Here is a 57,355-nt window from a genome sequence, read left to right on the forward strand (position 1 = left end):
CCAGTTGCCGCGGCCGAGCAGGTGCATCACGGCCGGTACCAGCAGCAGTCGGACCAGCGTGGCACCGGTCGCCGCCCGGCGGAGCAGGCCGACCTCCACACCCCACAGCTGCCCCGGAGCGCCTCCTTGAGCACCCGCTTGTTCCCACGCCGGCGGACGGACGACCTGCTGCCCCGGCTGCTGAGCCTGTGCAGTACCCAGCCGCGGTACACCGTCGAGCAGTCGGTACACGCCCTGCACTCGCTCGGGGCCGACGAAGCGGCGGACATCCTCGGCCGGCAGCGGTGCCGCAGCATCGTCGTCGCCAGGCTCACCCCGGTTCGCGCGCACGCGACCGTGGCGCGCTGCCTGGACCTGCTCGAACCGCGCGCCGCACGGATCCGGGACATGCACCGGGTGCTGGACGAGAACCTGGACCGGGTGGATGCGCTCGCCCGCCGACTCGACCTCCCCGTCCTCGCGTTCAAGGGTCTCGCGGCCCGTCGCGGGTACGCCGATCCGTCGCAGCGCGACTTCGGCGACCTCGACCTGTACGTCCGCACCCGGGCGGAGGCCGGCCGCCTGGCCGCCGCGCTGCGGACGCAGCACGGCTACCGGGTGAACCCGGACGAGCTGCCCTGGTTGAAGTACGACCACGAGGCCCGCCTCGTCTACGGCCAGATCAACCTGCTGGCCCCCGAGGGCGCCTCCGACGTACTGAACGTCGACGTGCACTTCGGCGACTACTCCGTCCGGCACTGCGCGCGGCTCGGTCTGGACCGGGCCCACGGCCTCTCGAAGGAACCGGGCCTGGCCGTCATGCCGCCGGAGGAGAACCTCGCCAGCGGCGTCAACAACGCCGCCGGCGATCACTTCGTCACCATGAAGGACACCAACGACCTCCTGGCGGCGCTCGACCGCGGCGACTTCGACTGGGGCCGGTTCCGGAACCTGGTCGAGGACGCCGGACTGCTGCCGTTCCTCGGCTTCGTGGTCGACAAGCTCCGGATCAGCTCGCGGCTCACCCCCCGGCAGGCCGAGCTGCTCGACCGGCTGCCCCTCACGCGCCGCCTGGAGCCGGCACCGCCGCTCACCCGACCGGACTGGCGGCGGCGCTACTGGGCCACCACCGTGCACGCGTTCCGGGCCACCCGGCCCCGGGGGGCGGCGGCCGCCATCCGGACCGCGACCGGTGCCTACGACTACTACAGCAAGAGGCTGCGCCTGGAGCTGAGCGGGCCGGGTGAGCGCCGGGAGGGGCTGGACCGCTTCGACACCTCGACCTGCGTCCGGCTGGTGCCGGCGGAGCTCGCCACGAGCCTCCCGGGCTTCGACGGGGCCACCGCCACGGCGGCACCGATCACCGGGCGCGGCACGCTGGTCGCCGACCGGGGCATCGCGCGGGCGGACACGCGGGCCGGTACCCTCCTGACGGTCGACGGCGAGGTCTACGTGGCCACGGTGAACTACCGGATCCCGCGCGCCCTGGCCGCCGCCGCCCGCGCCGAGGCCCTGCAACTGAACGGTGCTTGACCTCACCGGCCCCCAGCGTCCGTGGTCCGACCGGCTGCTGACCGGGTTCGGACGGGCGCAGCAGACCGCGTTGCACTCCAGGGGAGCCTGGGGCCCGCCCCGGCCGGGTGGGGACCTCCTCCTGCTGGAGCGTCTCGCTGAACTCTTCGAGGCGCCGCCGGACCGGGTCACCGTCACCGCGGGCGTACGCGCCCTCGCCGCGGTGTGGGACACCGCCGGGGGCTGTCTCGTCGAGCGGCCGGGCTTCCTGCCGATCCCCGAGCTCCTGGGCGATCGGAACCCGGTTCGGCAGATGCCGTGGGCGGACATGTTCGCCACCGCCCGGGCGAGCGCCGTGCCGCTGACGCTCTGGCTCACGACCCCGGGACGGAACCCCGACGGCCGCTCGCTGTCGGCTTCGGAGTTCGCCCTCGTCCGCGAGCTGACCGCGGCCGGCCACCGTGTCGTGGTCAACCGCGTCTACCGCTGGTTCGCAGGCCCGGACCACGGCGTGCCGTCCGGCGCCCATGCCGACGGCGGGTCGTGGTCGGTGGACTCGCTCAGCAAGCTCTGCGGTGGCGGGAGTCGGCTCGGATGGGTCACCGGGCCCGAAGGCGTCGACCACCCGGCCGCACTCCGGGCGGCGGGTCCGGCCACGATCTGGCAGCGCAGCTGGGCGTCCTTCCTCGGCGCGGCGACGCTGCGCTCGCTGCACGCGCAGTGCGTCGAGCCGACCCTCGCCGCCCGGCGGGCCTTCCTCGCCCGGGTGCGCGAGACCCTGGACTGGTCCGACCACGGCCTGGCCGGCACCTCGCTCAGCGTGGCCGTCCCCGGTGTCGGCGAGCGCGCCGCCGTCGCGGTCTTCGAGCGGCACGGCCTGAGGGTGTCGCCCGGATCGGCCTTCGGCCTGGGTGGAACCGTCGTGCGGCTGGCCTTCTCGGGCGTCTCCGAGTCCGAAGCGGCGGCCGCGGCGGACATCGTCACCCGCCTCGCCGAGGAGGGGGCGCTGCCCCGGCTCGAGGTGTGGAGCGACGGGGCCCGCTGATCGGGCCGGCCGGGCCAGTGGGTCCGGGCCGGGAGCAGGAACGGGGCCGGGAACGGGAACGGGCCGCGAGCAGGAACGGGGCCGGGAACGGGAACGGCCCGCTACCGGCGCGAGCGCGGGGGCGGGCCGTACCGGACGGTGCCGGGGCGGGATCAGGCCTCGTCGGTGCCCTCGGGGGCCTCGCCGTCCTCGCCCTCGATCTCGTTCTGCAGGCCCAGGCGCTCGACGATCCACTGCTCGAAGCCGACCGCGGCCTGGGTCCAGTTGGCGGTGGTGGTCACGAAGTAGTCCAGGTTGACGCCGTGGCCGACGATCATCTGGGCCTCGCCGATCAGGCGGACCACGCCGTCCTCGTGGGTGTGGGTGTAGACCTTGGGCCAGAGGGTCTCGCGGTTCCACTCGTCGATCAGGTCGAGGACCTCGCCCTTCTTCTCCAGCGGGTAGGCGCGGTCGTAGAAGGCGCGGACCGCGAAGAGCTCCTTCTGGTCGCCGCGGAACATGTAGTAGACGCGGAAGCCCTCCCAGGGGGCGGTGAGGTCGCCCTCCTCGTCCACGACGTGCTTGAGCTGCATCTGGTCGAGCAGCTGGGCGACGAGGCTCTGGTCCGGGACGATGATCGGCGGGGGGCCGGCCGGCTGTCCGCCCTGGCCGCCGGGCTGGCCGCCCTGGGGCACGCCGAAGGACGGGATGGACGACGGGTCGATGCTCATGGGGGTCCTCTTCCTCAGTGCACGTGGTGGCCGGCAATGAGAGGCCGCCCTTTCCACCTCCCATCCTGCCTCATTCGGGGCTCCGCTCACAGGGGCAGCCGGGGCGCGTCGATCTTCGCCAGGGCGCCGTTCGGGGTGCTCGGCGGCGTGCTCGGAGGCGTGCTCGGCGGGGCTCGCGGCGGGGTGCTCGGAGGGCTCGCGACGGGGCAGCGGTCACGGAGGGTGTCCGGGTGGTGGGGTCGGCCGTGCGACGGCGCTTGAGTGAGCCACGTCACGCGCCCGGCGCGCGGGTTCGCCTGCCGGGCGGGCCGGATGCGGTTAGCGTGCGATGGAACTTGCTTCACACAAAGCCCGTTCCACACGGGCAAGTTGAGCTGTTCCGAGTCGAGGGGGGAGCAAGCATGGACGGAACGGTGACGGGGGAGGGCGCATCGCTCGGGGGGCTGCTGCGGACCATCCGGCTGGACCGTGGGATGACGCAGGAGCAACTGGGTGACGCTACGGGGTTGAGCGTGCGGTCGATCCGGGACCTGGAGCGGGGCGTGTCCTGCCCCCGGGTCTCGACCCTGCGGCTGCTGACCCAGACCTGGAACCTGCCGGAGGCCCAGGGGGCCGAGCTGCACCGGCTGGCACGCAGCTGGCGGGACCGGTCGAGGCGGCGGCAGCGGCGGGGCGCGGCCGACTGACGGCGGCCGGTCGGCGCGGCCGACCGTACGTGCGCGGCGCGGCGCGGTCGGCCGGACACGGCGGCGCGGGCCGCCCCCGTCCCGGTGGACGGGAGCGGCCCGCGCGCGGCGCTACTTCTCCAGCGGCCCCCGGCCGCGGACGGTGAGGCGGTCGCCCTCCTCGTCCTGCTCGACCAGGACGGTGTCCCCGTCGTGCACCGCGCCGGACAGGATCGCCCGGGCCAGCTGGTCGCCGATCGCGGACTGCACCAGCCGGCGCAGCGGGCGGGCGCCGTACGCCGGGTCGTAGCCGGTGAGCGCCAGCCAGTCGCGGGCGGCCTCGGAGACCTCCAGGGTGAGCCTCCGCTCGTTGAGCCGCTCGCCGAGGCGGGCGATCTGAAGGTCGACGATCCGGCTCAGCTCGCCGGTGCCCAGCGGGTCGAAGACCACGATGTCGTCCAGCCGGTTGAGGAACTCCGGCTTGAACGCGGCCCGCACGGCGCCCAGCACCAGCTCCCGCTTCTCCGCCTCCGGGGTGGCCGGGTCGACCAGGTACTGGCTGCCCAGGTTGGAGGTGAGGATCAGGATGGCGTTGCGGAAGTCCACCGTGCGGCCCTGGCCGTCGGTGAGCCGCCCGTCGTCCAGCACCTGGAGCAGGACGTCGAAGACCTCGGGGTGCGCCTTCTCCACCTCGTCCAGCAGGACGACGCTGTACGGGCGGCGGCGGACCGCCTCGGTGAGCTGGCCGCCCTCCTCGTAGCCGACGTACCCGGGCGGGGCGCCGACCAGGCGGGAGACCGAGTGCTTCTCGCCGTACTCGCTCATGTCGATCCGGACCATCGCCCGCTCGTCGTCGAAGAGGAAGTCGGCCAGGGCCTTGGCGAGTTCGGTCTTTCCGACGCCGGTCGGGCCGAGGAAGAGGAAGGAGCCGGTCGGGCGGTCCGGGTCGGCGATGCCGGAGCGGGTGCGCCGCACCGCGTCCGAGACGGCCCGCACGGCCTCCGCCTGGCCGATCAGGCGCTTGCCCAACTCCTCCTCCATGCGCAGGAGTTTGGCGCTCTCGCCCTCCAGCAGGCGGCCGGCCGGGATGCCCGTCCAGGAGGCGACCACGTCGGCCACGTCGTCCGGGCCGACCTCCTCCTTGACCATCGAGGCGGAGGCGTCCTCGTCCGCCGCGCGCTCCTGGGCGTCGGTGAGCTCCTTCTCGGCGGCCGGGATCTCGGCGTACATCAGCTTGGAGGCCCGCTCGAAGTCCCCGTCGCGCTGGGCGCGTTCGAGCGCGCCGTGCAGGTCGTCCAGCCGCTCCTTGAGCTCGCCGACCCGGTTGAGGCTCTTCTTCTCCTGCTCCCAGCGTGCCGTGAGCACGCTCAACTGCTCGTTCTTGTCGGCGAGATCGCGCCGCAGCCGGGCCAGCCGGTCGACCGAGGCCGGGTCCGACTCCTTCTCCAGGGCCAGCTCCTCCATCCGCAACCGGTCGACGGCGCGCTGGAGTTCGTCGATCTCGACCGGGGAGGAGTCGATCTCCATCCGCAGCCGGGAGGCCGCCTCGTCGACCAGGTCGATCGCCTTGTCGGGCAGGAAGCGGGAGGTGATGTAGCGGTTGGACAGGGTGGCCGCGGCGACCAGGGCGGCGTCCGAGATCTGCACCTTGTGGTGCGCCTCGTACCGGCCCTTGAGGCCGCGCAGGATGGCGATCGAGTCCTCCACGCTGGGCTCGCCGACCAGCACCTGCTGGAAACGGCGCTCCAGGGCCGGGTCCTTCTCGATCCGCTCGCGGTACTCGTCCAGCGTGGTGGCGCCGACCATCCGCAGCTCGCCGCGGGCCAGCATCGGCTTGAGCATGTTGCCCGCGTCCATCGCGGAGTCGCCGCCGGCGCCCGCGCCGACCATGGTGTGCAGCTCGTCGATGAAGGTGACGACCCGGCCGTCGGAGGCCTTGATGTCGTTCAGGACGGCCTTCAGCCGCTCCTCGAACTCGCCGCGGTACTTGGCGCCCGCGACCATCGCGCCGAGGTCCAGCGCGACCAGCCGCTTGCCGCGCAGCGACTCGGGCACGTCGCCGGCCACGATGCGCTGCGCCAGGCCCTCGACCACGGCGGTCTTGCCGACGCCCGGCTCGCCGATCAGCACCGGGTTGTTCTTCGTCCGGCGGGAGAGCACCTGGACCACCCGGCGGATCTCGTGGTCGCGGCCGATCACCGGGTCGAGCTTGCCGTCCCGGGCGGCCTGCGTGAGGTCGGTGCCGTACTTCTCCAGGGCCTTGTAGGTGCCCTCCGGGTCCGGCGAGGTGACCTTGCCGCTGCCGCGGACGTCCTTGAACGCGGCGAGCAGCGCCTTCGGCGTCGCGCCCTGCTGCACCAGCAGCTCGGCGACCGAGCCGCCCTCGGCGGCCAGGCCGACCATCAGGTGCTCGGTCGAGACGTACTGGTCGTCCAGGTCGTCCGCACGCTTGCCGGCCTCGGTGAGCACCGCCAGGGTGTCCCGGGCGAGCTGGGGGGCGGCGACCGTCGAGCCCATCGCGCTGGGCAGCGCGGCCGACTGTCGGCGCGCCTCGGCGCCGACCCGGGCGACGTCGGCCCCGACCGCCTCCAGCAGGGGCCGGGCGATGCCCTCGGGCTGCTCCAGCAGGGCGATCAGGATGTGCACCGGCTTGACGTCCGGGTTGCCGGCCGCGCCCGCCTGCCGGATCGCGGCGGACAGGGCGTCCTGCGTCTTGGTGGTGAACTTGCTGGCGTCCACTGCTGGGGGGTCCTCCCTCGTCGTCCTGCACTGCTGATGCTTACAGCATGCACTAAGTTGAGTCTATTCCGCTCAACCTTCTGTCAAACCGTCCCCGGGCGACTTCCGGCCGAACGCTTGGGGGCGCTCCTGCGGGTCAGCACCAACAGCTCCCGGGCCGGGCCGCCCGGCCGCTGCCCGGCCGGCCACACCGCGCGCAGCGGTCGCCGCAGGTCCAGCCCCTCCGCCAGCGGCACCTCGACCAGCCGCCGGGTCGCCAGCTCCTCCACCACCGCCAGCTCGCTCAGGCAGACCGGCCCCGCCCCGGTCATCGCCGCCGACTTCAGCGCGGTGGACGAGGCCAGTTCGAGCCGGGGCTGCGCGGCGCCCCCGAACGGCCGAAGGGCCGTCTCCAGCACCTCCCGGGTGCCCGAGCCGGGCTCGCGCAGCACCAGCGGGGTGGCGGCCAGCTCGGGCCCGGTCAGCGGGGTGCGGCGGCGCGCCCACGGGTGGCCGGGCGCCACCACGACCACCAGCCGGTCGGCCGCCACCACCGCGCCGGCCAGCCCGGGCGGGGTGGCCGGGCCCTCGACGAAGCCGAGGTCGGCGTCCCCGGCCAGGACGTGCCCGGCGACCTCCGCCGAGTTCGCCGTCCGCAGCGTCACGGCGGTGCCCGGACTGGCGTCGGCGAGCCCCATCAGCCAGCCCGGCATCAGGTACTCGGCGACGGTCAGGCTGGCCACCACCCGCAGCTTGGCGTCCCGCCGCTCGCGCAGCGCGTCGATCCCGGCCTCCAGCGCCTGCGCGGCCTCCACCACCTGCCGGGCCCACTCGACCACCAGCCGGCCGGCCTCGGTCGGCTTGCTGCCCCTGGGCGAGCGCTCCAGCAGCGGGACGCCGATCTGCCGCTCCATGCCCTTGATCCGGGCGCTGGCGGTCGGCTGGCTGACGCCCAGCTCGGCCGCCGCCCGTCCGACGCTGCCCAGCCGGGCCACCGCGAGCAGCAGTTCCAGGGCGCCGAGTTCGGGGACGCGCGGGGAGAGTGCCATAGGTCCAGGCTATGCCCCCATAGGATCCTCGGCGCTACCGGCGGTCGGCCTTCGGACCGATGGTGGGAGCATGTCCACCTTGGCCGAACCCCGCCTCCTCACCCGCCCCGCCGTCCGCCGTTCCCGGTACGACCTCGCCCAGCTCGGCCCCAACTGGTACGCCGCCGTGATGGGCACCGCGATCCTCGGCAACGGCGCCGCCGTCCTGCCGGTGCGACTGCCCGGGCTGATCGGCTTCGGCGAGGTGATGTGGGCGCTCGGCCTGGCCGCCCTGCTGGTGCTGGGCTCGGCCCGGCTGGTCCACCTCACCCGGCACCGCGGGGCCGCCCGCGCCCAGCTGCTGGACAACCCGGCCACCGCCGTCTTCTACGGCTGTCCGCCGATGGCCTTGCTCGCGGTCGGCCTCGGGACGGTGCTGCTCGGCTCCCGCGTCATCGGCACCGGCCCGGCGGTCGCCGTGGACGCCGTGCTGTGGGGCCTCGGCACCCTGTTCGCGCTGGCCGTCGCCGGCGGCATCCCGTACCTGATGATCACCCGGCACCGGCTCTCCGCCCTGGAGGCCAACCCGACCTGGCTGCTGCCGGTGGTCGCCCCGCTGGTCGCCTCCGCCTGCGGACCGGTGCTGGTCCCGCACCTGCCGGCCGGGGCGCCGCAGCAGGCCATGCTGTACGGCTGCTGCGCGCTGTTCGGGATCGGGCTGCTGGCCACCCTGGTGCTGCTGCCGGTGGTGTTCACCGGCCTGCTGCACAGCAAGCTGCCCACCCTGGCACTCACCCCCTCCCTCTTCCTGGTGCTCGGCCCGCTCGGCCAGTCCGTCACCGCCGTCCACCAGCTCGCCGACGCCGCCCGCCCGGTGCTGCCCGCGCTGGCGCCCGTCATGCTCGACCTCGCCGAGCTGTACGGCGTCGCGGTGATCGGGGTCGCCCTGCTCTGGCTGGCCGTCGCGCTCGCCGCCAACCTGCGCGCCCGCCGGGCCGGGATGCCCTTCGCGATGACCTGGTGGGCGTACACCTTCCCGATCGGCACCTGCGTCACCGGCGCCTCCGCGCTCGCCCGGCACACCGGCTTCGGGGGCTTCACCGCGCTGGCCGCAGGGCTGTACCTGCTGCTGGCGGTCGCCTGGGTGCTGGCGGCGGGCGGTACCGCGGCCGGGCTGGCGCGCGGGCGACTGCTGGCGCGCTGAGGCGGCCGGGCAGTCCGGCGAGGCGGCGCGGTCGGGCGGTGCGGCGAGGTGGGTCCGCGAGGTGGTCCGCGAGCTGGTCCGCGAGCTGGTCCGGCGGGGGTGTCCGGCGAGCCCGGATGGTCACCGCGCGTAGACATGCAGCTCAGGACCATGAGGCCGCTGCAGGAACGCGCACCCGCGATCTGACCGTACACAGCCGACCGGCGGTACCGCCGGGCGCCGCCCGTACCCCCCGCTGGCCTCGGCCTTTACCGGAATCCGCCCCGCCGCCCGCCGCCCCGCGCCCACCCCGCGGTGCAGATAGCTGCAATTGCGCGAACATGCACTCGGGCGGCACTTGTTCACCGGCCGTCACGCTGTTTGGGTGGAGACACGCCAAGTCGCCCGGGCAACCGCAGCCCGATGGTGGCGACTTGCTCTTCGGAACTGACCGCAGGCGCACCATTCCCGCGCCAGTGGAACGGGGGGGAAGAGCGCCGGCCGGGGACCATGTGTGGTGATGGCCCCCGGAACCGGAGCCGTCGAGGCGTTGCTGCTCCGCCTCGACGGAAGCGCCGTGGCATTGGCGTGCGGACGGCGGCCCCCGGACATCCCGGTGTGCGACGGCACCCGGGCCCGGGGGTCCGCCGTCCTGACGGGTACCGTGACCGCCGGACCGCATGATCACGCCGTACCGGCACCCGGTACCGTGAGCGCGCCCGACACCCGGCAACCGGCCGACGACCGGTACCCGCGGCTCACGCGGCGAGCCGGCGGGGGTGGCGCGGGCAACACCAGGGAGACGCGTCCGGCAGGGAGAGTGCGACGTGACGGCTGAACAGGCGGCCGCGCCGCACCAGGCGGCGCCCGCGATCGAGGAACCCGACGAAGCCGCCCGCCGACTGTACCTGGCGATCATCGCCGAAGGCGGCCGCATCCCCTGCGCCGGGGTCGCGGACACCGACCGGGCCGCCCTCCAACAGCTCATCGACATCGGCCTGCTGATGGTCAACCCGATGGACCGCTGCTACACCGCCGTCAGCCCCCGCTCGGTCAGCGACCGGCTCGGCGCCGAACTCCGCAGCGAGGCCACCCGGCTCCTGGTCCGCGCCGAGAACCTCCCCGGCGCCCTGGACGGCCTCACCCGCGCCTACGACGCCATGCCCCGCCCCTCCGGCCGGGCCGGCGGAGCCGTCCACGTCGAAGGGCACGTCCACATCCGGCAGCGGATCTCCCAACTGGTCTCCGACTGCCGCTTCGAGGTCCTCACCGCCCAACCCGGCCACCGCCCCGCCGACACCCTCCAGGTCGCCCTCCGCCAGGACGTCCAGCTCCTCCAGCGCGGCTGCGCGCTGCGCACCATCTACCAGCCGGTCGCCCTCGCCGAGCGGCCCGCCCTCGCCTACGCCGAGGAGGTCACCCGGCACGGCTCCCTCATCCGCGTCCTCGACGAACCCTTCCAACGGCTCATCGTCTTCGACCGGACCGTCGCCGTGATCTCCGCCAGCGACGACAACAGCACCGCCGCCTTCATCAGCGACCCGGCCACCATCACCTTCCTGGTCGGCACCTTCGAACGCGACTGGGCGCGCGCCGACACCACCGAAGCCGCCGCCGCCCTCGGCCAGGGCCCCGCCCGCACCATCCCCGACCGGGTCGGCCGCCTGCTCGCCCGCGGCCTCACCCAGCGCGCCGTCGCCACCCGCCTCGGCCTCAGCGAACGCACCGTCGCCGCCCACATCTCCCGCCTCCGCGACCGCTACGGCGCCCAGACCCTCTTCCAGCTCGGCTGGCTGATGAGAGGCGCCCGCGATGACCGATGAACCCGGCCCGGCCGAGCGGGCCCTCTACCTCGAAGCCGTCCGCGCCGGCGGCCGGCTGCGCCCCGAGCACCTCGCCCCCGCAGACCGCCCCACCTTCGCCGCCCTCGTCGCCCGCGGCCTCCTCACCGCCACCGCCGCCGGCTGGACCACCGCCAACCCGCGAGCCCTCGGCGACCGCATCGGCACCGAACTGCGCACCCGCGCCACCCGGCTGCTCCAGCACGCCGAACAGCTCCCGCACGCCCTCGCCCCGCTCACCCTCGCCTACGACGCCGTCCGCCGACCCGACGGACCGCGCGGCGACGCCGTCCACATCGACGGCAACGTCGACATCCGCCAACGCATCTCCGAACTCATCTCGGAATGCCAGGAGGAAGTCCTGGCCGCCCAGCCCGGCCCCCGCCCGATCGACGGCCTGCGGATGGCCCTCGCCCAGGACCTCTCCCTGCTCCGCCGCGGCTGCTCGATGCGCACCGTCTACCAGCCGGACACCCTCGCCGACCACACCGTCCGGCGCCAGATCGCCCTGCGCACCCGCCAGGGAGCCCGGGTCCGGCTCCTCGCCGAACCGTACGACCGGCTGCTCGTCTTCGACCGGAAGACGGCCGTCATCCCCGCCGCCGACGACCGCAGCCGCGCCACCTTCCTCACCGACCCCGCCGTCGTGGCCCACCTGGTCGCCCACTTCGAACGCGACTGGGCCCGCGCCACCCCCGCCGACCGCCACCTCGACCCCCCGCACCCCACCACCGTCCGCATCGGCCGCCTGCTCGCCCGCGGCCTCACCCAGCGCGCCGTCGCCACCCGCCTCGGCCTCAGCGAACGCACCGTCGCCGCCCACCTCTCCCGCCTCCGCGACCGCCACGGCGCCGACACCCTCTTCCACCTCGGCTGGCGCCTGCGCGGAGAGCACCATGACTGACACCCCCTCCGCCCACCTCACCGCCGCCCTCCCGAACCCGGCCGCCCGCGAGCTCTACCTCGCCGTCCTCCGCGAGGGCGGCCGCGTCCGCGCCGCGGACATCGGCCCGGCCGACGGGGCTGCGCTCCGGCAACTGGTGGAACTCGGCCTGCTGGTGCCGCAGTTGGTCGACGGTTCGTACAGCGCCGTCGACCCGAGGTCGGCCGCCGAACAGATCGGCACCGACCTGCGGCGGACGGGCGCGCGGCTGATGGCCGAGGCCGACCGGATCCCCGAGCTGATGCGCGACCTCACGCACGCGTACGACACCACGCCCCAGCGCGGCGCGGGCCGGAGCGGCACCAGGGTCATCACGGGCAAGGCCGAGATCCGCCACGAACTGGAGCAGCTGACCCGCGCCTACCCGCGCGAGAGCCTGACCGCCCAACCCGGCGAGACCCGCGAGGCCGAGATCCTCGCCGACTCCCTCCTCCGCACCCGCCGCTACCTCGAACGCGGCGGTGCGATGCGCTGCCTCTTCGAACGCGCTGCCCGCACGGACGCCCCGTCGATCGGCTACGCGGCGGCGGCCACCCGCGCCGGCTGCGCGATCCGGGTCCTGGACCGCCCGTTCACCCGCTTCCTGGTCTTCGACCGCACCGTCGCCGTCATTCCGGCGGCAGCCGACCACAGCAGTGCCGCCGTGGTGGACGACCCGGCGACGGTGGCCTTCGTCGTCGACACCTTCGAGCAGCTCTGGCAACGAGCCGAAGGAGTCAACTGGTCGGCCCTGGAGTCCGGTTCCACCGAGCCGCCCACCCACCACCACACCGCCCGCCTGCTCGCCCAGGGCCTCACCCAGCGCGCGATCGCCACCCGCCTCGGCCTCAGCGAGCGGACCGTCGCCGGCCACATCGCCCGCCTGCGCGAGTCGTACGACGCGGAGACGCTGTTCCAGCTCGGCTGGCAGATGAGGGGAGCCCGTAATGCCTGACGCCGTACTCGCCCTACCCGACGCCGCCGCGCGGGAGCTCTACCGGGAGATCCTCAAGGAGGGCGGCCGTCTTCGTCTTGCCGAAGTCCGTCCCGAGGACGAGCCGGCTGTCAAGCAACTCTCCGCCCTGGGGCTACTGGTCCTGCACATCGCTGATGGTGCCTACAGCGCGATCAACCCCCGTGCAGTGGGCGACCGGCTGGGCGCCGACCTGCGGCAGGAGGGCACCCGCCTGCTCGCCCGGGCGGCTCTCATCCCGGACCTCCTGGAGGACCTCACCCAGGCCTACGACGCGGCACCGCGTCGGACGGAACCGGTCGGTGGCGTCCGGCAGGTGGCGGGCAAGGAGGAGATCCGGCACCTGCTCTCCCAGTTCATGAAGGAGTATCCGCACGAAGCTCTGACGGCCCAGCCGGGCAGGTTCCACCCACCGGCCCAGCGGGAGGACAGCCTGGCGCAGACCTGCCGCTACATCGAGCGCGGCGGGTCGGTCCGTACGATCTACCAGCCGCAGGCCCGGCTCGACCGGGACCAGGTCGAGTTCGCGGCGGAGGCGGCGAAGGCGGGCTCGCGGATCCGCATCCTCGACGTCCCCTTCAGTCGGACGCTGGTCTTCGACCGCACCGTCGCGTTGATCCCGGCGACCTCCGACAACAAGGTCGCCGCGGTGGTGGAGGATCCCGCGATGGTCGCGTACGTCGTCGGGGTCTTCGACCAGCACTGGCAGCAGGCCCAGGTCGTGGACTGGATCGCGCTTGCTGCCGGCCCGGTCGAGCCCACCGTCCATGAGCAGGTGGGGCGCCTGCTCTCCAGGGGCCTGACCCAGCGGGCGATCGCCAGCCGTCTGGGCCTCAGCGAGCGGACGGTCGCCGGCCACATCGCCCGGCTGCGGGAGCAGTACGACGCGGAGACGCTGTTCCAGCTGGGCTGGCGGATGAGGGGCGCCCGTGATGCCTGAGCTCGATCTGCCGGATGCCGCCGCTCGGGTTCCGCGCCAGCCGGACGAACCGCACCGGGCCGACGACTCGGCGCCCCGCCGGAACCGAGCCGACCGGCGGGGCGCCGGCGCAGATCTGCCGCTGCGTCCGGTCCGGATGTTCACTTCGGTCGATCCACCGGTCCGGGCCCTGATCTTCGGTCACACCGTCGCGCTGATCCCGGCGACTCCTGACAACGGGGTCGCCGCCGTGGTGGCGGATCCTGCGAGGGTGCTGGTGGGCCTGAACGAGCGGACGGTCGAACGTCACATCGCCCGGCTGCGTGAGCGCTGCTCAGCCGGTGGCGGCGCCGGTCGGCCAGTAGCCGGGGAGCGAGGGCTGCTGCCGGGGAACGTTGAACTGCTCGCCGGGCGCGGTCCAGAAGCCCTCGCGCAGGGAGAGCGCCATGCCGGCCCAGTCGAGGGCGGTCTCCACCGTGTGGTTGAGGGCCTCCTGCGACCAGGTGTCGTCGAAGACCAGCGGCAGTACGGGGGCGACCTGCTCGATGGTGGCGATCAGCGGGTTGTGGGTGATGGCCTCGTCGACGAGGAGGACGATCGGCTTCCGCAGCGCCGACGCCCATCCCAGCTCCAGGCTGACGCCGGCCGAGAGCGGCGCTCCCACGTAGGCGAACACCAGGTCCGCGGACTGCAGGGCGCGGAAGTCGGACGGAACGCGGGGCTCCGGAGCGCGGCCGGAGATGGTCCAGGCGTCACTGTGGTGCGCGCTGTACACAGCGGCACCACTGCGGAGCAGGGTGGTGCGAAGCGTCGTCAGCCGCGTCCGGCTGGCGAGCGTCACCACGCTGTCGGCGGGGCCGGTGAGCCGCATCAGCGGCGCGGCCAGGAACACACGTGCACGCCGACCCTCAGGGGCCTGGCTGTCGTGGTGACGCAGGTAGGGCTCGGTCATGTCGACTCCGGGGAAGAGGCCTTCCGGTCTGGTCCGGGTACCGAGAGGGTGCGCGGTGATCAGGCCGAAGGGCTTACGGCGGATGGGGGTGGTGGCGTATTTGAATGAACATTGCCAGGATTGGAAGCTCTGTCGGACTATCGAGAGCGAACTGATCGTCCATCGCTAACAGCCTTCGCGTCCAGGGTTCACCGGTGTCATGTGGATGCCTGGCAGGGAGATGACGCGGAGGCGAGCTTGGCATGCCTGTACGACTTGAGGCAGCATGTGCACGATAGTGCTTCTCTTATCGATTGCCGCAGTGCGCACGAGGAAGGGGTAGGTGCATGTCTCGTCTGCGCCGATTTGTCCGCAACACCGTATTGATGTCTTTTGTTGGCGTGACGGTGTTGCTCGGCGCCTACTGCGCCTCTGTGGATGCGGCGGATCGGCCCGGGACGGCCACGACGGCGTCGGTGAGCTCGGACCTGGACATCGGCTGGGCGTGACCGCGCTGAGGGCTGTTGCGCGGACGGAGAGGGTCGGATCCCGCGCTCAGTGCGGGGGTTGCTCAGACGCGCGGGCCAGCGCGTACCCGAGTTGGAACAGGGACTCGACGTTGTAGTCCTCGCGCATCTCGGCGATGTGTCTGGCCAGGGTCCGTTCGCTGATCCCCAGGCGGCGCGCGATGACCCGGTGATTGATCCCGGCGAGCAGCAGGTCGATGATCGTCTGGCGGAGCCGTGACACGACCTGTTGCGGCACTGCGCGGTTGCCGTCGAATTCCAGTGCTCTGTTCCAGCTTGGTTCGAATACCTCTTCCACCAGGTAATTGGCGATGACCGGTTCGAAAATGAATGCCGCCAGCGTCATGTCATCGGCTACGGGGATGACGGCCACGCGTCGGTCGATCACGATGAGGCGGGTGTACGGCTCGTCAAGGGTGCGGAACTGCCCCCCGGCCTTGGCGAGTTTGGCGACGTAGTCCCTGGTGGGTTGGTGGTACCGCGTGCTGGCGTGGTAGATCGTGCGCATCGACGTGCCGCGATTGAGCCCGTCCAGGTCACGCTCGATCATGGCCGCGAGCAACTCCGGCGGACGCGGTCCACCAGGCTGGAGGGCGAGTGTCTCCTCGGTTCCGGCGGTGAAGATCTGATCGAGCCGCTGGTTTATCAGAACCTTTCCCTGGACGTACTCGATGGCGCCACTGCTCTTTTCCGGCGAGTGGAATTCCTGGGAAAGCTCTTGAAGTTCGACCGGTAGCGAAACCGCTCGTGACAGGAGGTCGAGGGCCTGGCGCTGCCAGGCGTTGCTGAGCCGGGCGGAGAGTTGCGCGGGATCGACAGCGACCAACTCGCTGCGGTCGTCCGCGTCGGGCATCAGCAGACCGATCTCCAGGAGCTCGGTCAGAACGGCGAGTTGATGGCACCTGGATTCCGGGGAAACCCGCCCGCCGTCCTGGACGATCTCCAGGTAAAGGGATCGGGCCTCGGGTGACAGAGCGGGAGTCCCACTCACTGTGGGACCGAGTTGAGCCCGTCCACTCATCTTCGGCTCCTTGCCATTATCCGAGGCTGCTCAGGATCTCTCGGCCCTGAAGTTTAGGCTGCGAGTCCCGTGACGCGCTGACCGTGCGGCGGGTTCGGTCAGCTTGCCAGAGTGTCACTCTCTCACCAAGGCCGAGCCGCCGGCACCCCCCGAACAGGAGGGGGCCGGCGGCGGGGTCCGTGCAGGGTCGTCGGTCAGCGCTTGGGGCGCCAGACGACGAGGGCGCTGGACTGGGGGGTGGGCGGCTGGTAAGGGACGAGGTCGCGGCGGTAGGAGGCGTGGACGGCGGCCTCGCGCTGCTGGAGGGCGGTGGCGGCGCCTTCCAGGGAGTCGACCAGTTCCGCGACGCGGGACTGCAGGGCGGTGACCTGGTTCTCCAGCTCGATGATCCGCTTGATGCCCGCCAGGTTGATGCCTTCGTCCTGGGAGAGCCGCTGGACATCGCGCAGCTGCTGGATGTCGCGCGCGGAGTAGCGGCGGCCGCGGCCGGCGGTGCGGTCGGGGCAGACCAGGCCGAGCCGGTCGTACTGGCGCAGGGTCTGCGGGTGCAGGCCGGACAGTTCGGCGGCCACGGAGATGACGTACACCGGGGTGTCCTCGGTGAGGACGTACGGCGGCGGGGCCGAGGGTGCCCGGCGGGTGCGGCGGGTGCCGTCGCCGGGCAGGCCTTCGCCGACGCCGGGGCCGATCGAGCCGTCGGGGTTGATCGGGTTGATCGGATTCATCGGGGACATCTGGTCGTCACGCTCCCTTCGCCGCCCGGAAGAGGGCTGCTCGCGGATCGTCGGAGGCGGTGGCCTCGCGGTACTGCTCCAGGGCGTCCAGCGCGTCGCCGCTGACGTGCTGGGGTACCACGACCTCGACGGTGACGAGGAGGTCGCCGCGGGTGCCGTCCTTGCGGGTGGCGCCCTTGCCGCGGGCACGCATGGTGAGGCCGTTGGCGCTGCCCGGGGGCAGCTTGAGCTTCACGGAGGGCCCGCCGAGGGTGGGTACTTCGATGGTGGCGCCGAGGGCCGCCTCGGGGAAGGTGACCGGGACGCTGACGGTGAGGTTGTCGCCCTTGCGGCCGAAGACCGGGTGCGGGTCGACGTGCACGGTGACGTAGAGGTCGCCGGGCTGGCCGCCGCGTTCGCCCTGGGCGCCCTTGCCCTTGAGGCGGATGCGCTGGTCGGCGTGGACGCCGGCCGGGATGCGGACCTGCATGGTGCGGGCCGAGCTGGCCCGGCCGCTGCCGTGGCAGTCGGTGCACGGGTCGTCGACGATCATGCCCCGGCCGCGGCAGTCCTTGCAGGGCTCGGAGAGCGCGAAGGCGCCCTGGCCGCGGCTGACGGTGCCCGCGCCGACGCAGGTGGGACAGACCCGCGGGGTGGTCCCGGACTTGGCGCCGGTGCCGTTGCAGGTGCGGCAGGGGGCCTGGCTGGTCATCCGCAGCGGGACGGTCGCGCCGTCGACCGCCTCCTCGAAGGAGAGGGTCACCTCGGTCTCGACGTCGGCGCCGCGCCGCGGCTGGGCCTGGCGGGTGCCGCCGCCGCGGTTGAACAGGCCGCCGAAGACGTCGCCGAGCCCGCCGCCGCCGGGGGTGCCGCCCTGGCTGCCGCTGAAGAGGTCGCCGAAGTCGAAGCTGTAGCTGCCGGTGCCGCCGGGGCCGCCGCCGGCGCGGAAGCCGCCGTTGGCGAAGAGGCTGCGGGCCTCGTCGTACTCCTTGCGGCGCTTCTCGTCGGAGAGGACGTCGTACGCCTCGGAGATGTCCTTGAACCGCTCCTCGGCTTTGCTGTCACCCTTGTTGGCGTCGGGGTGGAACTCGCGCGCGAGCTTGCGGTAGGTCTTCTTGATCTCGGTGGCGGTGGCGTCCTTGGGCACGCCGAGGACCTTGTAGTAGTCCTTCTCCACGTAGTCCTTACCGCTCACGGCTTGAGCCACCTCCCGAGTCCATCGTCACTGTGCTGTCAACAGCAGCAGAACGCAACGCCGTTGACAGCGCGCTGCGGAGTCGGCCGCCATACTGGCCGGCGTACGACTCCGCAGCGCACTGGTTGTCAGCTGTCACAGGTTGTCAGCTGTCCGAGCCACCGTCGGACTTGTCCGCGTCGCCCGACTTCGCGTCGGTGTCTGCGGCCGTCTGGGTGCCCGGCTGGGGCTCCGCGACGGCGACCATCGCCGGGCGGATGATCCGCTCGCCGATGCGGTAGCCGGGCTGGAGGATCTGGACGCAGGTGTCCTCGGTGACATCCGAGGAGTAGCTGTGCATCAGCGCCTCGTGCATGGTCGGGTCGAAGGGCTCGCCCTCCTTGCCGAACTGCTGCAGGCCCAGCTTGGCGACGACCGTCTCCAGCGACTCGGCGACGGACTTGAAGCCGCCCGTGACCTCGCCGTGCTCGCGGGCGCGGCCGATGTCGTCCAGGACCGGGATCAGGGACTCCAGGATGTTGGAGACCGCGATCTCGCGGACGGTCAGCCGGTCGCGCTCGACCCGCTTGCGGTAGTTCTGGTACTCGGCCTGGAGACGCTGCAGGTCGCCGGTGCGCTCGGTCAGTTCGCGCTTGGCGGTGGCGAGCTCCTCCGAGGCGCCCTCGGCGGCACCGGCCGCCGCGGCCTCCTCGGCGGCCTTGATCACGGCCTCCTCGGCGGCGGAGTCGTCGCCGGGCTTGCCGCCCTGCGGCTTGTCCGTCATGCCGACGCACCGCCCTTGGGCTTCTCGTCGTCCACGATCTCGGCGTCGACGACGTCGTCCTCGGCCTTGGCCTGGGCGGAGTCGCCGGCACCCGCGGCACCGGCGGTGGCGTCGGCGTTGGCGTACAGCGCCTGGCCGAGCTTCTGCGCGGTGGTGGAGACCTTCTCCGAGGCCTCGCGGATCGTCGCGATGTCCTCGCCCTTCAGGGCCTCCTTGAGCTCGCCGATGGCGGTCTCGACCTCGGTCTTGACGTCGGCCGGGAGCTTGTCGGAGTTGTCCGCGATGAACTTCTCGGTCGAGTAGACGAGCTGCTCGGCGGAGTTGCGGGTCTCGACGGCCTCGCGGCGCTTGTGGTCGTCCTCCGCGTACTGCTCGGCCTCGCGGCGCATGCGGTCGACCTCGTCCTTCGGCAGCGAGGAGCCGCCGGTGACGGTCATCTTCTGCTCCTTGCCGGTGCCGAGGTCCTTCGCGCCGACGTGCATGATGCCGTTGGCGTCGATGTCGAAGGTGACCTCGATCTGCGGCAGGCCGCGCGGCGCCGGCGGCAGGCCGGTCAGCTCGAACATGCCGAGCTTCTTGTTGTACGCGGCGATCTCGCGCTCGCCCTGGTAGACCTGGATCTGTACGGACGGCTGGTTGTCCTCGGCCGTGGTGAAGATCTCGGAGCGCTTGGTCGGGATCGTGGTGTTGCGCTCGATCAGCTTGGTCATGATGCCGCCCTTGGTCTCGATGCCGAGGGACAGCGGGGTGACGTCCAGCAGCAGGACGTCCTTGACCTCACCCTTGAGGACACCGGCCTGGAGCGCGGCGCCGATGGCGACGACCTCGTCCGGGTTGACGCCCTTGTTGGCGTCCTGGCCGCCGGTCAGCTCCTTGACGAGCTCGGCGACGGCCGGCATGCGGGTCGAGCCGCCGACCAGGACGACGTGGTCGATCTCGGAGAGCGAGATGCCGGCGTCCTTGATGACGTTGTGGAACGGGACCTTGCAGCGCTCCAGCAGGTCCGTGGTCAGCTGCTGGAACTGGGCCCGGGTGAGCTTCTCGTCCAGGTGCAGCGGGCCCTCGGCGGAGGCCGTGATGTACGGCAGGTTGATCGAGGTCTCGGAGGACGAGGACAGCTCGATCTTGGCCTTCTCGGCGGCCTCGCGCAGACGCTGCAGGGCCATCTTGTCCTTGGACAGGTCGACGCCGTGGCCGGACTGGAAGACCTTGACCAGGTGGTCGACGACGCGCTGGTCCCAGTCGTCACCACCGAGGTGGTTGTCACCGTTGGTGGCCTTCACCTCGACGACCCCGTCGCCGATCTCCAGCAGGGAGACGTCGAAGGTGCCGCCGCCGAGGTCGAAGACCAGGATGGTCTGGTCGTCCTTGTCGAGGCCGTACGCGAGGGCGGCCGCGGTCGGCTCGTTGACGATGCGCAGGACGTTGAGGCCCGCGATCTCACCGGCCTCCTTGGTGGCCTGGCGCTCCGAGTCGTTGAAGTACGCCGGGACGGTGATGACGGCGTCGGTGACGGTCTCGCCCAGGTACGCCTCGGCGTCGCGCTTCAGCTTCTGCAGCACGAAGGCCGAGATCTGCTGCGGGTTGAAGTCCTTGCCGTCGATGTTGATCTTCCACCCGGTGCCCATGTGGCGCTTGACCGAGCGGATGGTGCGGTCGACGTTGGTGACCGCCTGGCGCTTGGCCACCTCGCCGACCAGGACCTCGCCGTTCTTGGCGAAGGCGACGACGGACGGCGTGGTCCGAGCGCCCTCGGCGTTCGTGATGACGGTGGGCTCGCCACCCTCCAGAACGCTGACGACCGAGTTCGTCGTACCGAGGTCGATGCCGACCGCGCGTGCCATCGTAGATACCTCCACGGAAGAGTTGAGCTTTACAGGCTCAAGGATGCATGACCCGACGGGCAGCGTCAACAGCCATGAGCGAGTGGCGCTCAACTTTGCTGAGCGGGATGGCGCGGGCGGGGCTGCCGGAGTGCCGGTCGGGCCCGGTGGGGCGCCGGGCGATCCCGGCGGGGTGCGGACGGTCCGCGCGGGCGGCGGGTGGGGCCCCGTCGTGGCGCGGCCGCGCTCGCGTGACTGTCGCCATAGCTTGGGAATCTTCTGGAGAAGGGTCGGCGACCGGTAATGTCCGGGCCGTCGGCCCGGCAAGTTACCGACCAGTACACTCGAAGTCGACAACCTTAGAACCGCAGAGACTGCTCAACCGCAAAGCCGCAGGAGACGGAGAGCCGATGCAGCTAGCAGCGATCGTCATCTCGCTGGTCACATTCGTGATCGGCACCGCGCTCGCCGCCCGTGCGGCGCTGTACATCTACAAGGTGGTGCGTACCGGTGCGCCGGACTCCACCCGCTTCGGGCAGCCCGCCCAGCGGGTGAAGACCGTCGCGACCGAGTTCGTCGGCCACACCAGGATGAACCGCTGGGGGATCGTGGGCATCGCCCACTGGTTCGTCGCCGTCGGCTTCTTCAGCCTGGTGCTGACCATCGTCAACGCCTTCGGTCAGCTCTTCGACGCCGACTTCGCGCTGCCGATCATCGGCCACTGGATGATCTGGCAGCTCTTCGTCGAGCTGGTCGGCACCCTGACCACGCTGGGCATCCTGGTCCTGATCGTGATCCGGCTGATGAGCCTGCCGTCGCGGTCCGGCCGCAAGTCCCGCTTCGCCGGCTCGATCGCCTGGCAGGCCTTCTACGTCGAGTACACGATCCTCGGCATCGGCCTGTGCATCCTGATGCTGCGCGCGCTGGAGGGCGCCCTCAACGGCGTCGACTCGTACGGTCCCGAGCACCTGGTCTCGTACCCGCTCGTCACCGCGCTCAGCGGGCTGTCGCACGGCACGCTGGAGAACCTGATCTACCTGTTCGCGATGCTGAAGATCTGCATCTCGTTCGCGTGGGCGACCACCATCGGCCTCAACCCCTCGATGGGCGTGGCCTGGCACCGGTTCCTCGGCTTCTTCAACATCTACTTCAAGCGCGAGGAGGACGGCGGCACCGCGCTCGGCGAGCTCCGTCCGATGACCAGCAACGGTCAGCCGATCGACTTCGAGGACCCGGCCGACGACGCCGTCTTCGGCGTCTCCCAGGTCGAGCACTTCTCCTGGAAGGGCATCCTCGACTTCTCCACCTGCACCGAGTGCGGCCGCTGCCAGTCGCAGTGCCCGGCCTGGAACACCGGCAAGCCGCTCTCGCCGAAGCTGCTGATCATGAGCCTGCGCGAGCACGCCTACGGCAAGGCCCCGTACCTGCTGGCCGGCGGCGGCAAGGACATGGAGGGCAACGAGCAGGCCACCTCCGAGCAGCTGAAGGACGTCCCGGCGGCCGCCCTGGCCGAGGCCGAGCGCCCGCTGATCGGCACCGCCGAGGAGAACGGCGTCATCGACCCGGACGTCCTGTGGTCCTGCACCACGTGCGGCGCCTGCGTCGAGCAGTGCCCGGTGGACATCGAGCACATCGACCACATCGTCGACATGCGCCGCTACCAGGTGATGATCGAGAGCAACTTCCCGACCGAGGCCGGGACGATGCTCAAGAACCTGGAGAACAAGGGCAACCCGTGGGGCCTGGCCACCAAGGCGCGCCTGGACTGGGTCAAGGAGCTCAAGAAGGAGACCGGCATCGAGGTGCCGGTGATCGGCGAGGACATCGACCCCGCCGAGGTCGAGTACCTCTACTGGGTCGGCTGCGCCGGCGCCCTGGAGGACCGCGCCAAGAAGACCACCAAGGCCTTCGCCGAGCTGCTGCACACCGCGGGCGTGAAGTTCGCCATCCTCGGCAAGGAGGAGACCTGCAGCGGTGACTCCCCGCGCCGCCTGGGCAACGAGTTCCTGTTCCAGATGCTCGGCGCGCAGAACGTCGAGACGCTGAACGCCGCGCTGGAGGACGCCCCGACCAAGCGGATCGTGGCCACCTGCCCGCACTGCTTCAACACCATCGCCAACGAGTACCCGCAGCTCGGCGGGCACTTCGAGGTGATCCACCACACGCAGCTGCTGCAGCACCTGATCGACGAGGGCAAGCTCGTCCCGGTCAACCCGGTCGAGGGCCTGATCACCTACCACGACCCCTGCTACCTGGGCCGCCACAACAAGGTCTACAGCCCGCCGCGCGAGATCATGGACAAGGTCCCGGGTCTGCGCCAGCAGGAGATGCACCGCCACAAGGAGCGCGGCTTCTGCTGCGGCGCCGGCGGCGCCCGGATGTGGATGGAGGAGCGCATCGGCAAGCGGATCAACACCGAGCGCGTGGACGAGGCGCTGTCGCTCAACCCCGACATCGTCTCCACCGCCTGCCCGTTCTGCCTGGTGATGCTCTCCGACTCCGTCAACGGCAAGAAGAACGAGGGCGCGGCCAAGGAGAACCTGAAGGTGGTCGACGTGGCCCAGCTGCTGCTCGACTCGGTGAAGGCGATCCCGCCGACCGAGGCCGAGGAGCGGCCCGCGACGGTGGACGCCTAGCCGTTCGCCGGCCGACGGCCTGCTGTTCGACAGTTCTGCTACAACTGCCCGGCCCGGTGGACGCCGCCAACGCGCCCACCGGGCCGGGCTTTTGGGCCGCCGCGGCGGCTCGCGGCGGCACCGGCGGCGGGCGGCGAGTGATCTCCGTCGCACAGGCGCCGGACGGGCATTCGGTCGGAAGGAAATACAGTAGGCGCCGGACCGGCTCCGTGCCGGTCGACCCGTGCCGGACGCAAGGCCGGACGGGTGCCGACCCGCGCCGGCCGGACGGGTCCGGAACACCGACTCCAGAACACCGACGGAGGCACCGGCCGCCGGGCCGGGCCGCAGAGACCACAAGGGGAACAGCGCAGACCATGACCGAGGCGATCATGCTGGTCGGTGGTAAGGGCACGCGACTGCGTCCGCTGACCACCCACACCCCCAAGCCCATGCTGCCGGTGGCAGGCGTCCCGTTCATCGCGCACCAGCTGGCCCGTGCGGCCGCCGCCGGCGTCACCCGCGTCGTGCTGGCCACCTCGTACCTGGCCGAGGTGTTCGAGGACCACTTCCAGGACGGCACGCCGTACGGCATCGAGCTGGTCTACCTGACCGAGCGCGAACCGCTGGGCACCGGCGGGGCCATCCGCAACGCCGCCTCCGGTCTGACCTGCGGCCCCGACGAGCCGGTCCTGGTCTTCAACGGCGACATCCTCTCCGGCCTGGACATCGCCGCCCTGCGCGACGGCCACGTGGCCGCCGGGGCCGACGTCACCCTGCACCTCACCCGGGTCGAGGACCCGCGCGCCTTCGGCCTCGTCCCGACCGACGAGAACGGCCGGGTGCTGGAGTTCCTGGAGAAGCCGGAGACCCCGGAGCAGATCGTCACCGACCAGATCAACGCCGGCTGCTACGTCTTCACCCGGTCCGTGATCGACCGCATCCCGGCCGGTCGCGAGGTGTCCGTCGAGCGCGAGACCTTCCCCGAGCTGCTGGCCACCGGCGCCCTGCTGCGCGGCGTGGTCGACACCTCGTACTGGCTGGACCTCGGCACCCCGGCCGCGTTCGTCCGCGGCTCGGCCGACCTGGTGCTCGGCAAGGTCGACTCCCCGGCCGTCCCCGGCCCGACCGGCGACGCCCTGCTGCTGCCCGGCGCCACCGTCCACCCGGGCGCGGTGCTCAGCGGCGGCAGCGTGGTCGCCGAGGACGCGGTGGTCGAGGCCGGCGCGATCGTCGAGGGCAGCGTCATCCTGCCCGGCGCGGTGATCGGCCCGGACACCCTGGTCAAGGACTCGATCGTCGGCGCCTACGCGACCATCGGCGACCGCTCGGCGCTGGACGGCGCGGTGATCGGCGACGGCGCGATCGTGGAGTCGGACAACGAGCTGCCGACCGGCATCCGGATCGCCTGCGGCACCCTGCTGCCGGTCGGCGCCGTCCGCACCTCGGCCGGCCCGGGCGGCTGCCCGGCCGGCACCAGCGCCGCGGCGGCGGTGCACGGGCCGTCGGTCACCGCGCAGCGGTAGCACCGGCTCGCGGAGCCCCGCCCTTCCGGCTGTCCGGTCGTTCCCCGGGGCCGTGGGCGGCTTTCGGCCCCGTTCGTCTCAGCCTCGCTGCAAACCGGCCCCGGCTTCGTCCGGGGCCGACGCGGGTTGGGCCGGACGGGTACCTTCAGAGCGTGGCTGGTAATCGATACGACAGCGGTCAGGGCGCCGACCGCCCGCACGGCGGGTGGTCGGCTCCACCGCCGCCGGCGGGGGCGCCCGGGGGGCACGGGCGGACGGACGGGCCGGAGTACTTCACGGCTCCGCACCCGGGAGCCGCAGGTGGACCGGGGGGCACGGCCGACGACGGGTACGACCCGTACGCGGCCGACCAACCCGGGAGCACCCGCGCCTTCCCGACGGGCGCCCCGTACGCGGGCGGCGGCCGGTACGGGCAGGAACCGCCGCACCAGGGCTACTACGACCAGGGGCAGTACCCGGACCAGGGGCAGGGCCAGTACGGGCAGTACCCGCCGGACGGCTACGCCCGTGACGGGTACGCCCAGGACGGCTACGGGCAGCAGCCGCCGTACGAGCAGCGGGCGTACGAGCAGCAGGAACCGCCGTACGGCCAGGACAACGTCGCCGTCTACCGGGCCGGAGGCCAGTCCGCCCCGCAGGCCAGCGGCCCCCGGCCGCAGTGGCGTGAGCTGTTCGTCGGCCTCTTCCGCAGCCCGACCGCGATGTTCGACCGCACCCGCGACCACCAGGTCTGGCTGCCCGCCCTCACCGTCTCCTTGCTGTACGGCGCGCTCGCGGTGCTGGGCATCGGGCTGACCCACGACGACATCGTCAACTCCACCTTCTCCGTGGCGCTGACCGGCATCCTCGCCGCCGCGATCGGCTTCACCGTGGCCGGCGCGCTCTTCGGCGCGGTCACCTACGCGCTGGCCCGCCAGCTCGGCGGCGACGGCCCGTGGAAGTCGACCGTCGGCCTGGCCGCGCTGGTCGGCTGGCTGACCGACGCGCCCCGGCTGCTGCTCGCCCTGGTGCTGCCCTCCGGCAGCGCCGTCGTCCAGGTCGTCGGCTGGGCGACCTGGGCGCTCTGCGCGTTCCTGCTGACCAGCATGGTCCGCCGGCTGCACGACCTGCCGTGGGGCAAGGCCGCCGGCGCCGCGGCGCTGCAGCTGGTCGCCCTGCTGGTGCTGATCAAGCTGCCGACGCTGGGCTGACGGGCGAAGGGCAGAATGGTGGACGGGCCGCAGCCGAGCGCCGGGGCCCGTCCACCCTCTTCGCCCCACGTCCACCGGAGCCAGGCATGACCCTCCCCACCACCCACGTCAGCTTCCCGGCCGGGGCGGTGACCGGCGAGTCCCCGGTGCTCGCGGTGCACCCGCTGGCCGACGGCCGGTACGCCGTCGTGACCGGCGCGACCCCGTTCCACCCGCTCGACCACACCTGGCCCGACCAGCCGGCCGACCTCGGCACCCTCACCGTGGACGGCACCGAGCTGGCCGTGGTCGACTGCCTGACCGGCGCCGTCGGCCCGGACGACGACGCGCTGCTGGTCGGCGCCGACATCCCGGTCCGGCGCGGCGACGAGGAGTGGTCCTGGCTGGTCCTGCACGTCCTCGACACCGACCCGGGTGACATCGTCGGCCGCACCGCCGCGCTCTCCGTCGACGCCGACCGCCGGGGCGCGCTCAGCGCCTCGCACAGCGGCTGCCACCTGCTCGCCCTCGCCCTCAACGCCGCGCTCGCCCCGCGCTGGCGCAAGGACCCGGGCCGCTCGGACGCCTTCGGCAACCCGGACTTCGACAGCCTCGCGATGGCGAGCTCGGTGATGGACACCCAGGCCAGCACCGACACCTACCGGCTCGGCAAGTCGCTGAAGAAGAAGGGCTTCACGGCGGACGCCACCGAGGAGTTCCCCGCCCTGGCCGACGCCCTGCCCGCCCTCACCGAGGACGTCAACGCCCGGCTCGCCGCCTGGGTCGCCGCCGACGCCCCGGTCCGCATCGAGGTGCCCGGCCCCGAGCTCACCGCCCGCCGCCAGTGGCACTGCGAGCTGCCCGAGGGCGGCGCGCAGATCTTCTGCGGCGGCACCCACCTGCACCACCTCGGCGAGCTGGCCGAGCTGCGCACCGAGCTGCGGCTGTCCGAGGACGGCACCGAGCTGGTCGCCGTCACCAGCCCCAAGCGGGCCTGAGAACGCCGCGGGCGGCCACCCCTCGCCCGAGGGGTGGCCGCCCGTCCTGCGTGCGCTCTGCCGGGACCGTCGGGTCCGCTCGGCCCGCTGGGTCCTCGCCGCGTGGTCAGACCGCGGTGCGGTGGAAGTTCAGGTACGAGCGGGACGGCGTCGGGCCGCGCTGGCCCTGGTAGCGCGAGCCGTAGCGCTCCGAGCCGTACGGGTGCTCCGACGGCGAGGAGAGGCGGAACAGGCAGAGCTGCCCGATCTTCATGCCCGGGTACAGCTTGATCGGCAGCGTCGCGACGTTCGACAGCTCCAGCGTCACGTGGCCGCTGAAGCCGGGGTCGATGAAGCCGGCCGTGGAGTGGGTGAGCAGGCCGAGCCGGCCCAGGCTCGACTTGCCCTCCAGCCGGGAGGCCACGTCCTCGGGCAGCGTGATGACCTCGTACGTCGACGCCAGCACGAACTCGCCCGGGTGCAGGATGAACGCCTCGTCGCCCTCCGGCTCGACCAGCCGGGTCAGGTCCGGCTGCTCCTCCGAGGGGTCGATGTGCGGGTACTTGTGGTTCTCGAACACGCGGAAGAAGCGGTCGAGGCGCACGTCGATACTCGACGGCTGGATCATCGACGGGTCGAACGGGTCGATGGAGACCCGGCCCAGGTCGATTTCGGTCCGGATGTCCTTGTCAGAGAGCAGCACGCTTCGAGGTTACGTGCAAGAAAGGGCCCCGGACGAATCCGCCCGGGGCCCCACCGCGTCCTCCTGGTCCTCCCGCCGACCGTCAGGCCAGGAACTCCGCGGCCTCCAGCCGCATCGCCTGCGCCAGTTGCGGCTCCGACAGCTCCCGCACGTCGGCCAGCACCGAACTCCGCAGCCGTCCGCACTGCGGACAGCGGATCAACCGCCCGGGACCGAGCCGGCCCGGACCGAGGTTCTGCATCGGGAACGTGGTGGTGCTGAACAGGTGCCCCTCGGCACAACGAACGACGGCGCGCTGCTCCATCGATCCCCTTCCCATCCCTAACCCAGTACTCACCCGTACTCACGCGCCCTGGCGGCCGAGCCCCGGGACAGCGTCACATTAGGGGATGTTCCGGACAATCCTCACCGTGGCTCGCCGCCCCCGACCCCACCCGCCGGAGCGCTCGTACGCGGCCCACACAGTACGCCTCCGCACCCGCCCCCACCCCGCTCCGCCACGCCCCCGGATCCCTCGTGCAACCGCAGTCACGGATGGGGTACAGTGACACTGGATCGAGCGGTCTCTGACGGCTCATCAGGCGGGCGTAGTTTAATGGTAGAACATGAGCTTCCCAAGCTTAGAGCGCGAGTTCGATTCTCGTCGCCCGCTCCACTGCCGAAAGCCGCAGGTCACATGACCTGCGGCTTTTGCGTTGTCCGGGCTCTGGGGCTCCGGGCTCCGGGGGTGTGGCGGCCGGGCGGAGTGCCGGTTTCGGGGGAAGCCCGGTCGGGGGTGGGGTGTGCGCCCTAGGATCGGCGGGTGACTGATGCGACCGCGCAGCGGCTGCGCGTTCTTCCGGAGGCCTTGTGCGTCGAGCGGCCGGCCGATGAGGCGTCGGCCCTGGCGTCGGCGTGGATCTCGCTGGTCCGGGCCCCCGAGGGGCTGACCGTGGTGCGTGCGGTGGACGAGCGGGTGGACGGTGTGTCCGTCGAGCGGTGGAGGGCGCTGTACAGCGGTGACGCGGCCCACGGGCTCGACCTGCCGGGTGTGCTGTCCCGGCTCCTCGCGCCGTTGGCGGCGGCCGGGGTGCCGGTGTTCGTGGCGTCGACGTTCAACGCGGACCTGGTGCTGGTGCCCGCGCAGCGGCTCGCCGCGGCGGTGGACGTCCTTCGGTCGGCCGGTCACCGGGTCGAGGGCTGAGCGGGAGGGGCCGGGGCGACAGCCCGGCCGCCCCCTCGGAGGCCGGGCTGTCGGGTTCGGCCGGGCGGTGGCTCAGCGGGTGGTGAGGGCTTCCAGGGTGGGGACGAGGGCGGTCGGGGTGGGGAGGGCGGCGTTCTCGGCGCGGAGCCGGTCGGCGGCCTCGCGGAGGCCCGGGTCGGTGATCAGGCGGTCGAGGAGGGCGGTGTCCACGGCGTCGGAGGCCGAGCTCAGCGCGGCGCCGGTCGCGGTGAGCGCCTCGGTGTTGATGAAGTGGTCCGCGCCCTGGGGGAGGAGCAGCTGGGGCAGGCCGGCCTGAAGGGCGGTCAGCATGGTGCCCGAACCGCCGTGGTGGATCAGGGCGTCGGCGCGGTTGAGCAGTTCGTTCAGCGGGACCCAGGGCAGGCCGCGGACGTTGTCGGGCAGGGTGCCGAGCGGGGCGAGGTCGGCGCCGCCGACGGCGAGCAGGAAGTCGGCGTCGACCTCGGCCGCGGCCTCGACCAGGCGGACGACCGCGCGGACGCCGTCGAGCTCGGCGAGGACGGTGCCCAGGGTGACGACGATCCGCGGACGGTCGGCGGGGCGGAGGAACTCGGTCGGGACCACGCCGCCGCCGTTGTAGGGGATGTAGCGCATCGCCAGGCCGCCCGGGTCGCCGCCGAGCGGGCCGACGTTGAGCGCGGTGGAGGCGGCCGGGCCGGCCAGGCCGTGCCGCTCGTAGACGTCGGTGAAGTGGGAGGCGAGCAGCCCGCTCATGGGGATGCCGGGGCTGACCCCGAAGTTGTTGATCACCGACGGGATCTTGAGCAGGGTCGCGACCAGCGGTGCGGCGGCCTGGAAGGAGTCGTGGACGAGCAGGTCGGCGCCCCAGTCGGCGGCGGCCTCCAGCAGTCCGTCGACGCCGGGGCGGGAGGCGTGCGCGAAGATCGCGGCCGCCATGTCGAAGATCTCGTCCTGCGGCTTGTCCGGGGTGACGTACCGGATCTTGCCTTCGAGGCGCTCCTCGAACATCTCCCGCAGGGTCCGGCCGTCGCCGATCTCGACGATCGGGAAGCCCGCGCTGCGGAGTTGGTCGAGCGGCTGCCCGCAGGCGAACAGGACCTCGTGCCCGGCGGCGCGCAGCGCCTGGGCGGTCGGGACCATCGGGAAGAGGTGACCGGCCGCGGCGGGGCCGGTGAAGAGTATGCGCATGGTGGACTCCTTGCAATGAAGCTGACGAGGCAGTCTCACCTTGGAAGTTGACGTTCAGTCAATTTGATTCCAATCACCATGCGCGCTAATCAGCCGTTTTGATCAGGGGCTTGTCTCCCGGGCGGCGGTGTGCTCCGAAATCCGCTTCCGCGCCCCCTCCGCCCTGCGCCGCCCGCCCTGCGCCGCCCGCTGTCCGTGGCCCGTCGGCCGTCGCCCGTTGCTCATGCGGCGTCGAGGAACTCCCGGACGGTCTTGGTGAACGCCTCGCCCTCCTCGGCGAACACGATGTGGCCGGTGTCGAACTCGGCGTAGACGCTGCCCGGGAGGGCGGCGTGCAGGCGCCGCGCGTTCTGCACCGGGACGGTGGCGTCCTGGGTGCAGCCGACCACCAGGGCCGGGGCCTGGACGCGGGGCAGCAGCGGGGTGAGGTCCAGGCCGAGGTCGAGGGCGACGTGCCGCAGGGTGCCGGGGGTCGGCTGCATGTAGGCGGCGTTGGCCTCGACGGCGTCGCGGCCGATCCGGTCGAGGAAGCCGCGGCTGAAGGCGGTGAGGGTGGCGTAGCCGCCGAAGGCGGCCGGGTGGTCGGCGAGCGACAGCCAGGTGGCCATGGACAGGCGCATGTACTCGTCCTGCTCGGCGCTGATCCAGCCGGCGGCGGCGACCAGGCGGCGGACCTGGTCGGGGCGCTGGGCGGCGGCCGCGGTGGCGACGACGGCGCCGAGCGAGAAGCCGAAGACGTCGGCGGGGCCGCGCCCGGCGTCGTCGATCACGGCGTTGACCTGGGTGGCGAGAGTCTCCAGGGTCAGCGGGGAGCCGTCGTCCTCGGCGGCGTCGCTGCCGGAGAGGTCGGGCAGCAGCACGGTGTAGCGGTCGGTGAAGGAGCCCAGCAGGCCGTCCCACATGCCGGAGCCGGGGCCGGTGCCGTGGACCAGGACGAGGGTGTCGGGGCCGTCGCCGACGACGCGGTAGGGGATGCGGGCGGTGCCGACGGTGATGGTGGGCATGACGGGGGTCCTCTCGGGGTCGGTGGTGCCGTTGGGCGGCGGGCTGTTCCCGTCGGCGGCACGAGAAGTAAACTACACAGTGCAGAGCAGTGATGCAACTGCACCGTGCAGTGCAATTTGGAGGTGTGGAAACGGTGGGGATGGAACTGTCCGTACCCGTCCGCCGTCCAAGCAGTGACGGAATCCCAGCCCGGGTTGAACGCCGGGAGGAGTACGGAGGGCCCTGTGCAGTCAGGTGGTGCCGAACTCAACGTCGGATGCCCGGACGGTTGCCCCGGTGGCGCGCCGGCCGTGCCCGCCTGGTGGTGGTCGGGGTCGGAGCCCGGGGTGACGGTCGATCAACTCGACGCCGCCGAACGCTGTGAGACGCTGCTCCAGGACACCGTGGACGCCATCGACCCGGCGCCCGCCTGGCAGGAGGCGCCGCCCCGGTCCGGCGCGCGGCTGCCGAAGCCGGGGCGCGAGTCGGCGGTGCTCTGGTACGTCACCCGGGGGCGGGACATCCTCACGGTCGTCTCGCTGCCCCGGCGGGCGGTGCTGGTGGGCGTGGTGGAGCGGCACTGGCGGCGGCGAGGCTGGACGATCACCTCGCTGAACGCGGACCCGGACTGCCCGGGGGTGGCCGCGACCACCCGGGACGGCTATCGACTGGCGCTCTGCTTCGGCGAGTTGGGCGAGGCCGGGCTGACCGCGAGCTCGCCCGGAGTGGCCCGCTCGGAGCGGCTCCCGGTGCCTGCGGGGGACGGCGGCCGCGGCTCGGTGCCGGTGCCGTCCGTGTGCTGCCCGTACTGGAGCGCGCTGGTGTAGTCCCCGGCCGGAAGGGGATCGGGGGAGGCGTGGAGCGAGTCCCCCCGGACACGCTCCACGCCGCCTCGTTGCGCGGCTTCGGCGTCGCCGCTCCCCCCGACACCCCGGCAGCCCTGCCGCACCCCCCTGGCCCCACTCTCCGGCGAGAGCGGTCCGCACAGGCCCCGGCAGGTCCCCACCCCCGGGGACGTCGTTGGTCTCACGCTAACAAACCGCGTGGTTGGTTTGTCAATAGTCGAATCCACGAAACATCCACATTGTGGCGATCGTCCCGGACCGGCTCGAAAGGCTTCGGACCAGGTGGTTGTGGGCCCATCAGGCGCCGTAGGCCGACGGTCGCGCGCACGCGCGGGACGGCTCACCCCGCACACATCGGGCTGGAATCCGACATTCCGAGCATCATGGCAGCACGCAGCGGCACCGCGCGAGCGCTCAGCGCAGCAGTCGGCGTTCCTTGGCCACCGCCACCGCGCCCGCCCGGGTGTCCACGCCCAACTTGTCGTAGATCCGCCCGAGATGCGTCTTCACCGTGGCCTCGCTGATGAACAGCGCCCGCGCGATCTCCCGGTTGCCCAGCCCCTGTGCCAGCTGTACGAGGATGTCGTGCTCGCGGTCGGTGAGCTTCGGTGCGGGGGCCCGCATCTGGGCCATCACGCGGGAGGCGACCGGCGGCGAGAGCACGGTCCGGCCCTGTGCGGCCGCGTGCACGGCGGCGAACAGCTCCTCCGGCCGCTCGGCCTTCAGCAGGTAGCCGGTGGCGCCGGCGGCGATCGCCCGGGTGATGTCGGCGTCGGTGTCGTACGTGGTGAGCACCAGGACGTGCGGCCCGCCCGGGGCGGCGGTGATCCGCCGGGTGGCCTCCACGCCGTCGATGCCGTCGCCGAGTTGGAGATCCATCAGCACCACCTGCGGCGTCAGCCGGGCGGCCAGCGCGACGGCCTCCTCCCCGGTGCTGGCCTCGCCGACCACCTCGATGTCGCCCGCGCTGGCGAGCAGGGCGAGCAGGCCGGCCCGGACCACCGCGTGGTCGTCGCAGACCAGCAGCCGGACGGGGGCCGGTTCGCTTCGCGCGTTCATCGGTGCTCCAGGGGGATCGCGGCGGAGACGACGGTGCCCTCGCCGGGGGTGCTCTCCACGGTCAGCGTGCCACCCAACTGCCGAAGCCGGGCGCGCATCGCGGGCAGTCCGTACCCGCGGCCGCCCCCGGTGCCCGCGGCCTCCGGGTCGAAGCCGAGGCCGTCGTCCGCGATGTCCAGGACGGCCTGGTCGCCGAGGAAGGACAGGGTGATCGCCGCGGTCGACGCCCCGGCGTGCTCGCGGACGTTGGCCAGTGCTCCCTGGGCGATCCGCAGCAGCGCGGACTGCGCGGCGGCGGGCAGCGGTACGGGCGTGCCGTCCAGGTGGAAGCGGACCGGCAGACCGCTCTCGGCGGACTCCCGCCCGGCCAGCGCCCGCAGCGCTCCGTCGAGGGTGCGGCCGTCGGCGAGTTCGGCGGGTGCGAGGTCGTGGACGAAGCGGCGGGCCTCGGCCAGGTTCCGGGCGGCCACCTCGGCGGCGGTGCGGACGTGGGTGCGGGCGGTCGCCGGATCGGTGTCCCACGTGCGGTCGGCGGCCTGCAGCAGCATCTGCTGGCTGGACAGGCCCTGAGCCAGGGTGTCGTGGATCTCCACCGCCAGCCGCTCGCGCTCGGCCAGGGTGCCCTCGCGCCGTTCGGTGGCGGCGAGTTCGCGCCGGGTGCGGACCAGGTCGGTGATCAGCGCGCGCTGCCGGGCGGCCTGCCGGGCCATGAAGAGGAAGACGCCGGTGGCGAGCGCGGCCACGGCGGGTGGCAGCAGGACGAGGGTGGCGTCCACCCCGCCCGGCAGCCGGATCTCGGCGATCACCACCAGCAGCGTCAGCGCGCCCACCAGCGGGATAGCCGCCTTCGAGGGCAGCGCCCGCAGCGCGGTGTAGATCAGCGGGACGGCGCACCAGGCGAAGCTCGGGGCGAGCAGCACCAGCACCACCCAGAGCGTGACCACCAGCCCCAGCGGCCATCTGCGGCGCCGGCCCGACGCGGTCGGACGGTGGTGGTCGAGCCAGGAGCCGGCCGGCTGGGCGGCGGCCAGGGCGGCGCTCAGTCCGATCACCCAGGGCGCCTGGGGGCTGCCGGAGTGATGGGTGAGGTAGCGGTTGAGCGAGGCCGCGAGCAGCACCACGAAAGCGGAGTCCAGCAGCACCGCCAGCCGGCCCGCGTCCGGATCCCCGGCGTCGCGGCCGACGGCGCCGGGCCGGCCGGCGGCGGGGCGGGGCTGTGGCACGGGTGGCTCCTGGTCGAACGGGCGGCGCACGGGACGGGCCGCGCAGGGGTGCGCGGCGCAGGAGGTGCACACGGGCCGCGCACCGGCGGCGCACCGGCTGCGCGCGGCGGCAGACCGCACTGACCTGCGCCGATCCCTCGATGGTGACCCGTCCGGCCCGGTCCCGCATCAGCCGATCGGTTGACGCCGTCGTCCCCCATCATGCCCGGACGCACGCGCCGGACCGCCGATGTGGCGGCCGCGGTCCCGGACGGAGGATCGAAGCACGCCGCCGGGCGATCCGCCTCGGCCCGGCGCCCCCCGATCCCCGCACCACCCCGCAGACCGTCGAGGAGCTGGACCATGAAGAAGACCTCCGTGCGCACCCGGGTGCTGACCGGCGCCGTCGCCGCCGCCGCGATCGCCGCGGCCACCGTGGGCGCCGTCTCGGCCAGTGCCGAGACCACCGAGACCCCGGCTGCCCCGGCCGCGGTGAAGGCCGACACGCAGAACAAGAACCTCGCCCAGAGCACCGGCCTGACCATCGACGCCGCCACCCGCGCCGCCCAGGCCGCCCTGGACGCGGCGACCAAGGCCGGTCAGCACGTGTCGGTCGCGGTCGTCGACCGGGACGGTGTCACCCGGGTGCTGCTGAAGGGTGACGGCGCCGGCCCGCAGGCCCCGGAGTCGGCCGAGCGCAAGGCCTTCACGGCGGTCTCCTGGAACGCGCCGACCTCGGAGCTGGCCAAGCGCCTGGCCCAGGCCCCGAACCTCAAGGACATCCCGGGCACGCTGTTCCTGGCCGGCGGCGCCCCGGTGCAGTCGAAGGGCGCTCCGGTCGCGGCGATCGGTGTCGCGGGCGCGCCCAGCGGCGACCTGGACGAGCAGTTCGCGCAGGCCGGCGTGGCCGAGCTGGCGAAGTGAGGCTTCCCCGCCCCGTCGCCCGGCCGGCGGGCTGACCACCCCTCCCGCCCCACCCCGCCGGCGGGGTGACGCCCCGGCCGGTCGGCCGTCCCGTGACGCGGGATGGCCGACCGGCCGGTTTCACTGACTCATTCGGGTGAACGCCGGGAGGGTCGCCGCAGAACACGGGGTGACCCTTCGAAAAGCCGCTGCCGCTGTCAGTGCCGCGTGGCAGGCTTCCCGGTATGACGGCGTGGACCCTCAACGACATCGAACGTGCGATCCGCTCCTCCTGGGGTGTCGACACCTGTGCGCCCGAGGATCTGGCCCACTGGCGTCCCGACAATCCCGCCCGCGGCCAGTGCGGGGTGACGGCGATGGTCGTGCACGACCTGCTCGGTGGTGAGCTGATGATGGGCGAGGTGCACGTCGACGGGGTCCGGACGGACCTCCACTGGTGGAACCGCTTCGCCACCGGCTTCGAGATCGACCTCACCCGCGAGCAGTTCGGGCCGGACGAGTTGGTCGGCCCCGGTCGCCCGGTCGCCCGCCCGGCCCGTCCCGGCCGGCTGCAGGCCCAGTACGAGCTGCTGCGCGCCCGGGTGATCGCCGAGCTGGAGCGCGGGGCCGCCGCGCACCGCACCCGGATGCCGGCGCGCGCCTGCGCCTGAGCGCCCGGGCGCAGCGAGCAGTCCCACCGTCGTGAGCGGCCCGGACGGCCCGAGCGGCCGGGCTCCGTTCGGATCCTGACGTACAGTCGGCCGCAGTGATCGACAGCGGCGACGGGAGTGCGCGGATGACCGGGATGACGGTCGGCTTCGTGGGGCTGGGTTCGATGGGGCGGGGCATGGCCGGAAGCCTGCTGCGGGCCGGTCACACCGTACGGGTCTGGAACCGCTCGCCCGAGCCGGTGGCCGCCCTGGTGGCCGAGGGCGCGCAGGCGGCCGGCTCGCTCGCCGAGGTGTTCGACGCCGACACGGTGGTCTCCATGCTCGCCAACGACGACGCGGTCGAGCGCCTGCTGCTCGACCCCGCCCTGCTGACCGGCGCCGCGGCGACCCTGCACGTCAACATGGCCACCGTCTCGCTCGCGCTCGCCGAGCGGGCCGAGGCGCTGCACGCCGACCACGGCATCGGCTACGTTGCCGCGCCCGTCCTCGGTCGACCGCCGGTCGCGGCCGAGGGGCGGCTGAACATCCTCGTCGCGGGCGCTGCCGACCTGCTGACCAGGGCCGAGCCGCTGTTCGCCGCGATGGGGCAGCGCACCTGGCACTTCGGCGAGAGCCCCCGGCAGGCCAACACCGCCAAGATCAGCACCAACTTCCTGCTGGCCTGCGCGATCGAGTCGCTGGCCGAGGCGTGCAGTCTGGCCGACGCCCACGGGGTCCGGCCGACCGACCTGGTCGAGATGCTCACCACCACGCTCTTCCCCGGGCCGATCTACTCCGGCTACGGCGCGATGGTGGCCGAGCGGCGGTACGAGCCGGCCGGTTTCCGGCTGCCGCTCGGGCTCAAGGACGTCGGCCTCGCGCTGGAGGCCGGGGCGGCCCGCCACGTGCCGCTGCCCTTCGGCAGCATCCTGCGGGACGCCTTCCTGGACGCACTGGCGCACGGGGACGGGGACAAGGACTGGGCGGCGGTCGCCGCGGTGGCCCGCCGCCGGGCCGGACTGCCCGCGTAGCCGACGGCCGGGGCATCGGCGCGGGCCACCGAGCGCGGGCCAGGGCGCGGGCCAGGGCGCGGAGGGGGCGTGAGCAGGGGCGCGGGCCCGGAATAACCGGGGCGGGCCGGGTGCTCGCACCCCCGTCCGCGCCGTGTGACCCGGGGGAGATCCGATGTCCGACCAGCAGCCGTCCGACCAGCCGTTCGACGAACCGTCCGGCGCCGGGACGCCGCGGCGTTTCCTGTTCCTCGACGCCAGCGCGCGCACCGACGGCAACTCCGCCCGACTCGCGCGGCTGGCCGCCGAGTCGAGCCTGCCGGCCAGGGCCGAGCAGCGCTGGCTGCGGCTCGACGACCACCCGCTGCCCGTCTTCCGGGACCTGCGGCACGACGGCGACGGCCACTACCCCGAGCCCGTCGGCCACGAGCGGACCCTGCTGGACGCCACCCTGGCGGCCACCGACCTGGTCCTCGTCGCGCCGCTGTACTGGTACACGCTGCCGACCAGCGCCAAGCTCTACCTCGACCACTGGTCGGGCTGGCTCCGGGTGCCCGGACTGGACTTCCGCGCCCGGATGGACGGCGCCACCCTCTGGGGGGTCACCGCCCTCAGTGGTTCCGACGAGAAGGCCGAGCCGCTGATCGGCACGCTCCGGCTGACCGCCGAGTACATGCGCATGCGTTGGGGCGGCGTGCTGCTCGGCAACGGCACCCGCCCGGGCGACGTACTGCGCGACGAGCGGGCGCTGATCGCGGCCAAGTCCTTCTTCGCGGGCTGACCGCCTCCGACGATCCGTCCCCGGCGGCCCGATCCCGATCCGTCCCCGGCGGCCCGAACCCGACTTGCCCCCGTCGGCCGGTCCCGATCCGACCCCCGGGATCCGTACCGTTCCCGCCCCGGGTGCGGTACGGTCCTTCGGACGTGTACCCGTCACTCCCGGTCATCTTTTGGCAAAGCACAAAAGCCTTGCACATGGACGGAGTTGGACGAACCGGGCGCGTTGCTTCCACCGCTCGGGCACAGTGCGGCACCCGCCTTCCGGACGGGCCGGATCGTTCGGTACTCTCCGTCGCACTTTCAGCTTCGCGGGGGGACGCGGCGTCTGCGGCCGCCCCTCGCGCCCGGGCCTCGCCCGGAAACGTCCGTGAGGTCTCCCTTGTCCATACGTCGCAGTCTTGCCCTCGCCGGCGCCGCCGCGCTCGCGTCCTCGCTCGTGCTGGCCGGCGCCCAGGGCGCCATGGCCGTCGGAGTCACCGGCTCCCCCTCCGCGTCCGCCCCGGCCGAGAAGGCGGGCCACAAGGCCCTCGACCTCTCGGTGCGCGGCGTTCCGGACACCTTCGTCGCCGGCGGCGACGCCCGCGTGTTCACCTACCGGATCGACAACTCGACCAAGAGCGACTTCGTCGCCTTCCCGCTGCTGAAGTTCAAGAACAAGGCGGGCTCGCTCACGGCGAAGGACCTCAAGGTCGAGTACCAGCTGCCGGCCCGCCTGCCCGGCGGCGGCACCTGGCGGACCGGTGCCGTCGCGCCCGGTGGCGGCGACGGCGACGACAGCGCCGTGCTGATGCTGCTCGGCGACGTCACCGGCGACGGCAACGCCGCCGACGACGCGATGCTCTACGTCGGCCAGGGCAAGCGCATCGACATCGACGTCCGCGTCTCCTTCGGCAAGGACACCCCGCTGGGCAAGGCCGGTGTCGTCCCGGTGGTCTTCTCCGCCGACACCGGCGACGAGAACGACCACGGCAGCTTCAGCTGTGACGGGATCAAGGGCGCTGGCTTCACCATCAAGGCCGGCGGCGGCAAGCCCACCCCGACCGCCACCCCGACCAAGACCGGCAAGCCGACCCCGACGACGAGCCACTCGACGAGCGCGTCGCCGACCGCCACGGCGACCGCGACCGCGACCGCGACCGCCACGGCCACCGCCACGGCGACGGCCACCGGGACCCCGACCACCGAGCCGACCACCCCGGCGCCGACCACCCCGGCCCCCGGCACCGGCTCGCCGTCCGCCTCCGCGACCACCGCCGCTCCGGCGCCGTCCGGCAGCAGCACGGACGTCCAGCAGCCGATCGACTTCCCGGTGCAGAACCCGACCGTCACCCCGCCGAAGATCACCCCGGGCGGCGTCAGCAAGGCCAAGACCGCGGCCGACAACGCGGACAAGGCGCTGGCCCAGACCGGTGGCGGCGACGACACCACCGCGATCGCGGCCGTCGGCGGCGCCGTCCTGGTGGCCGGTGTCGGCACCCTCGTGGTGCTGCGCCGCCGCAAGACCGGCCAGCACAGCTGACCAGGGAGAACCGTTTTCCGGGTACCCCCGTGTCGCCCGCGCCGTCCACCGGACGGTCATGCGGGCGGCACGGGCGGTACTCCTCCGTCACATAGGATGTCCGGCCGGAGGGGGGCGGAACCGGCGGGGAGAGGACAGGTGCGGGAAGCACGCACGGCACGGGGCACCACGGATTACGAGGCAGCGACCGGGCGGATCGCGGGGCTGCCGCTCCGCAGGCACCACGTCCTGCTGGTCGGCTGGACGGTGCTCTGGTTCTTCCTGGTAGAGCCGAGCGGCGGCTTCTCCTGGCACTACCTGCGCCAGGGCGAGCAGCTGCTCTTCAGCGGCCAGCCCGACGGCGGCCTGTCGCTCTACGCCCACCACCCGGAGCTGCAGATCGGCCCGGTCAGCCTGGCCGCGGCCAGGCTCACCGCCCCGTTCTCGCCGCACACCGGCCAGCTGGTCGCCGAGGCGGCGAGCGCCGCGCTCGGCCTGGTGATGCTGGTCGTGATCGGCCGCACCGCGGCCCTCTACTACCTGGGCACCGGCACCAACCACCGCCGGCTCCAGCAGCGGCTGCTGATCGCCGGACTGGCCTTCATCCCGATGTGGGTCGAGGTGTCGGTCCGCTTCGCGCACCTGGACGACGTCCTCGCGCTGTTCTTCACCTGCCTCGCCGCACACGCCCTGGCCCGCGGCAAGCCCATCCAGGTCGCGATCTTCCTGGCGCTCGCGGTGGACTCCAAGCCCTGGGCGCTGGCCTTCGCCCCGCTGATCCTGGCGCTGCCCCGGCGCAGCTGGATGCGCACCGCGCTCTGGTTCGCCGCCCTGGTGGCGATCGCCTGGCTGCCGTTCTACCTGGGCAACCTGGACACCATGGCGGCGGCCAAGTTCACCATCCCCAACCAGCCCGCCTCCGCACTGCGCTGGTTCGGGGTGACCGACCCGGCCACCCCCTGGTGGGACCGCCCGACCCAGTTCGCGCTCGGCATCGGCCTCGGCAGCATCGCGGTGTGGCGCGGCCGCTGGCCGGCCGTGGTGCTGCTCGGCGCGGACGCCCGGATCCTCCTCGACCCGAGCGTCTACACGTACTACACGGCCTCGATCCTGCTCGGCACCCTGCTCTGGGACGCGGTCGGGCAGAAGCGGCTCGTCCCGTGGTGGAGCTGGATCGCGCTGGCCGCGCTGTACGGCGGCACGCTGCTCCTGCCGTCCGACTCGGCCCGCGGCTTCGTCCGGCTCGCCTTCGTGGTGGTCTCCGCCGCGTACGTGCTGCTCTGGCCCACCCAGCAGCCCCGCCGACCCCGGGCCGGCGGCCAGGGCGACGGCGGACGCCGGGCGGCCCGGCGGCGCGAACGGGTGCTGGTCGGCGCCGACGCCTGAGCGGCCGACCGCCCGCTCGCCCGCCCGACCGCCTGAGCGGCCGACGCCTGACCGGCCCGACGTCGACGGGGTCGACGCCCGGAAAGGCGGCTTGACCCTCACGCGACGTGAGAGCCGAGGGTGGTGGTCAGCACCAGGGAGGAACTCCGATGACCAGTGAGGGCTACTCGGTCGGTGCCGTGGCGAAGATCGCCAAGGTGACCGTCCGCACCCTGCACCACTACGACGAGATCGGCCTGCTGTCCCCGGCCGGCCGTACCCGCTCCGGCTACCGCCGGTACGTGGACGCCGACCTCGACCGGCTGCAGCAGATCCTTTTCTACCGCGAACTCGGGTTCCCCCTGGAGGAGATCGCGGCGATCCTGGACGACCGCTCGGTCAGCCCGAGCGAGCACCTCCGGCGGCAGCACCGGCTGCTGACCGACCGGATCCAGCACCTCCAGGACCTCGCCGCAGCCGTCGAACACGCCATGGAGGCACGGAGAATGGGAATTCAGCTGACCCCGGAGGAGAAGTTCGAGATCTTCGGCGAGGGCTACCAGGAGGAGTGGGAGCAGGAGGCCGAGCAGCGCTGGGGCGACACCGCTGCCTGGGCCGAGTCCCAGCGCCGCACCGGCGGCTACTCCAAGGCCGACTGGCAGCGGATCCAGGCCGAGATGACCGAGCTCAACACGGCCCTGGCCGCGGCGGTCACCGCCGGCGAGCCCGCCGACGGCACGGTGGCCATGGACCTCGCCGAGGAGCACCGCCAGCACATCTGCCGGAACTTCTACGACTGCACGTTCACCATCCACCGCGGTCTGGCCTGCCTGTACGTCTCGGACCCGCGCTGGACGAGCACCTACGAGGACCTCGCCCCGGGCCTGGCGCAGTGGCTGCACGACGCCATCGTCGCCAACGCGGACCGGCGCGAGCAGGCGTGACGGGCGGCCCGGCGTGACGGGCGGGCAGACGTGACGCCGTGATCCCGTGACGGCGTCGCGGGATCACCGGATCACGCGACCCCGCGTCCGAAGGAGCGCCGGTAGGCGGTCGGCGAGGTGCGCATCACCCGGCCGAAGTGGTGGCGGAAGGTCGCGGAGCTCTCGAAGCCGACGGCCGCGGCGATCTCCTCCACCGTCCCGTCCGGTGACTCCAGCAGCGGCAGGCTGGCCGCGATGCGCTGGGTGACGACCCAGCGCATCGGGCTGGTCCCGTTGCGGGCGGTGAAGTGCCGCAGGTACGAGCGGTCCGACATCCGGGCGGCGCGGGCCAGCACCGGGACGGTCAGCGGGGACGACAGGTGGTCCAGCGCCCACTGCATGCTGCGGGCGATCCCGTCGTCCTCCTCCTCGACCGGGCCGACCGCCGCCTCGATGAACTGGGCCTGGCCGCCGTCCCGGTGCGGCGCCACCACGAAGCGGCGGGCCACGGTGTTGGCCACCTTGGCGCCGTGGTCCCGGCGGACCAGGTGCAGGCAGAGGTCGATCCCGGCCGCACTGCCCGCGCTGGTGAGCACGTCCCCGTTGTCCACGTACAGCACGTCCGGGTTGACCCGCACCGCCGGGTGGCGCTGTTGCAGCAGCTCGGCGTACCGCCAGTGGGTGGTCGCCTCCCGGCCGTCCAGCAGCCCGGCGGCGGCCAGCGCGAAGGCGCCCGAGCAGATCGACACGATCCGGGCGCCGCGTTCGTGCGCCGTGCGCAGCGCCGCCACCAGCCCGGGGGAGACGTCACCGCCGAAGGCGTTCGGCACCCCGGGGACCACCACGGTGTCGGCGGCCGCCAGTTCGTCCAGTCCGTGCGGGGCGGTCAGCGTGAAGCCGCCCACCGCGTCCAGCGCCGTCCCGGGCCGGTCGGCGCACACCTTCAGGCCGTACCAGGGGGCCGCCAGCAGCCCGGTCAGTTCGGGCCGGGCCAGCCCGAACACCTCGACCACGACGCCGAGTTCGAACGGGGCCATGCCCTCGAAGGCGTACACCGCGACGTCGTGCACGGGCTCCGGCCGCCGGCCGATGGCGACGGCCACCGGCCGCGGCCGCGGCTCGGTCGTGGTGCCGGTCGCGGTGTCGGCGTCGGTGTCGACCGCGCCCTCGACGTCCTGCTCGGCCATGCGAACCCCCTGCTCACGGGTGGCGGAACGCCGGCGAGTCTAGCCGTCCCGGCCTCCTCGGATATTTCTTCGAACCCACCTGCAACCTCCACCCCTGCTGCACGTCCAGTAGGTGTGGGGGCGGAGGGAACCGAGGCGAGGGCAGCTGGGAGGATCCCCCCGATCACGATCTTGATCAGGTGGGTCTGACGGTTCGGCGAACGCCGTCACCGTCCCGGGGGAAAGCGAAAGCGCACATGTCCATGGCCATCGGGCCGACCGTCGTGCCGGGAAAGGCGCGCGGCTTCACCGTCCGCGGTGTGGTCGCCGTGCTGTTCGGCGCGCAGGAGGTCGGCGAGCCCCTCGCCGGCCCCGTCACCGAGCAGGAGGTGAAGCAGCGCCGCTCCGGTTTCCGGCTGCTGCGCGGCGGTCGCAAGCCCGAGGAGGAACGGCCCACCCTGACCGACCTCTACCACGCCCACCGGCTCGGCCTGGTGCGGATGGCCGTGCTCCTGGTCGACCACCAGGACCTGGCCGAGGACGTCGTCCAGGAGGCCTTCACCCAGCTCTACCAGCGCCACGGCGAGCAGCTGGACGACCTGGACAACGCGCTCGGGTACCTGCGGACGTCCGTGGTCAACGGCGCCCGCTCGATGCTGCGCCGCCGCAAGACCGCCCGTGAGTACGTGCCGCCGCACGAGCCCGACGCCGCTTCGGCGGAGGACCACGCGGTGCTCAACGACGAGCACCGGCGGGTCCTGGTGGCGATGCAGGAGTTGACTCCCCGCCAGCGTGAGGTGCTGGTGCTGCGCTACTGGTCCGACATGTCGGAGGCGCAGATAGCCGAGACCCTGGGACTCTCCCGGGGTGCCGTGAAGTCCACGGCCAGTCGTGCCCTGGACGCCTTGGAAAAGCACCTGGAGAAGGTTCGATGACCGACAAGTTCCCCCGCCGAATCGGCGGCGACGGCGACGGACCGGCCGAAACCCCGACCGAACGGCTGCTCCGCGAGGCGATGGGCGCGCGTGCCGCCCTGGTCACGGCGAACAGCCTGCGCCCGGCCGCGCCCCCGAAGAGCCGGATCCGCCGACTGCGCCCGGTGTACGCCGTCACCGTCCCGTTCGGCCTGGCCGCCGCGATGGCGCTGGGCGTGCTCACCTTCCACGGTGAGCCGGTCGCCCACGACCAGGTCCCGCCGCCGCCGGCCGCGTCCGTGACGACCTCCCCGAGCCCGACCGCCGAGCCGACCCCCACCCCCACCCCGTCGGCGACCCCCACCGACACCGGGACCCCGACGGGCGAGCCCGAGACCGACCTCCCCCTCGCCGACGACGCCCCCCCGTCCTCCAGCCCGTCGGCCACCAACACCGTGCCGAGCGGACCGTCGACCTCGTACACCTTCCGCGGCGTCAAGTTCAAGGTGCCGGCGGGCTGGAAGACGGTGCCGCTCTCGACGAGCATGGTCTGCGTCCTGAGCCCGGGCGCGCCGACGGACTCGTCGTCGAACTGGTCCCAGGACCGGTGCGAGCCGTACGGCGTCTTCGTCGCGGTCTACAACACCCAGGACGAGGCCGAGCACGCCATCTGGCCCTCGATGAACGACATGGCCTCGAGTGGGGGCTGGAGCCACCAGCCGGACTGCCCGATCTGGGGCCATCCCTACTACCCCAGCGTGCCCTACTCGTCGGTCGCCCCGGCCGTGCGGACCCGGCCCACCATCGCCGGGAAGACGGCCGACAAGACCCAGTGGAAGGCCACCTGCAAGCCCGGTGACTCGTTCACGGCCCAGATGTGGGGGCTGAGTTCGGACCAGGTGTTCGTGGCGGCGAACGGCCTCAAGGACGACTACCAGGCCGGCCTGCAGACGATCGTCAACAGCCTGGACGTCAGCGGCCACAAGGCGCCGGGCATGCCGGTGCCGTCGCCGGATCCGGTGGACCCCAACACCGTCGCCGTCACGTACAGCGGGATCCTCCCGACGGGGATGGTGTCCGCCAAGGACAGGCCGGTGACCTTCTCGGTGACGTACCGGAACACCGGTATGGCCAACCTGTCGGCGGTCCAGCCGCTGGTCGTCACCGACCCGTACCCGGGGACGCCGCCCGGCCCGATCCCGATGAACGCCGGCAAGCTGGAGCGTCAGGACGGCGACACCTGGACCCAGTTGAGCATGTCGCCCGGAAGCGGCATGGACTACGCGACGGGCGGCAGGTCGGCCACCTTCCCCCTGGCGCCGGGCGCGAGCCACACGGTGACGTACCGGCTGACCATCGACCCCGCCGACGGGCCGGGGCCCATGCCGCTGCGGATGCAGGCGACGCTGCCGTACGACGGCAGCGGAACGCTGACCGTGATCGGCGAGACGATCATCAAGGAGATCGTCGTGAAGTAGCCGATCGGTGACTGCCCCGAGGCGCCGTGACCAGGGAATCCCCTGGTCACGGCGCCTTTCGGCGTTCCGGGGCGAGGTCGCGGAAAAACCTTCGGATCCACCTGCAACCCCCTGCGGGGATGGACGTCTATCAGGGTGAGAGGCGGGGAGAGCGAGCCGGCGGGGCCGGGGCTCGGGCCGGCTCCTCCGGGACGCGTGCAAGGCGTCCGCTCATCCGAAATCACCAGCACCGTGTCCTCTGGGGGGACTGTCACATGAACGCGTCCGTTATCGCCCGTATTGCGAAGATTGTTCCGCTGGTCGTCGTCGCCGCCATCGGCGCCTCCGCCTGCGACGCGTCGGAGGCCGCCCACCAGGCCGCCCCCGCCCCCACCGCCGTCCGCTCCGCCACGAGCGGGCCGGCCGCGGCCACCGCCGCGCCTACCGCGGCCGCGCCGAGCGCCCCCTCCGCTGCCCCCACCGCCGCCCCGACCGCCACCGCGTCGGCCGCCGTCGAGACGCCCGCCGCGGTGGCCGCCGACGCCACGACCGGCCCCGCCGCCAAGACCACGGCCACGACCAAGAGCACGGACAAGGGCACGGACAAGGCCACGACCACGACCACGACCAAGGGCACCGACAAGGACGCGCCCAAGCCCGTCACCAAGCCCGGCACCGGGAACGGCGGCCTCGCGATCACCTTCAACGGCCTGGGCGAGGGCCGGCAGATCCAGGTGGGCGACCAGGTGTCCTTCTCGGTGACCTGGAAGAACGACGACGCCTCGGGCAGCCGCGCGGTGGCGCCGGTGGTGGCGACCCAGGAGTTCGAGGGCGCGCAGTGCCAGCGCGGGCTCGCGATGGCGCAGGGCAGGCTGGAGCGCAAGGACGCCTCGGGCTGGAAGGCCCTGCCGTCGCTGAGCCAGGGCGGCGGGATGGACTACGCGGGCACCGGCGACGACGCCGCCTTCACCCTGGCCGCGGGCGAGAGCCGGACCGTCGAGTACCGGATGGTCCTCGACGCGGGCAACCAGCCGGGCCGGCTGGCCGTCGAGGCGGACGCCGTGCTGCCGCACTCCCTCACGGTCATGACCAAGAGCGTGGCCACCGCCTCGGTCGTCGACCGCCACCGCCCGGTGGTGACCTCGGTGTCCGCCCCCACCGCGCTGGTCGTCGGCGGGGCCCCGACCGAGTTCTCCTACAAGGTCTCGTCGCCGGACGGTTCGGCCCTGCTGCGCCCGGTGGTGCGGCTGTCCCTGCCCACGAGCGAGGGCCTGACCGGGGCGGACGTCACGGTGGAGGCCAAGGTCGGCAACGAGTGGAAGTCCTTCGAGGTGACCGCGGACTGCAACGGGCGCCTCGGGGTGGCGCCGGCCGAGCTGGTCGGCGTAATGCACGGAAGCCCGGTCGAGTACGCGTTCCGGGTCGGCCTGAAGCGGACCGGCAACGCCGGCCCGGTGGAGATCCAGGTCGGCGGGGACTCCGACGGCCACGACGGCGCGACCGCCGCCGTCCGGCCCGCCGTCCGGCGCTGACCCCGAGGACCCACGAGGGCCCGGCCTCCCACTGCTCGGGAGGCCGGGCCCTTCGGCGTACGGCGGCTGAGCCCGGGGTTCAGGCCGGGTTCAGGCCGGGGCTCAGGCCAGCGAGGCCATCCAGGCCTCGACGTCCTCGGAGCGGCGGGGCAGGCCGGCCGAGAGGTTCTCGTTGCCGTCGGCGGTGACCAGGATGTCGTCCTCGATCCGGACGCCGATGCCGCGGTACTCCTCCGGCACGGTCAGGTCGTCCTGCTGGAAGTACAGACCGGGCTCGACGGTGAGCACCATGCCGGGCACCAGCAGGGCGTCGACGTGCTCCTCGCGGCGGGAGTGGGCGCAGTCGTGGACGTCCAGGCCGAGCATGTGGCCGGTGCCGTGCAGGGTCCAGCGGCGCTGCAGGCCCAGCTCCAGGACCTTCTCGACGTCGTACGCCGAGGCGTCCAGCAGGCCCCAGGCGAGCAGGCGCTCGGCGAGCACCCGCTGCGAGGCGTCGTGGAAGTCGCGGAACCGGGCGCCGGGCTTCACCGCGGCGATGCCGGCCTCCTGGGCGTCGTACACCGCGTCGTAGATCTTGCGCTGCAGCTCGGTGAAACGGCCGTCGATCGGCAGGCTGCGGGTGACGTCGGCGGTGTAGAGGGTGTGGGTCTCCACGCCCGCGTCCAGCAGCAGCAGCTCGCCGGGGCGCACGTCGCCGTCGTTGCGGACCCAGTGCAGGGTGGTGGCGTGCGGGCCGGCGGCGGCGATGGTGCCGTATCCGACGTCGTTGCCCTCGACCCGGGCGCGGCGCCAGAAGGTGCCCTCGATCCAGCGCTCGGAGGTGGCGACGGCCTGGCCGAGCTCGCGGACCACGTCGGTGAAGCCCTTTACGGTGGCGTCGCAGGCGGCGCGCAGCTCGCCGATCTCCCACTCGTCCTTGACCAGCCGCAGGCCGCTCAGGAACTCCTTGAACTCGGCGTCCTTGTCGGCGTCCAGAGCGTCGGCCAGCGCGGCCTCCAGACCGGCGTCGCAGCCGCGGACGATCCGGGTGGGCACGGTGGAGTCGGCGGTCTTGGCGGCCAGCTCCTCGGCGGCCTTGCGGACGTCGCGCGCGGGCAGACCGAGCAGCTGCTCCTGCTCGCTCAGGCTGTGCCGGCGGCCGACCCACAGCTCGCCGTAGCCGTCCAGCCAGAACTCGCCGTTCTCGCGGTTCGAGCGGGGCAGCAGGTAGAGGGTGAACTCGTGGCCGGTGTCGCCGGTCGGCTCGGCGACGAGCACCGCGTCCTCGGTCTGGTCGCCGGTGAGGTGCACGTACTCGCTGGAGGCGCGGAAGGCGTAGTCGGTGTCGTTGGAGCGCACCCGCAGGTTGCCGGCCGGGACGACGAGGCGCTCGCCCGGGTAGGCGGCGGACAGCTTGGCGCGGCGCTCGGCCGCGTACGGGGCCTGGGCGACCGGGGAGAGGCCGTGCAGCTCGGTGTCGGCCCAGCCGGACTTCATCGAGGCGGCCAGCTCGTCGGAGATCTCGCCGTAGAGCCCGTTCTTGCGGCCCTTGAACTCCTGCGGCTCCTCGCCGCCCTCGGCCTCGGGGTTCTCGGCCACCGCGGGGGTGCGGTCCTCGGTCACGTGCAACGCCTCCTTGGGGGTGGTACCGCCGCCCCTCGGGGGAGTGTCGGATCGCGACACGCGCGGGCGGCCGTGCGTCCATGGTACGGACGCCCGGTCGCTCGTCGGTTCGGGCCCGGTACATCCGTCCGGGCCCGCGGGCGTCGGGCCCGGGTGGGCCCGGGTGACCCGCCCGGGAACGCCCGGGAACGCGCGGCTACTCGAAGCGGGCCGCCAGCAGCATCAGGTCGTCGGTGGCCGCCGTCGCGGCCTCCGGGGCCGGGCAGACGGCGAGCAGGTGGGCGCAGAGCCGGTCCGGGTCGATCCGCACGTCGCGCGGGGCGTCGGCGGCGGCCCGGCGCAGATTGGCCTGCCCGGCGTGCAGGGTCGGGCCGCAGCGGCGGGCCAGGCCCTCGGTGTAGAGCAGCAGGGTGTCGCCGCGTGCGGCGGTGAACTCCACCCCGGGCGCCTCCCAGCAGGCCAGCATGCCGAGCGGGGCGGAGAGCGAGGTCTCCACGAACTCGGCGCCGTGCCGGCCGACCAGGACGGGCGGGCAGTGCCCGGCGCCGGCCAGGGTGACCCGGCGCTCCTCGGGCTCGACCCAGGCGTAGACGGCGGTGGCGGTGCGGGTCGGCTCGGTGGTCTTGAGCAGCAGCTCCAGGTCGCCCAGGACGGAGACCGGGTCCTCGCCCTCCAGTACCGCGTAGGCCCGCAGCGCGGCCCGCACCCGGCCCATCGCCGCGGCCGCGCCGGGGGCCGAGCCGGGGCCGGCGCCGGGGCCGTCGCCGGAGACGGAGCCGACGGTGAGGCCGACGGTGCCGTCCGGCAGCGGGATCGCGTCGTACCAGTCGCTGCCGCAGGAGCGGTCCAGCCCGGCCGGGACGAGCCTGGCGGCCAGCCGCAGTCCGGCGGTCTGGGGGAGGTGGTCGGGCAGCAGGCCGCGGCGCAGCGCCTCGGTGGTGCGCCGGATCCGCTCCGCCTCCAGCTGCTTGGCGAGCAGCGGGGCGGCGATGTCGCAGTAGTGGCGGGCCAGTTCGCGTCGGCACTCGGTGGGTTCGGCGGGCTCGTCCCAGAACCAGAGGGCGGCCGCGAGCGGGCCGTCCTCGGCGGTGGCGAGCGGCAGGCCGAAGGCGCCGCCGAGGCCGAGGTGGACGGCGAGTTCGCGCAGCCGGGCGCCGATGGCCGGGTCCTCGGCGAGGTCGGGGGAGTGCACCTGCTCGGGCCGGTCCCGTTCGCGCAGCAGCCGACCGAGCAGGCTCTGCTCGGTCGGGACGGTCTCCAGGGCGCCGAGGCTGGCGCGGTCGAGGCCGAGGCCGACCGGCTGGCCGGGGCCACCGCCGGGCATTCGGGTGACCAGGACGCCGCGGCGGGCGCCGAGCAGGGCGGCGCCGGAGGCGAGGACGGTGTCCAGGGTGGTGGCGAGGCCGCGGGCCCGGGCAAGCCGCTCGGTGTGCTCGTGCAGGGCGGTGATATCGGACAGGCGTCCGGCCAAACGGTCCTGCACCGCGGTGGACGGTGCCGTGCGGTCGTCGGCCGGGCCGTTCGGTGCGCCGGCCGGGGCGTTCGGTGCGTCCGCGGGGCCGTCCGGTGCGTCGGCGGGGCCGGGGAGTCCCGGCGGGTCGAGGACGGTGAGCCCGCCTGCGCAGCCGGTCTCGCCCGGCTCGGCGGTCGTCGTCGACGGGAGGGCCGTCGGCGGGTGGGACTCGGTCATGCCGCCACTCCTGACGCGGTGCTACGTGCCATGCGGAACCCCCAGGTACGGCCGATGTGGAGCGAGCACGGCCAAAGGGCGTGTTTCGCCTCGATTCGCTACTACTCGTCATTGATCGACAGCAATGCCACCACTTCTACACAGGCCATTCGGGGCATGTCCAGATCCAGGACGACGCGGTGGCCGGTTCCACGGCCATCGCGACCCGGTCGGAGGGCGTGCGGGGTTCGTGTGCGCGCCGGTCGGACCGGGAGGCATGGAGCGAGCCGCGAGCGGGCAGAACCGAGGAGACGGACCGGGCGGCCGTCCGGATCGTATGCCCGTGCCGCCCGGGAGCCGGGTCGGCCGGAAGTCTCTCACTCGTACGGTGGAACCAAGCGCGCCCGGGCGGCGTCCATCCGGTCGCATACGGGATTCTCGTTCCAAGGGCTGTTCCAGTGCGCGGCCCTTCTCATGTCGTGCTCCACACCGTGCTCCACGTCGTAGCCGCGCCGTCCGCATTGCCGCCCGCCCCGCTCCGTACCTCCCGGGGCCGTGCCGCGGCGGGCCCGTGCGGAGGGTCCCGACGGATGCCGGCGGGGCGGAGCGAGCCGAGCGGTCAGGGAAAGGAACGAGCGCCATGCGTGAGAACCCGAAGGACCGGTCGGAGGAGCGTGCCGCCCGACTGGCCGCGGCCCTGGCGGCCGCCGTCGACCACCGCTGGCCCGTGGTGCCGGGCACCGTGCTGAGCGGCGGGCGCTGCTCCTGCGGCGACCGGGACTGCACCGTCCCCGGCGTGCACCCGCACGACCCCTCGCTGCTGGCCGCCACCACGGACGCCCGGATGGTGCGGTGGTGGTGGGAGCGGCAGAGCCCGGACGCGACGGTGCTGGCCGCCACCGGCTCCACGGTCTCGGCGGTCAGCCTGCCCGCGGCGGCCGGAGCGCGGGCGCTGGTCTACCTGGGCGCGCTGCGGATGCCGCTCGGCCCGGTGCTGGCGATGCCGGGCCGCTACGCGCTGCTGGTGGCCCCGTACTCGCTGGATGCGCTCGGCGAGATGCTCGCCCAACTCCCTTGGGTGCCGGGCTCGTTGCGCTATCACGGGCCGGGCGGCTTCCTGCCGCTGCCGCCGGGTGGCTCGGCCGGCCGGGTGCGCTGGGTGCTGGCGCCGCAATCGGGGGTGGGCGGCGGGGTCTGGCTGCCGCAGGTCGGGCCGCTGCTGGGCGAGTTGGTCGATGCGACGGTCCGGTTGGACAGTGGCCGCTCGGCGTACTGATCCGCGGTGATCCACGCGGCCCGCCGGAAAAACAAAAGATCCGGCCGCTGGCGACGGGGGATGCACCAGCGGCCGGACTCTTTAGACAGTAACAAGGATCCGCGCCCGCGCCAATTTCCAAGACGCCCTCCACGCCCGGAAATTGCGCGTTCACCGCGACAATGTGACGCGTATCACGCGGATCCTGCGTGCTTTAGTTCAAGGTGACCTGACGGTTCACCAGGTTCGCGCGGGCGCGACGCTCCTCGGCGGTCAGCGGGGTCGCGTCGGCGAGCACGGCGGCGAGCCGCTCGCCGAACTCGGCGGCCGGCTTCTCGCAGTCGGCGGCGGTCATCGCGAGCGGCAGGTCCCACACCGGGACGGTCAGGCCGTGCGCGCGGAACGAGCCGACCAGGCGGGTGTCCGGGCCGAGCGAGGCCTCACCGGCGGCGTTCAGCCGGGCCAGCGCGTCCAGCAGCTGCTCCTCCGGCACGGTCATCACCCAGCGCAGGTGGTTCTTGTCCGGGGTGCCGCACCAGTAGGCGGCGTCGACGCTGCCCAGCTTCTCGGTCGGGATGGCCGAGGCGTTGGCGCGCTCCAGGGAGGCGGCGACCTCGCCGGTGGCGGTCTCGGCGTCCTCCAGCCAGAACTCGAAGCCGGTGTGCACGGCGGGCGCGAACGCGGCGGTGGTGTCCAGCAGGTCCTGCAGGCGGCGTCCGCCCGGCACGGTCCGGCGGGCCGGCACCGGGGTGCCCGGCTCGGTGGCCAGGGCCAGCTCCAGGGCGTCGGCGAGGTCGCGGCTGAGGTCGCCGGAGGAGGACTGGGTCTGCAGGCCGAGCAGGATCGAGCCGTCCTGGCGGCGCAGGGCCGGCCAGGCCAGCGGCAGCACGGTGGCCAGCGTCACCGACGGGACGTCGCCGTCGGCACCCTCGGCCACGCCGGCGGCCAGCGTCAGCGGCACCGTGGCGGCGGGCACCAGTTCGCGCAGCGCCACCCAGTCGGCCTCGCCCGGCAGGCCCTCGAACGGGCGGTGCACCAGCTCCTGCACCGCGTGCGAGGCCTCCCGGCCGTGGCAGGCCTTGTAGCGACGGCCCGAGCCGCAGGGGCAGTCCTCTCGGGCCCCCACCACGGGGATCTCGCCCGTGACGGCGGTGGTGGACTGACGCTGCGGCGCCTTCTTGGCGGCCTTCTTGCCCATGGTGCGGCTCTCCCGGGAACGGTGGTCCTGTGTCCCGGGAAGCCTACTGACGTTCCTCCGGCACCCGCGCTACCCCCGGCGCGCGCGAACGCGCCGGGGCGCGCGGGCACCGGGAGCGCGAGGACGGGTCCTACGCGCTGCGGGCGTCGCCCCCGGTGCGCCGGGCGTGCCGGGTGCGGGCGGGCAGCGCCGCCCAGACCGTCACCTCGCCGGGCGCGTCGCGCACGCCCCAGTCGCTGGCCAGTTGGTCGACGATGCCCAGGCCGCGGCCGCCGCGCGAGGTCAGCGAGGGACTGGCGGGCAGCGGCCGGGTGGCCGCGCCGCCGTCGGTGACCTCCAGGGTGAGCACGCCGTCGGCGTGCATCTGCCAGCGGACCAGCACACCGCCGTCCGGCTCGTCCGCGCCCTCGCCGTGCTCCCGGCCGCCGGGCGCGGGGTGCGCCCCGGACGGGACGGAGGGGCCGGACGGCACGGACGGCACGCCGACCAGCACCTGCCCGAGCACCTCGGCCCTGGCGCTGCGGCCGAGGGCCGGCAGCGGGCCGAGCGGACGGGCGTACCGACACGCATTGCTCAACAGTTCGGAAAGGATCAGTACGGCATCATCGATGACCGGTTCCGGTATCTGCCGGTCACCCAGATCTCGACGCAGTCGGCGCCGTGCGACCCCGACACTCGCTGGGCCGTGCGGCACTGCCATGGTCGATGAAGTCGGCACTTCACGCGCCACCATCAACGCCACCCCCGGACCTCCTTCAGCGTATGCCGAGGGAGAGATGCCCCTTGGTAATGCGTCGGAAACGAGCACCGGACGATCCCACGAGCCCATTTCGAGCACGGCGACAGACGGTCGACCCGAGGTCATTCCGTGCTCACCCTCTGTCGCCCGGGGCGGGAAATTCCGGCAATTTCGCGCGCAGAAGGTTTGACTGCCGACCAGAGTGATCAGTCCGCACCGGCACGGTCGTCGGTGCGTCGGCGGATCACCTGCCGAGCTGCGCCAGCACCTCGGCGGGCCGATTGGTGATGATCGCGGACACACCGAGTTCCAGACAGAGCTCGACATCGGCCGGTTCGTCCACCGTCCACACGTGCACCTCGTGCCCCAGCTCGCGCAGCCGGGTCACCAGCTGCGGGCGGGCCCGCACCAGCTCGATGCCCGGCCCGGCGATCCGCGCCCCGCCCGGGAGCGCCGAGCCCTCGCGCAGCCGACCGACCAGCGGCAGTGTCCGCTCGAACAGGAACACCCGCCGGAACTCCGGCGCGGCGGCGGCCACCCGGTTCAGCGCGACCGAGGAGAAGCTCATGATCCGGGCCGACGGGCGGTCGCCCTCCCGGGCCGCACCGATCTTGAAGCGCTCCAGCGTCCGCAGCAGCTCGGCCTCCACCAGGCCGCGGAAGCGCACCGGGTGCTTGGTCTCGATCGCCAGGTCCACCGGGCGGCCGCAGTCCACCACCAGCTCCAGCAGGCGCTCCAGCCGGAGCACGCCGCGCAGCTCGGGGTCGGTGCTGGGCCGGCCGGTCTTCCAGGCGCCGAAGTCGTACGCCTCCAGCTCGGCGAGCGTCATCGCCGAGACGGTGCCCCGGCCGTTGGACACCCGGCCGATCCGCCGGTCGTGCACGCAGACCAGGTGGCCGTCGGCCGTCACCCGGACGTCGCACTCCACCGCGTCGGCGCCCTCGTCGAGCGCGCGCCGGAAGGCGGCGAGGGTGTGTTCGGGCAGGGCGTGGGAGGAACCGCGGTGGGCGATCACCTGGACGGAGGCCGCGGTGCGCGCCGCCGTCGGGGACAGGTCTGGGCTGGTCACAGGGCCAACGATAGGCGGAGGAGGTGAAGGGGAGGCGAAGACGGCCCCAACCTGTGGGGCCGTCTGCCGGTTGCCTCTTCCGGTTGGCTCTACCGCCTGCCGGGTGTCAGCGCGCCGTGCGGCGGGAGAGCGGGGTGAGCGCCCAGGTGGCCAGGGCGGGCACCAGGAAGGCGAACAGCGAGGCGGAGGTCCACTCCTGCGGGGTGAAGTGCAGGGCCTCCTGGGCCGAGGTCCAGAAGTCCGTCCACCAGTCCGCCACCTTGGTCGGCGCGATGAACTGGTAGACCGCGAAGCCCAGCGCCCACGGCAGCAGCATCGTCCAGCGGGCCGGCGCGTCCTCGGCGAGGTTCCAGCCGCGGCGCCCGGCGCCGAGGAAGAAGTCCACCGCCAGCACCGCCAGCAGCGGCACGAACACCGAGCCGATCAGGCCGAGGAAGTTGTAGTAGCTGTCGGTGAACTTGTCGATCTGCAGCGCCAGCACGGTGGTCAGCACGCCGACCCCGCCGCTCAGCACCCGGCGGTCCACCTTCGGCAGCAGGTTCTGCACCGACATCGCGGTCGAGTACACGTTGGCGAAGGACTGGTCCGTCTCGCGTACCACCAGTACCAGCAGGAACAGCCAGCCGGCCCAGACGCCCAGGAAGGAGTCGAAGATCTTGTCCGGGTCGCCGCCGGACTGCAGCAGCGCCATCAGGCCGAGCACGTAGCACCAGACCTGGGCGAGCGTGTAGCCGGAGAAGCTGCCCCAGAACGCCGAGCGCGCGGTGCGCGAGTGCCGGGTGTAGTCCGCGGCCAGCGGGACGAAGGAGACCGACACCGCGATCATCGCGTCGGTCGCGCCGAGGAAGCCGTGCCAGTTGCCGGCGCCCGGGTCCGGCACGCCCTGGCGGCCCAGCTGGACGGTGAAGTACACCATCGCGACGGCGACCGCCGCGGCCACGAAGCGGCGCAGCACCGCGATCGAGCCCAGCGGCCAGATGGTCAGCGCGGTGGTCAGGGCGCCCGCGAGCAGTACGAACAGCCAGCGGTAGCCGGTGGTGTGGGCGACGGTCTGGGCGCCCGCCGAGATCGTCAGCAGTTCGAACACGCCCCAGCCGATGCACTGCACGATGTTCAGCACCGTCGGCAGGTACGACAGCCGGGTGCCGAACAGTCCCCGCAGGTTCGCCATCGCGGGGGCGCCGGTCCGGGCGCCGATCAGCGCGGCCACGCCGAGCATCGCGGTGCCGACGGCCGTACCGACCACGATCGCGGTCACCGCGGCTGCCAGCGACAGCTCGCTGCCGGGGGCGCCGAGCACGGTGGCGGCGGTGGAGAAGCCGATCAGGCTGACGCCCAGGTTCATCCAGAGCGCGAAGTGGTCCCGGAAACGCAGCGTGCGCGGCGGCTCGGTGTCCAGGACCAGCGGCGCCTCGACGCGTTCGGGGTGCTCGGGGCGGTCCAGGACGGCGGTCGCGGCGCCCGTGGCGGCCGTGGTGCCGGAGGAGTCCGCGGGGGCGGGGAAATCCTCGGACCCGGAGGCACCCGAAGAAGAGGATGGCGAAGCAGACGGCATGGCCGATACTCCCTACGCCGGCATTACCCGGACAGGTTCCGGCGGTCAGCGCCCCCTCGACCGTGTGCCTCGCTCGCGTGGCGTACGGTCGACATGCGCACTCTCAGCCTGGTCGGTCCAAGCTCCCGCGTGTCAGTTTGGAGCGACAGGCTAACCGGCACGGGGGCGAACACCCAAGGCCACGGCGTGCGCGGTCCGCATCGCGGGACGCCCGGCGGGGAGGGGAGCCCCGGCGGGAGCCCCGGCCGTCGGCACCGGCTAAGGATTCTTATGACTTCTTCAGAGGGGTCCTTACGGCAATCGAATCGACAATGCGAAAAACTATGGTCCTTGGTTCTGCCAGCTATGGAGGTCGTCCGTGAGCACCGAGCGCGAGGTTGGGCCCACCGGGCCGCAGGGGGAGCAGCCCGCCGGCCAGGGGGCGGCCGAGTCCGCTCCCGACGGCCCCGCTCAGGGCGGGCACCAGCCGACCATGGCCTTCCGCCGGGTCACCGAGCCGGAGACGGCGGCCGCCGAGGCCGGCGTCGCCGATGCCGCTCCGGCGGACGCGGCTCAGGCCGGTGCCGCTGCGGCGGAGGGCGGCCACAAGCCGACCATGGCGTTCAGCCGGGTGCCCGAGCCGGCCGCGGAGCCGACGGGGTCGGAGCCGGCGCCCGCGGGCGCTGCGGCGGAGGGCGGGCACAAGCCCACCGTCGCCTTCACCAAGGTCCCCGCGCCGGAGGCCCCGGCCGCTCCCGAGGTGGCCGCCGCGGCAGTCGCGCCGGTCGCCGAGGCGCCCGCCGTCGACCCGGCCACCGGGTACATCGACGCGCCGCCGCCGGTCCTGCCGCCCGCCCCGGCCGCTCCCGCGGCCCCGGTGCTGCCGCCGGCCGCCAACCCGTACGCCACCCCGACCCACGGTGTCCCCGCCGCCGGTGCGCACGACCCGTACGCCGCCGCGGGCGCCCCCGGCACCCCGGCCGCGCCCGGCGTGCCCGCCGCCCACGGCCACCACCCGTTCGGCGCCGGCCAGCCGCTCGGCGGCTGGGGCCCGACCCACGACGCCACCTCCGGCGGCGCGGGCTACCCCGGCGGCCCGAACGGTCCGCTGGGCTACCCGGCCGACCACCCCGGCGGCCCGAACGGCGGCGGCCCGCGCAAGAAGCGCGGCGGACTGGTCGCCCTGATCGCGGCCGTCGCCCTGGTCGCCGGTGTGGCCGGCGGCGCCGTCGGCGTGACGGTGGCGGACCGCAACGACAGCACCAGCTCCGCGAACGACCACCGCAGCACCACCGTCCAGGTCAGCGACACCCAGAAGAACGAGCCCGCCCCCGGCTCGATCGCCGCCATCGCGCAGAAGGCGCTGCCCAGCGTCGTCACCATCAAGGCGCAGGGCAACGGCGAGTCGGGCACCGGCACCGGCTTCGTCTTCGACACCGAGGGCCACATCCTCACCAACAACCACGTGGTCGCGCCGACCCTCAACGGCGGCAAACTGACCGTCAAGTTCGCCGACGGCACCTCGTACAACGCCTCGGTGCTGGGCCACGCCGAGGGCTACGACGTCGCCGTGGTCAAGATCGACAACCCGCCGAAGAGCAAGCTGGCCCCGCTGCCGCTGGCCGACTCCGACAAGGTCAACGTCGGCGACGCCACCGTGGCGATCGGCGCGCCGTACGGCCTGGAGTCCACCGTCACCAGCGGCATCATCAGCGCCAAGGACCGCCCGGTCGCCTCCGGCGACGAGACCGGCTCGCAGGCCTCGTACATGAACGCCCTGCAGACCGACGCCTCGATCAACCCCGGCAACTCCGGCGGCCCGCTGCTCGACTCCGGCGGCGCGGTGATCGGCATCAACTCGGCGATCCAGTCCAACGCCTCGGCCAACGGCCGGGCCGGCAGCATCGGCCTGGGCTTCGCCATCCCGATCAACCAGGCCAAGTGGGTCGCGGACACCCTGATCAAGACCGGCAAGCCGGTGTACGCCAAGCTCGACGTGTTGCGCAACGACGACTACAAGGGCGACGGCGCGCAGATCCAGACCAAGGACATCCAGGGCCAGCCGGCCGTCACCCCCGGCGGCGCGGCCGACAAGGCCGGCCTCAAGCCGGGCGACGTCATCACCAAGCTCGGCGGCGTGCCGATCGAGAACGGCCCCGCCCTGGTCAGCCG

General features: G+C 73.1%; 48 protein-coding genes, 1 tRNA gene, 1 pseudogene and 1 riboswitch (1 of these 51 cut by a window edge). Of the genes and pseudogenes, 28 read left to right on the plus strand and 22 right to left on the minus strand.

Annotation, left to right across the window (positions count from 1 at the left end; genetic code table 11):
- Positions 1-126: 126 nt before the first annotated feature.
- Positions 127-1,512, plus strand: a complete 1,386-nt coding sequence (locus ABTY56_RS31020; protein WP_350632673.1) for a nucleotidyltransferase family protein — start codon at positions 127-129, stop codon at positions 1,510-1,512.
- Positions 1,505-2,536 carry a PLP-dependent aminotransferase family protein gene (locus tag ABTY56_RS31025; protein WP_350632674.1) on the plus strand — a complete coding sequence of 344 codons (1,032 nt, stop codon included), beginning with the start codon at positions 1,505-1,507 and terminating at the stop codon, positions 2,534-2,536. Before ABTY56_RS31020 ends, ABTY56_RS31025 begins: the two co-directional genes overlap by 8 nt.
- 152 nt (positions 2,537-2,688) lie before the next feature.
- Here ABTY56_RS31025 and ABTY56_RS31030 read toward each other — a convergent pair whose 3' ends face one another.
- Positions 2,689-3,246: a type III secretion system chaperone family protein gene (locus tag ABTY56_RS31030; protein WP_350632675.1), complete on the minus strand. Its 558-nt coding sequence runs from the start codon at positions 3,244-3,246 to the stop codon at positions 2,689-2,691.
- A 401-nt stretch (positions 3,247-3,647) separates the two neighbouring features.
- Here ABTY56_RS31030 and ABTY56_RS31035 point away from each other — a divergent pair, with 401 nt between their 5' ends.
- Positions 3,648-3,932: a helix-turn-helix domain-containing protein gene (locus tag ABTY56_RS31035; protein ID WP_350632676.1), complete on the plus strand. Its 285-nt coding sequence runs from the start codon at positions 3,648-3,650 to the stop codon at positions 3,930-3,932.
- Between the two features lie 111 nt (positions 3,933-4,043).
- On the opposite strand, the gene clpB is transcribed toward ABTY56_RS31035, so the two are convergent.
- Together clpB and ABTY56_RS31045 are read right to left on the minus strand one after the other, a co-directional pair.
- Positions 4,044-6,650 carry an ATP-dependent chaperone ClpB gene (gene clpB / locus ABTY56_RS31040; RefSeq protein WP_350632677.1) on the minus strand — a complete coding sequence of 869 codons (2,607 nt, stop codon included), beginning with the start codon at positions 6,648-6,650 and terminating at the stop codon, positions 4,044-4,046.
- 83 nt (positions 6,651-6,733) lie between these two features.
- On the minus strand, positions 6,734-7,678 hold the full coding sequence (locus ABTY56_RS31045) for a LysR family transcriptional regulator (RefSeq protein ID WP_350632678.1): 945 nt from the start codon (positions 7,676-7,678) through the stop codon (positions 6,734-6,736).
- Between the two features lie 70 nt (positions 7,679-7,748).
- Between ABTY56_RS31045 and ABTY56_RS31050 the strand changes: the two genes are divergently transcribed.
- The 5 genes from ABTY56_RS31050 to ABTY56_RS31070 all read left to right on the plus strand — a co-directional run bounded on the left by ABTY56_RS31050 (position 7,749) and on the right by ABTY56_RS31070 (position 13,516).
- Positions 7,749-8,861, plus strand: a complete 1,113-nt coding sequence (locus ABTY56_RS31050) for a TDT family transporter (RefSeq protein WP_350632679.1) — start codon at positions 7,749-7,751, stop codon at positions 8,859-8,861.
- 806 nt (positions 8,862-9,667) lie between these two features.
- Positions 9,668-10,663: a LuxR C-terminal-related transcriptional regulator gene (locus tag ABTY56_RS31055; protein ID WP_350632680.1), complete on the plus strand. Its 996-nt coding sequence runs from the start codon at positions 9,668-9,670 to the stop codon at positions 10,661-10,663.
- A complete protein-coding gene (locus ABTY56_RS31060) occupies positions 10,653-11,585 on the plus strand; it encodes a helix-turn-helix domain-containing protein (RefSeq protein ID WP_350632681.1) in 933 nt (310 codons plus the stop codon). Before ABTY56_RS31055 ends, ABTY56_RS31060 begins: the two co-directional genes overlap by 11 nt.
- A complete protein-coding gene (locus ABTY56_RS31065) occupies positions 11,578-12,558 on the plus strand; it encodes a helix-turn-helix domain-containing protein (protein WP_350632682.1) in 981 nt (326 codons plus the stop codon). The genes ABTY56_RS31060 and ABTY56_RS31065 overlap by 8 nt, the downstream gene beginning before the upstream one ends.
- Positions 12,551-13,516, plus strand: a complete 966-nt coding sequence (locus ABTY56_RS31070) for a helix-turn-helix transcriptional regulator (RefSeq protein ID WP_350632683.1) — start codon at positions 12,551-12,553, stop codon at positions 13,514-13,516. The genes ABTY56_RS31065 and ABTY56_RS31070 overlap by 8 nt, the downstream gene beginning before the upstream one ends.
- A 313-nt stretch (positions 13,517-13,829) precedes the next feature.
- On the opposite strand, the gene ABTY56_RS31075 is transcribed toward ABTY56_RS31070, so the two are convergent.
- Positions 13,830-14,447: a hypothetical protein gene (locus ABTY56_RS31075; protein WP_350632684.1), complete on the minus strand. Its 618-nt coding sequence runs from the start codon at positions 14,445-14,447 to the stop codon at positions 13,830-13,832.
- 326 nt (positions 14,448-14,773) lie between these two features.
- Between ABTY56_RS31075 and ABTY56_RS31080 the strand changes: the two genes are divergently transcribed.
- Positions 14,774-14,935 (plus strand): hypothetical protein, encoded by a 162-nt coding sequence (locus tag ABTY56_RS31080; RefSeq protein WP_350632685.1) that lies wholly within the window; start codon positions 14,774-14,776, stop codon positions 14,933-14,935.
- Between the two features lie 46 nt (positions 14,936-14,981).
- Here ABTY56_RS31080 and ABTY56_RS31085 read toward each other — a convergent pair whose 3' ends face one another.
- The 5 genes from ABTY56_RS31085 to dnaK form a co-directional block, all read right to left on the minus strand.
- Complete coding sequence (locus ABTY56_RS31085) at positions 14,982-15,974, minus strand: helix-turn-helix domain-containing protein (protein ID WP_350632686.1); 993 nt, start codon at positions 15,972-15,974, stop codon at positions 14,982-14,984.
- 194 nt (positions 15,975-16,168) lie between these two features.
- Positions 16,169-16,708: a heat shock protein transcriptional repressor HspR gene (locus ABTY56_RS31090; protein WP_350632687.1), complete on the minus strand. Its 540-nt coding sequence runs from the start codon at positions 16,706-16,708 to the stop codon at positions 16,169-16,171.
- Between the two features lie 7 nt (positions 16,709-16,715).
- Positions 16,716-17,882 (minus strand): molecular chaperone DnaJ, encoded by a 1,167-nt coding sequence (gene dnaJ, locus ABTY56_RS31095; RefSeq protein WP_350632688.1) that lies wholly within the window; start codon positions 17,880-17,882, stop codon positions 16,716-16,718.
- Between the two features lie 145 nt (positions 17,883-18,027).
- The gene (gene grpE, locus ABTY56_RS31100; protein WP_350632689.1) at positions 18,028-18,645 is read right to left on the minus strand and encodes a nucleotide exchange factor GrpE; all 618 of its coding nucleotides are present in this window, start codon (positions 18,643-18,645) and stop codon (positions 18,028-18,030) included.
- The gene (dnaK, locus tag ABTY56_RS31105; protein WP_350632690.1) at positions 18,642-20,489 is read right to left on the minus strand and encodes a molecular chaperone DnaK; all 1,848 of its coding nucleotides are present in this window, start codon (positions 20,487-20,489) and stop codon (positions 18,642-18,644) included. Before dnaK ends, grpE begins: the two co-directional genes overlap by 4 nt.
- Positions 20,490-20,878: 389 nt before the next feature.
- Here dnaK and ABTY56_RS31110 point away from each other — a divergent pair, with 389 nt between their 5' ends.
- The 4 genes and pseudogenes from ABTY56_RS31110 (at position 20,879) to ABTY56_RS31125 (ending at position 26,776) form a co-directional block, all read left to right on the plus strand.
- Entirely contained in the window at positions 20,879-23,104 is a 2,226-nt protein-coding gene (locus ABTY56_RS31110) for a (Fe-S)-binding protein (protein WP_350632691.1), read from the plus strand.
- 356 nt (positions 23,105-23,460) lie between these two features.
- Positions 23,461-24,534: pseudogene (gene manB / locus ABTY56_RS31115) on the plus strand (mannose-1-phosphate guanylyltransferase); the annotation flags it as partial.
- 227 nt (positions 24,535-24,761) lie between these two features.
- Positions 24,762-25,799: a YIP1 family protein gene (locus ABTY56_RS31120; protein ID WP_350632692.1), complete on the plus strand. Its 1,038-nt coding sequence runs from the start codon at positions 24,762-24,764 to the stop codon at positions 25,797-25,799.
- Between the two features lie 86 nt (positions 25,800-25,885).
- Complete coding sequence (locus ABTY56_RS31125) at positions 25,886-26,776, plus strand: alanyl-tRNA editing protein (RefSeq protein WP_350632693.1); 891 nt, start codon at positions 25,886-25,888, stop codon at positions 26,774-26,776.
- Positions 26,777-26,882: 106 nt separating this feature from the next.
- Here the strand turns inward: ABTY56_RS31125 and dcd are convergent, their stop codons facing one another.
- Positions 26,883-27,458, minus strand: coding sequence for a dCTP deaminase (gene dcd, locus ABTY56_RS31130; protein WP_350632694.1), 576 nt, complete (start codon positions 27,456-27,458; stop codon positions 26,883-26,885).
- A gap of 82 nt (positions 27,459-27,540) precedes the next feature.
- The gene (locus tag ABTY56_RS31135; RefSeq protein ID WP_030056617.1) at positions 27,541-27,762 is read right to left on the minus strand and encodes a hypothetical protein; all 222 of its coding nucleotides are present in this window, start codon (positions 27,760-27,762) and stop codon (positions 27,541-27,543) included.
- A gap of 277 nt (positions 27,763-28,039) precedes the next feature.
- Here ABTY56_RS31135 and ABTY56_RS31140 point away from each other — a divergent pair.
- Both ABTY56_RS31140 and ABTY56_RS31145 read left to right on the plus strand, forming a co-directional pair.
- Positions 28,040-28,113, plus strand: a tRNA-Gly gene (locus tag ABTY56_RS31140).
- 147 nt (positions 28,114-28,260) lie between these two features.
- The gene (locus ABTY56_RS31145) at positions 28,261-28,641 is read left to right on the plus strand and encodes an ACT domain-containing protein (protein ID WP_350632695.1); all 381 of its coding nucleotides are present in this window, start codon (positions 28,261-28,263) and stop codon (positions 28,639-28,641) included.
- Positions 28,642-28,713: 72 nt separating this feature from the next.
- Here the strand turns inward: ABTY56_RS31145 and ABTY56_RS31150 are convergent, their stop codons facing one another.
- Positions 28,714-29,829, minus strand: coding sequence for a nucleotide disphospho-sugar-binding domain-containing protein (locus ABTY56_RS31150; RefSeq protein ID WP_350632696.1), 1,116 nt, complete (start codon positions 29,827-29,829; stop codon positions 28,714-28,716).
- A gap of 221 nt (positions 29,830-30,050) precedes the next feature.
- Entirely contained in the window at positions 30,051-30,833 is a 783-nt protein-coding gene (locus tag ABTY56_RS31155) for an alpha/beta fold hydrolase (RefSeq protein WP_350632697.1), read from the minus strand.
- Positions 30,834-31,160: 327 nt separating this feature from the next.
- Between ABTY56_RS31155 and ABTY56_RS31160 the strand changes: the two genes are divergently transcribed.
- A complete protein-coding gene (locus ABTY56_RS31160) occupies positions 31,161-31,640 on the plus strand; it encodes a hypothetical protein (RefSeq protein ID WP_350632698.1) in 480 nt (159 codons plus the stop codon).
- Positions 31,641-32,072: 432 nt separating this feature from the next.
- Here ABTY56_RS31160 and ABTY56_RS31165 read toward each other — a convergent pair whose 3' ends face one another.
- A complete protein-coding gene (locus tag ABTY56_RS31165; protein ID WP_350632699.1) occupies positions 32,073-32,717 on the minus strand; it encodes a response regulator in 645 nt (214 codons plus the stop codon).
- On the minus strand, positions 32,714-33,940 hold the full coding sequence (locus ABTY56_RS31170; RefSeq protein WP_502893222.1) for a sensor histidine kinase: 1,227 nt from the start codon (positions 33,938-33,940) through the stop codon (positions 32,714-32,716). Before ABTY56_RS31170 ends, ABTY56_RS31165 begins: the two co-directional genes overlap by 4 nt.
- Before the next feature lie 342 nt (positions 33,941-34,282).
- Here ABTY56_RS31170 and ABTY56_RS31175 point away from each other — a divergent pair, with 342 nt between their 5' ends.
- From ABTY56_RS31175 to ABTY56_RS31205, 7 genes are all read left to right on the plus strand, one after another.
- Positions 34,283-34,843 (plus strand): GlcG/HbpS family heme-binding protein, encoded by a 561-nt coding sequence (locus ABTY56_RS31175; RefSeq protein WP_350632700.1) that lies wholly within the window; start codon positions 34,283-34,285, stop codon positions 34,841-34,843.
- A gap of 224 nt (positions 34,844-35,067) precedes the next feature.
- Positions 35,068-35,493: a YunG family protein gene (locus ABTY56_RS31180; protein WP_350632701.1), complete on the plus strand. Its 426-nt coding sequence runs from the start codon at positions 35,068-35,070 to the stop codon at positions 35,491-35,493.
- Between the two features lie 95 nt (positions 35,494-35,588).
- On the plus strand, positions 35,589-36,503 hold the full coding sequence (locus ABTY56_RS31185; RefSeq protein WP_350632702.1) for an NAD(P)-dependent oxidoreductase: 915 nt from the start codon (positions 35,589-35,591) through the stop codon (positions 36,501-36,503).
- A 154-nt stretch (positions 36,504-36,657) separates the two neighbouring features.
- A complete protein-coding gene (locus tag ABTY56_RS31190; RefSeq protein WP_350632703.1) occupies positions 36,658-37,263 on the plus strand; it encodes a flavodoxin family protein in 606 nt (201 codons plus the stop codon).
- A gap of 378 nt (positions 37,264-37,641) precedes the next feature.
- Positions 37,642-38,781 carry an LPXTG cell wall anchor domain-containing protein gene (locus ABTY56_RS31195; protein WP_350632704.1) on the plus strand — a complete coding sequence of 380 codons (1,140 nt, stop codon included), beginning with the start codon at positions 37,642-37,644 and terminating at the stop codon, positions 38,779-38,781.
- Between the two features lie 138 nt (positions 38,782-38,919).
- Positions 38,920-40,146 (plus strand): hypothetical protein, encoded by a 1,227-nt coding sequence (locus ABTY56_RS31200; RefSeq protein WP_502893223.1) that lies wholly within the window; start codon positions 38,920-38,922, stop codon positions 40,144-40,146.
- A gap of 149 nt (positions 40,147-40,295) precedes the next feature.
- Positions 40,296-41,069, plus strand: coding sequence for a MerR family transcriptional regulator (locus ABTY56_RS31205; RefSeq protein ID WP_350632705.1), 774 nt, complete (start codon positions 40,296-40,298; stop codon positions 41,067-41,069).
- Between the two features lie 71 nt (positions 41,070-41,140).
- On the opposite strand, the gene ABTY56_RS31210 is transcribed toward ABTY56_RS31205, so the two are convergent.
- Positions 41,141-42,118: a helix-turn-helix domain-containing protein gene (locus tag ABTY56_RS31210; RefSeq protein WP_502893225.1), complete on the minus strand. Its 978-nt coding sequence runs from the start codon at positions 42,116-42,118 to the stop codon at positions 41,141-41,143.
- A gap of 353 nt (positions 42,119-42,471) precedes the next feature.
- Here ABTY56_RS31210 and ABTY56_RS31215 point away from each other — a divergent pair, with 353 nt between their 5' ends.
- The 3 genes from ABTY56_RS31215 (at position 42,472) to ABTY56_RS31225 (ending at position 46,117) form a co-directional block, all read left to right on the plus strand.
- Positions 42,472-43,149, plus strand: coding sequence for an RNA polymerase sigma factor (locus ABTY56_RS31215; RefSeq protein WP_350632707.1), 678 nt, complete (start codon positions 42,472-42,474; stop codon positions 43,147-43,149).
- Complete coding sequence (locus tag ABTY56_RS31220; RefSeq protein WP_350632708.1) at positions 43,146-44,606, plus strand: hypothetical protein; 1,461 nt, start codon at positions 43,146-43,148, stop codon at positions 44,604-44,606. The genes ABTY56_RS31215 and ABTY56_RS31220 overlap by 4 nt, the downstream gene beginning before the upstream one ends.
- Positions 44,607-44,860: 254 nt before the next feature.
- Positions 44,861-46,117, plus strand: coding sequence for a hypothetical protein (locus ABTY56_RS31225; RefSeq protein ID WP_350632709.1), 1,257 nt, complete (start codon positions 44,861-44,863; stop codon positions 46,115-46,117).
- Positions 46,118-46,219: 102 nt separating this feature from the next.
- On the opposite strand, the gene ABTY56_RS31230 is transcribed toward ABTY56_RS31225, so the two are convergent.
- Positions 46,220-47,719: an aminopeptidase P family protein gene (locus ABTY56_RS31230; RefSeq protein ID WP_502893224.1), complete on the minus strand. Its 1,500-nt coding sequence runs from the start codon at positions 47,717-47,719 to the stop codon at positions 46,220-46,222.
- A 196-nt stretch (positions 47,720-47,915) separates the two neighbouring features.
- Positions 47,916-49,409 (minus strand): PP2C family protein-serine/threonine phosphatase, encoded by a 1,494-nt coding sequence (locus ABTY56_RS31235; RefSeq protein ID WP_350632711.1) that lies wholly within the window; start codon positions 49,407-49,409, stop codon positions 47,916-47,918.
- A 619-nt stretch (positions 49,410-50,028) separates the two neighbouring features.
- Between ABTY56_RS31235 and ABTY56_RS31240 the strand changes: the two genes are divergently transcribed.
- Positions 50,029-50,664, plus strand: a complete 636-nt coding sequence (locus ABTY56_RS31240) for a bifunctional DNA primase/polymerase (protein WP_350632712.1) — start codon at positions 50,029-50,031, stop codon at positions 50,662-50,664.
- 193 nt (positions 50,665-50,857) lie between these two features.
- Here the strand turns inward: ABTY56_RS31240 and ABTY56_RS31245 are convergent, their stop codons facing one another.
- From ABTY56_RS31245 to ABTY56_RS31260, 4 genes are all read right to left on the minus strand, one after another.
- Positions 50,858-51,841 (minus strand): DUF5926 family protein, encoded by a 984-nt coding sequence (locus ABTY56_RS31245; RefSeq protein WP_350632713.1) that lies wholly within the window; start codon positions 51,839-51,841, stop codon positions 50,858-50,860.
- Positions 51,842-51,971: 130 nt separating this feature from the next.
- A complete protein-coding gene (locus ABTY56_RS31250; protein ID WP_350632714.1) occupies positions 51,972-52,418 on the minus strand; it encodes an ATP-binding protein in 447 nt (148 codons plus the stop codon).
- A gap of 406 nt (positions 52,419-52,824) precedes the next feature.
- On the minus strand, positions 52,825-53,649 hold the full coding sequence (locus ABTY56_RS31255; protein ID WP_350632715.1) for a glycerophosphodiester phosphodiesterase family protein: 825 nt from the start codon (positions 53,647-53,649) through the stop codon (positions 52,825-52,827).
- Positions 53,650-53,755: 106 nt separating this feature from the next.
- A complete protein-coding gene (locus tag ABTY56_RS31260; RefSeq protein WP_350632716.1) occupies positions 53,756-55,204 on the minus strand; it encodes a purine-cytosine permease family protein in 1,449 nt (482 codons plus the stop codon).
- Positions 55,197-55,343: riboswitch (TPP riboswitch) on the minus strand. (Overlaps the previous gene by 8 nt.)
- Before the next feature lie 219 nt (positions 55,344-55,562).
- On the opposite strand from ABTY56_RS31260, the gene ABTY56_RS31265 reads away from it, so the two are divergent.
- A protein-coding gene (locus ABTY56_RS31265) for a S1C family serine protease (RefSeq protein ID WP_350632717.1) crosses the window boundary here: on the plus strand, positions 55,563-57,355 show its 5' portion. Its footprint extends 106 nt past the window's final position; 1,793 of the gene's 1,899 nt are visible here — the first part of the coding sequence; it begins with the start codon at positions 55,563-55,565; its stop codon lies beyond the right edge, outside the window.

The sequence above is a fragment of the Kitasatospora sp. NPDC097691 genome (genome assembly GCF_040302665.1).
Classification (GTDB): domain Bacteria; phylum Actinomycetota; class Actinomycetes; order Streptomycetales; family Streptomycetaceae; genus Kitasatospora.

Coding starts and splice junctions, on each gene's coding strand:
- ABTY56_RS31215 (WP_350632707.1), top strand. CDS start 42,472: ATGTCCATGGCCATCGGGCCGACCGTCGTGCCGGGAAAGGCGCGCGGC.
- ABTY56_RS31155 (WP_350632697.1), bottom strand. CDS start 30,833: ATGCCCACCATCACCGTCGGCACCGCCCGCATCCCCTACCGCGTCGTC.
- ABTY56_RS31045 (WP_350632678.1), bottom strand. CDS start 7,678: ATGGCACTCTCCCCGCGCGTCCCCGAACTCGGCGCCCTGGAACTGCTG.
- ABTY56_RS31240 (WP_350632712.1), top strand. CDS start 50,029: ATGCGTGAGAACCCGAAGGACCGGTCGGAGGAGCGTGCCGCCCGACTG.
- ABTY56_RS31260 (WP_350632716.1), bottom strand. CDS start 55,204: ATGCCGTCTGCTTCGCCATCCTCTTCTTCGGGTGCCTCCGGGTCCGAG.
- ABTY56_RS31220 (WP_350632708.1), top strand. CDS start 43,146: ATGACCGACAAGTTCCCCCGCCGAATCGGCGGCGACGGCGACGGACCG.
- ABTY56_RS31180 (WP_350632701.1), top strand. CDS start 35,068: ATGACGGCGTGGACCCTCAACGACATCGAACGTGCGATCCGCTCCTCC.
- ABTY56_RS31175 (WP_350632700.1), top strand. CDS start 34,283: ATGAAGAAGACCTCCGTGCGCACCCGGGTGCTGACCGGCGCCGTCGCC.
- ABTY56_RS31135 (WP_030056617.1), bottom strand. CDS start 27,762: ATGGAGCAGCGCGCCGTCGTTCGTTGTGCCGAGGGGCACCTGTTCAGC.
- dnaK (WP_350632690.1), bottom strand. CDS start 20,489: ATGGCACGCGCGGTCGGCATCGACCTCGGTACGACGAACTCGGTCGTC.
- ABTY56_RS31030 (WP_350632675.1), bottom strand. CDS start 3,246: ATGAGCATCGACCCGTCGTCCATCCCGTCCTTCGGCGTGCCCCAGGGC.
- grpE (WP_350632689.1), bottom strand. CDS start 18,645: ATGACGGACAAGCCGCAGGGCGGCAAGCCCGGCGACGACTCCGCCGCC.
- ABTY56_RS31190 (WP_350632703.1), top strand. CDS start 36,658: ATGTCCGACCAGCAGCCGTCCGACCAGCCGTTCGACGAACCGTCCGGC.
- ABTY56_RS31085 (WP_350632686.1), bottom strand. CDS start 15,974: ATGAGTGGACGGGCTCAACTCGGTCCCACAGTGAGTGGGACTCCCGCT.
- ABTY56_RS31060 (WP_350632681.1), top strand. CDS start 10,653: ATGACCGATGAACCCGGCCCGGCCGAGCGGGCCCTCTACCTCGAAGCC.
- ABTY56_RS31090 (WP_350632687.1), bottom strand. CDS start 16,708: ATGTCCCCGATGAATCCGATCAACCCGATCAACCCCGACGGCTCGATC.
- ABTY56_RS31150 (WP_350632696.1), bottom strand. CDS start 29,829: ATGCGCATACTCTTCACCGGCCCCGCCGCGGCCGGTCACCTCTTCCCG.
- ABTY56_RS31035 (WP_350632676.1), top strand. CDS start 3,648: ATGGACGGAACGGTGACGGGGGAGGGCGCATCGCTCGGGGGGCTGCTG.
- ABTY56_RS31070 (WP_350632683.1), top strand. CDS start 12,551: ATGCCTGACGCCGTACTCGCCCTACCCGACGCCGCCGCGCGGGAGCTC.
- ABTY56_RS31245 (WP_350632713.1), bottom strand. CDS start 51,841: ATGGGCAAGAAGGCCGCCAAGAAGGCGCCGCAGCGTCAGTCCACCACC.
- ABTY56_RS31165 (WP_350632699.1), bottom strand. CDS start 32,717: ATGAACGCGCGAAGCGAACCGGCCCCCGTCCGGCTGCTGGTCTGCGAC.
- ABTY56_RS31205 (WP_350632705.1), top strand. CDS start 40,296: ATGACCAGTGAGGGCTACTCGGTCGGTGCCGTGGCGAAGATCGCCAAG.
- ABTY56_RS31110 (WP_350632691.1), top strand. CDS start 20,879: ATGCAGCTAGCAGCGATCGTCATCTCGCTGGTCACATTCGTGATCGGC.
- ABTY56_RS31050 (WP_350632679.1), top strand. CDS start 7,749: ATGTCCACCTTGGCCGAACCCCGCCTCCTCACCCGCCCCGCCGTCCGC.
- ABTY56_RS31065 (WP_350632682.1), top strand. CDS start 11,578: ATGACTGACACCCCCTCCGCCCACCTCACCGCCGCCCTCCCGAACCCG.
- ABTY56_RS31225 (WP_350632709.1), top strand. CDS start 44,861: ATGAACGCGTCCGTTATCGCCCGTATTGCGAAGATTGTTCCGCTGGTC.
- ABTY56_RS31125 (WP_350632693.1), top strand. CDS start 25,886: ATGACCCTCCCCACCACCCACGTCAGCTTCCCGGCCGGGGCGGTGACC.
- ABTY56_RS31075 (WP_350632684.1), bottom strand. CDS start 14,447: ATGACCGAGCCCTACCTGCGTCACCACGACAGCCAGGCCCCTGAGGGT.
- ABTY56_RS31080 (WP_350632685.1), top strand. CDS start 14,774: ATGTCTCGTCTGCGCCGATTTGTCCGCAACACCGTATTGATGTCTTTT.
- ABTY56_RS31235 (WP_350632711.1), bottom strand. CDS start 49,409: ATGACCGAGTCCCACCCGCCGACGGCCCTCCCGTCGACGACGACCGCC.